The sequence below is a fragment of the Acinetobacter sp. YH12219 genome (genome assembly GCF_013417875.1).
Classification (GTDB): Bacteria; Pseudomonadota; Gammaproteobacteria; order Pseudomonadales; family Moraxellaceae; genus Acinetobacter; species Acinetobacter amyesii.
This window is the reverse complement of sequence record NZ_VPDC01000003.1, coordinates 1-57671: the sequence shown is the minus strand read 5'-3', so window position 1 is coordinate 57671 and position 57671 is coordinate 1. Positions and strand designations below refer to the sequence as shown.

Sequence of the window (57671 nt, the reverse complement as noted above, 5' to 3'; positions counted from 1 at the left end):
GCATACGGATCTAGCGATACTTGTCGCAGTTTCGAATTAAAAAGCGCAAAGCAACTCAATCGCGTCTATCAAAAAGATGAATTCTATATTTTTTATTCGGATAAACAGAAAAGTAGAGACCGCATCCAAAATCTGAACGATACAAACAATAATGCAATTCCTGACTATATCGAAGATATTGCCATCCAAGCAGTCGCATCAAGAGATATCTTTAAACTAGCAGGATTTAGACATCCTCTAAAAAGCCCAAGATATAAGAATGTAAAGGCTATTGCCATATATGTACACGAACTAAAAGGAAATGGGCTCGCCTATGAAAACTCATCTCGAGCGCCAAGTGCCACGAATCTTAAAAATAATCTTTGCTTTATCAGCATTTCTATTTCAAATCAATTAAAAGACTTTCCTGGAAATTATTGGACTACGATCACTCACGAATTATTTCATTTATACCAATATAGCTATGCACAATTTAAAAACGCATGGTACTTGGAAAGTATGGCTAATTGGGCTGAACGTGCACTTAGACGTGATATTACACCGCAAACAACTCAATTACGTGCATTACCCCAAAATGCATTACAAGTTAATGAGCAATTCTTTAATAAAAACTATAATCACATGTGGCGGCGTTTGTTTTTCAAACAACAAAAAGATGCATTCTTAGTCCCCGATGAGCTTCTAAAGAGAACTTATATTGATGGTTCACTGGTATTTAAAGATAATGTTTGGTATGGAACTAAATTTGCAAAACATTTTTTAACCGACCTAGAAAATTCATCCATTAAAATAAGTAACGAAAAAAAATGGAACCCTTATCAATGGAAAGAATCGGATCAAAAGCTAAAGCAATGGAATTGTACAATCTTTAAAACTTATCAAAACAACCTTAAAGAATTTGATAAAAAAGATAATGAAATTAAATCTCTAAATGAAATATCATCAAAATCTATTAATGATTTTTGTTCGTGATAGAAAAAAAGCAGGCCACGGCCTGCTTTTTTAAAATGGATAATTCATTCATACTATTAACGACGTTGGTTATAAATCTGCTGCGCTGCAGGTAGATTTTTACGCATCGCTTCAATACGTTGTGAGTTTGATGGATGCGTTGATAAGAATGATGAACCTCCCGCACCTTCAAGCTTGTTCATTTTTTCCCAAAGCGTAATCGCCGCTTGTGGGTTATAACCTGCACGTGCCATTAACATTAAACCACCTTGGTCAGCACGGCTTTCTAGAGAACGTGAATACGGTAACCCTATACCGATTTGACTACCTAACTGCGCAGCAGCAGTGCCCAATTGACCGACATTATTGCCTGCGGCACTTAAACCAATATTCAGCGCAAGATCCGTTAAAGCTTGAGCACCCAATTTACTTTTTGCATGTTCTTCAAGAGCATGGACCATTTCATGTCCCATAACCGCTGCAATTTCTGCATCAGTTAAATTTAGTTTATTGACGATACCTGTATAAAATACAACTTTACCGCCTGGAGCTACAAAGGCATTGACTTGATCAGATTTCATGACCGCCAATTGCCATTGGAACGCTTGACCCGTTTGGTTCATTTGGTCTGCATAAGGACGCAGTTTTTGGAATACAGTATTAATGCGCTTATATGTACTCGAAGAGGTATCGAGCTGATTTTTAGAACGCGCGTCTGTCACCATTTTGTTATAACTTTGTGTTGCTTGCGCGTTCAATGTAGCAGTATCCGCTCCTGCCATATCTGCCACTGTCGCACAGCCCGAAATCGTCATTACACCGGCCATACACAGGCTCGTTAGAATTATTTTTTTCATTAAGGATACTCCAGACCATTAAAATATAAGTGAATTTATGGATATTATATTCTTATGGTTTGGAGCTTAAAACGAAGTTATAGCGACTTATAATAGTATTTATGTAATTTTTTTAAGCTGAAAATTGAAGAACCAACCAATAGATTAAACAAACCACATTCAAGCCTAAATAAACATGCATTAATGGCTTGATTTTTTCTTCTAACTGCACATTTTTTCGCTTAAAAAATAGGACAGCATTTTGTATCAAAACTATAGGTACAAGAATACATGCAATAATCACCGACAAACCAATTAGGGCTTGATAAATCAATTGAGGATCTTGAGTTTGGGCACGAATAATCATCATGGCAATGGTAGGTGCTCCCCCCATCGCAAATAATAAAGAATAAAAAATGGTGGTCGAAATATTCTTTTGCATCCTGCACTTCTCTTCCTAATTTAAATTGCATTTTAGCAACTCAACACAAAGTGTGTAGCGAACTAAAATGCAACTTTAGTCTTGAAAACAGCCGATATTAACGACGTACACTCGATGGTGTCGCATTTTTATAATATTGCTGTGCTTCTGGCATCATTTTTTGCATAGCAGCAATACGGTCATTATTGCTTGGGTGTGTAGACATAAATTTGCTCAGTGCGTCGTTGCCACTGTTATCATTCGCATTCATTTTTTTCCACAATGAAATCGCCGCTTCTGGATTGTATCCAGCCTTTGCCATTATCACTAGGCCACCTTTGTCTGCGCGGCTTTCCAAATTACGTGAATACGGCAAGCCCACACCGAACTGACTCCCCAAGTCAAGCAAGGTTGCACCATAGCCACCTGCTGCATTACCTACGTATTGTGAACCTATACTCACTGCAAGATTAGTCAGTGCAGAAGCACCAATTTTATTTTTTGCATGTTCCTCTAAGGCATGCACCATTTCGTGGCCCATGATTGCCGCGACTTCATCATCCGTGAGTTTGAGTGTTTCGACGATTCCTGTATAGAAAACAACTTTGCCACCGGGTGCGACATAGGCGTTAATTTCTTTAGATTTAATAACGGCCACTTTCCAATCAAATGCCTGCCCTGTCTGGTTCATTTGATCTGCAAATGGTTTCATTTTCCAGAAAACACGGTTTACTTTTTGATAAGTCGCAGACTTGGTATCGAGCACTTGTTTGGTCTGTGCGTCTTTCAGCATTGCGTTATAAGACTGAGTTGCCTGTAAGTTCAATGATGCAGAATCGGCACCTGCAAGATCAGCAATCGTGGTACAACCTGATAAAGAAGCTGCTACGGCAAAGCATGCCAAAGATTTTTTATAATTCATCATGATCTCTAGTTATTTATAAAGAGTGTCAAATATATACAAAAAATTGACTGACTCAATATTTTTATGCTTATTTTTTTCAAAATCTTTATTTTTCCATTATTTAAATTTAATATCTGATGTTACCCCGTAAAAATATTTTCACATTTTTTAAATACTTTTAAGTATATTCGGCGGAGTCTTACATCTAGGGTTTAAATAAAGGGATTAGCCTTCGGCTGGAGGTACCTCTTACGAAACGTTGTTTCTCATTTGGCAAAATGAGAAGCGTGCTTCGCAAGGAAACCATCTTGCGGTGCAATGCACCTCACCGACAAAACTCGTTCACTAGTGTCAAATTATTCACAGTATTGCAAAAACATTTTTGATTAAAAGTTGTCCTGTCTCAAACACTTGCGGATGACCTTACCGCGTATCATTCTTTTATTTGAATCAAATGGCACTTCGGATGTTACTAAGTATTATCAGTTTATAATACATGTCGTTTTTTGAAGTTTTATTCTTCGCTATATAAAAAAAGCCCCGCTTTCGCGAGGCTTTTTTACATCTTAATTCAACAGCACATTATGCGTCGAATGGATGACGTAATACGATTGTTTCATCACGGTCTGGACCAGTTGAAATGATGTCGATTGGACATTCGATCAATTGCTCAAGACGTTTAACATAGTTAATTGCAGCTTGTGGCAATTGATCTAATGATTTCGCACCGAAAGTAGACTCAGACCAACCTGGCATAGTTTCGTAGATCGGTTTTAAAGTTTCAAATGCAAGCGCATCAGAAGAACCTACACAACCAGAATCAGCTGCTTCGTAACCTACACAGATTTTCACTTCTTCTAAACCATCTAGAACGTCTAGTTTAGTTAAGCAAATACCAGAAAGTGAGTTTACTTCTACTGAACGACGTAGAATTTCAGCATCGAACCAACCACAACGACGTTGACGGCCAGTAGACGCACCAAACTCAGAACCTACTGTACCCAAGTGTTTACCGATCGCATCACCAACATCGTTAGCAGCATCATAAACAAGTTCAGTTGGGAACGGACCAGCACCTACACGAGTTGTGTACGCTTTAGTAATACCCAATACATAGTCAAGGTGTAATGGACCAAGACCTGAACCTGAGCTTACGCCACCAGCAGTTGTATTTGAAGAAGTCACATACGGGTATGTACCGTGGTCAACGTCAAGAAGTGAACCTTGCGCGCCTTCAAACATGATTTTCTTACCTGCTTTACGGTAAGCATGAAGTTCGCCAGTAACGTCCATCACCATAGGTTCGATGACTTTACGCCATTCGTCACATAGAGCGATCACATCTTCAACTTTAACGGCTTCAACACCGAAGAATTGAGTCAATTGGAAGTTATGGTATTCAAGAAGCTCTTCAAGTTGAGCTTTAAGATGAGCACCACCACGAACCAAGTCAGCAACACGGATTGCACGACGAGCCACTTTGTCTTCGTATGCAGGACCGATACCACGACCTGTAGTACCAATTTTCGCATTGCCACGTTTTTTCTCACGTGCTTGGTCAAGTGCGATATGGTGTGGAAGGATCAACGGACAGTTTGGAGAAATACGTAGACGTTCACGTACAGGCACGCCTTCTTTTTCTAAAACTTCCATTTCATGGATTAAAGCTTCAGGTGATAAAACAACACCATTACCAATTAAGCACAATACGTTGTCACGTAAAATACCAGATGGAATGAGGTGTAATACAGTTTTCTTACCACCAACCACAAGTGTATGACCTGCGTTGTGTCCGCCTTGATAGCGAACTACCGCAGCCGCTTGATCTGTGAGCAGGTCGACGATCTTACCTTTACCTTCGTCGCCCCATTGGGTACCAAGTACCACAACATTCTTGCCCATAATAGCCTCATTGCATCATGCTGTTAAAATTGGAAAAAACGTGTGTGCCCGCAGGCACATCCGCGATTAAATTTGTTTGATTGTCCACTCGCCATTTGCATTCACCAACTGGTGCGTTGCATATGGTGCAGAGCTTAAATCATCATTACCTAACAATTGAACCACACTGAACCCTTCGGTACGTGCTGCCTCAATTGCCTTTAATAAATCTGCTTCGATGCCTTTTGGTGCAACCAAAAATTGGCTTTTCTGAACTTGACCTGCAGTTAATGCATATAAGTCACAAGAGAAACCTGTTGCTGGACGCGCACGGCCGAAGTGTTCACCAATACCGTCATAACGGCCGCCTTGAGCCAATGGCGCAGCGCGGTTTGGCGCATATACGGCATACATTAAACCAGTGTGATAGTGATATGAACGAAGTTCAACCACATCGATACCAATGTGTAGATCAGGCCAACGGGCTTGGATTGCCGCTTGAGTCGATTTCACTGCATCAAAAGCCAGTTTAAATGCTTCATTTGCCAATACATCAGCCGTTAAATTGGCTTGCAATGCATCTAAGTCACTTGCAAAACGACCTAATGTATAGAAGTCAGCACCATTTGGAATGCTTTGCGTGAATTCAGCAAGTTCAGGCAGCGCTTTACGTTGATACAAGTCAGATAACTGACGTTCAACCGCTTTGCTCAAGCCAGCTTGTTTTACCATGCTGCGGAATAAACCGACATGCCCTAAATCAAGATGGATACCATCTGCATGACCTGCTTTAGCAAGCAAGTTGATCATGACATCAATCAGTTCAACGTCAGCATCAATGCTGTCTGAACCAAATAATTCTGCACCTAACTGTAAAGGTGCACGTGTGGTATTAAAACCCTGTGGCTTAGTATGTAGTACTGTACCAGCGTAGCAATAACGAGCTACACCTTCGACAGGATGTACATGCGCATCAATACGAGCCACTTGTGGTGTCATATCGGCACGCACACCAAGCAAACGACCTGAAAGTTGGTCGATAACTTTAAAAGTGGCTAAGTCTAAATCTTGATTCGATTCTGAAAGAGAAGATAGAGATTCGATGTATTCAATGAATGGCGTGTACACCAACTGATAACCTCGAGATGCGAGGAAATCTAATGCTTCACGACGCAAAGATTCAATCACTTGCGCCTGTTCTGGCAGTACATCAGCTACACCATCAGGTAATAACCATGTCTCTGAAATGGGCATGTTGTAAACCTAAATTCTTGTCAGCGCGGAACAAATCCGCATAAAAAAATCGGGAGCACACCCGATTTCTCATAGTTTAGCACGATAGTTTTACGCTTGCACACGACTTTTTCATAAAAGATGCTTCAGCATTCATTACTTCATCTACAGCTTTAACTTTTACAACTAAATCCATGTTTATGCTTATATTTTAAAATCCTGTGAACGTTATTTTTTTAACCATTTGATAAAAAATAATAAGCGTCCTACTTTCTATAGATGAAGTTTTAAACAAAGTTATAAATATGATCAGGCTCAATAACTTAATTTAAGACTCGAACCTCAATCCAAAGGAAGTGCTGTAGTTTGTTTAACAGCCTGTAACGGTATCTCTGTTTTTACATTTTGCACACTGGCGATCTGCGTTAAATGATGAATCTGAAACTTTCGATAGGCTTCTAAATCTGCCACGACGATACGTAAGAAAAAGTCACAATCCCCTGCCATGAGTTGACATTCAACGACCTCAGGCATCGTTTGAATCGCTGCGACAAAATCATTCACGGTTTTTGCATCTTGACCTTTTAGCCAAATCCGCGCAAATACCGTTAAACTTAAATTCAATTTTGACTGATTCAGTAAAGCCACATATTTCTCAATATAGCCTTCATCTTCGAGTTGCTTGACCCGTCTCAAACATGGCGAAGGCGATAAACCAACAAGTTGGGCCAATTCATTATTTTGTAGTTTTCCATTTTGCTGTAATGCTTGCAAAATGCGTTTATCTATCTGATCCATTAACAAAGGCACTAAATTTCACAATAAGCTTTATTTTAGCAATTTCATTGCACAATAAAAGCGATCTTTCATAAAATAGCTGCCAAATGCTGCTCAGATATCCATAAAATATTGCTTTCGATCTCGCTTCATGGAAAACGTCATGATGATGTTTAGACAAAGTACACTCAATCACACCCATTCAGAGCATTCTATTGAGTTTAAACGAGGTCTAAAAACATCTATTCCAATGCTGCTGGGCATTATTCCTTTTGCATTAGTTTTGGGTGCTCAGGCAACACATAAAGGCTTTTCTAGTTTAGAAGTTCCGTTTTTGACTGGTCTTAACTTTGCTGGTGGTTCTGAATTTGCCATTTTAGAAGTTTGGACCAATCCCCCTAATATTCTCATGCTGATGTTTATTACGTTTTTAGTGAATAGTCGGCACCTATTAATGGGGGCGAGCCTTGTCCCGTATTTAAGACATCTACCAAATCGTACGGTTTATACCGCTTTATTTTTTATGTGCGATGAAAGTTGGGCCGTAGGTTTGGCCGATGCGCAAAAAAAATCCAATGTTTTGGGAATTCAGCGCGCCTTTAGTTTAATGTTCTATGCAGGCTTATGCTGTGCTCTATATTTGATGTGGGTTGGCTTTACCACGCTAGGGGCAATGATCGGACCGATACTTGGCGATATTAGTCGACTTGGTTTTGATATGGCCTTCCCTGCTGTATTTCTTGTTTTACTGCGTGGCATGTGGAAAGGCTTTAAAGCGGCGCGTCCATGGCTGGTCAGTTTGATTGCCGCATCTCTGGCTTATTTGTATCTCCCTGCGGGCTGGTATGTTCCGATTGGCGCAGTTACGGGTATTGCTTCTGCATTTTTCCTAATTGGAGATGATGCATGATTCACACCAGCACCCTGATCGCCATCTTATTTATTGCTTTAACCACCTACCTGACCCGTATCTTGGGTTATGTGTTACTGAAAAACCGTAGCCTCACCAACAAACAACGTCAAATTATGGAAGTTGTTCCCGGCTGTGTATTGATCTCAGTGATTGCGCCCTATTTTGTCAAAGATCATCCTGCTGATTTAATCGCGATGGCCATTACCCTATTTGCAGCATCACGTTTTTCGTTATTGCCTACCGTTGTGATTAGCATGCTTTCAGCAGCAGTATTAAGACAAATTTTGATTTAACTAAGTAATACGCGATCATGTTTTGAATAACGAAAGAACTACGATTTAAACCCAATGATGATGAATATTAGGAATCATCTTATTGGATAAAAAATACCCATACCTTGAGATCACATGCTTCATGCAGATATCGAGGTGTTGGCAGTCTTTTGTATTTTTTTGATTAGCTTTGGTCTGTCTTGACCACTTTTGCCAAAAGGTTCACCAACTCTGCATTTTGCAATTCAACTTGCTGTAATTTGTGAGTGGTTTGATCTAATACTTCTTGCTGGATATGCATTTTCTTTGCAAGGTCTTGCATAATTTCCAAGGTCTTTTTCAGGTTGGCTTCTAGATGCACCACTTTTTCTTCAAGTGGCAAGGTTTCATGCGCGGTAGATTGCGATACGTCACGATTAAACTGTAGCCAAATTAAAAATATAACCGCCAGCGCCAATAATAAAATAAATCCCCAAAGTAACATCAACATCATGCTCAATACTCTTTATATATTTCTTTGACTTTCATCTTAAACAATAAATCGGCTGTGCTTGAATATTTTTTAAAGTTTTTCAATATTTTCGAGATACATCAACGACATTACGCATGATTTTTCATCTAATTTTAGAAAATAAAAAAACACCTACAAGCTAGTAGATGTTTTCTATATTGGATAAGTTTGAATTTTTATAAAGAGTGAAAACTTTCACATAAATCGAGCAAGCGGTTCGCATAGCCCCATTCATTGTCATACCATGCGAAAACTTTTGCTTGCTTTCCTACCACCATGGTTTGATTCAAATCGACAATCAATGAATAAGGTGAATGATTAAAATCACTTGAGACCAAGGGCTCATCGGTTACTGACATAATTTCATGATAATCAAAACGTGCAGCTTTGCTTAACACTGCATTTAACTCATGCTTGGTGATAAGCGATTGGGACACAAAACTTAAATCGATTGCAGCAACATTGATCGTCGGTACACGAATCGAATAGCCATCGATTCGATCTTCCATTTTCGGCATGACCCGTTTCAATGCCCCTAGAGCTGAAGACGTCGTTGGAATAATATTTTGACCCGAAGCTCGCGCCCGACGTAAGTCACGATGTGCATGATCCAATACAGACTGATCCGCAGTCACAGCATGAATTTCTGTCATGAGTGCTGTGTCTATACCAAAGGCATCATCAATAATTTTGACTAAAGGCACCAAAGCCTGCGTGGTACACGACACACTCGAAATAATTTGATCCGTCGCTTTGACTTCATGATGATTAACACCATACACAATCGCAGCATCGACACTGTCAAACGGCGCCGCACCAATAATCACACGTTTGGCACCTGCACCAATATGTTGTGTGGCTGCCTCTCGCGATCTAAATAAACCTGTACATTCGAGTACCACATCGACATTCAGTTGCTGCCAAGGCAAAAGACTCGGCTGTGCTTCATTTAAAACTTGCACTTTGAGATGCGCTTGAGCACAAGAGATATCTAGAAAAATAGCGCTATCTTGTTCAAGAATTTCGACTTGGCCTGCAAAACGACCATGCGTGGTGTCATATTTAAACAAATGCACCATGGTTTCCACATCAGCGACATCATTTATGGCAACAATTTCATAATGAAATTCTTTTGGATTTTCAAACCAAGCGCGTAATACATTGCGTCCGATTCGACCAAATCCATTAATTGCCACTCGCTGCATGACCAATCCTTCGTTTTGAAACAAAAATAAAGCATCTATATGTTAATGGATTTCAACATGAAAACGTTATCATTTATTCGTTTAATGCTTATTGGGCTTTATTTTTATAAAACTTTAGCACCTGTATAGATCCAAATATTAGCTTCACTAGAAATGTACAGCACTAAGATCAAGTCCAAACACTATTATTAAATTGGGTATAAACATGCAATTATCCAAATGAACTGAAAATATAAAAGCAAAGCACCTTCACGTAGACTATTTATCAACATGTTGAATTTGAACTTTTAAAGCTTTTCAAGACATATAAATAACTGATGTTATGCACGAAAAAGTAATTAAGCATTTTTAAAATGCTTTTTAAGTTTATTCGACGGAGTCTTACATTTTTGAATTGATAAAGGGATTAGCCTTCGGCTGGAGGTACTCTTACGAAACATTGTTTCTCATTCGGCAAAATGAGAAGCGTGCTTCGCAAGGAAACCAACTTGCCGTGCAATGCACCTCACCGACAAAACACTTTCACTAGCGTCAAATTATTGAAAATATCGCAAAAACATTTTTGATTAAAAGTAGCCCTATCTCAAACACTTGCGGATGACGTTACCGCGTATCGTTCTTTTATTTGAATCAAATTTCGCTTCTGATGTTACTGCGCAACATCAGTAAATAAAACGCAGCAACAGTGCGCTCACAAGATTAATCAATGAATACTTTCAGCGTTCCAAAGGTTTAAAAATCTAAAAATATAGGTGCTAAATTTAAAACATATAAAAAGTCATAGAGATAGCCGAAAATCATTGGTCACTACACCTTTTTCCGTTATAATTTAGCGTTTTTAAATTTTATGTCAGCATCTCAAGCCAGCTTTAAAATTTTGTAAGACTTGCTTGATAGGCTATTACCAAATCGAAATTAGGAGAGACTTGGTTGTGAGTACTCGTTTTATGACATCAGCTGAAATTCGCGAAGCTTTTTTAAGCTACTTTGAATCGCAAGGGCATACACGTGTCGCGTCGAGTTCTCTGGTACCTGCCAACGACCCAACACTATTGTTCACAAATGCTGGTATGAACCAGTTTAAAGACTGCTTCCTTGGTCTTGAAAAACGTGACTACGTTCGTGCAACTTCTTCACAAAAATGTGTCCGTGCCGGCGGTAAACACAACGACTTAGACAACGTTGGTTATACAGCGCGTCACCACACATTCTTTGAAATGTTGGGTAACTTCTCATTTGGTGACTACTTCAAACGTGATGCCATCACATTTGCTTGGGATTTCTTAACCAACGAAAAATGGTTAGGTCTGCCAAAAGATAAACTATATGCCACTGTTTACCATACAGATGACGAAGCATTTGATATCTGGAACAAAGAAATTGGTCTAGACGCTTCACGCATTATCCGTATCGGTGACAATAAAGGCGAAAAATACGCTTCAGATAACTTCTGGGCAATGGGCGATACAGGTCCTTGCGGTCCATGTTCTGAAATTTTCTTTGACCATGGCGACCATATCTGGGGCGGCTTACCAGGCACTCCTGAAGAAGATGGCGACCGTTTCATTGAAATTTGGAACAACGTATTCATGCAGTTCAACCGTACTGCTGATGGTGTTCTGCATGCCCTTCCTGCACCTTCTGTAGATACAGGTATGGGCCTTGAGCGTATTTCTGCAGTTTTACAGCATGTAAACTCAAACTACGAAATTGACCTATTCCAAAACCTACTTAAAGCTGCTGCTGAAATCATTGGTTTAGATACCACTGAACTTGAAGCAAAAGCACAAGCAGAAAACAAACCAGTTGAATACCCTGCTTCACTTAAAGTTGTGGCTGACCATGCACGTTCTTGCTGCTTCTTGATTGCAGACGGTGTTAACCCGTCTAACGAAGGCCGTGGCTATGTACTTCGCCGTATTATCCGTCGTGCAGTACGTCATGGTAACAAATTGGGTGCAACAGGCTCATTCTTCCATAAAATGTTGCAGCCGCTGATCGACGTGATGGGCGCTGCTTATCCTGAGCTTGCTGCACAGCAAGCACGTATCGAAGCACAGCTTTTGAAAGAAGAAGAACAATTCGCAAAAACTTTAGAGCAAGGTTTGAAATTGCTTGAAGGCGAATTGGCTCAACTTAAAGGTTCAGTGATTCCAGGCGAAACTGTATTTAAACTTTACGATACTTACGGCTTCCCGACTGACTTAACAGCAGACATTGCACGTGAACGTGATTTAACGATTGATGAAGCTGGTTTCGAAGTCGAAATGGCGGCTCAACGTCAACGTGCGCGTGATGCTGGTAAATTTGCTGTCGACTACAACTCAATTGTCAAAGTTGAAGGCGAGACTCAATTTGACGGCTATGACGCAACTCAAGGCCAAGGTCAAATTGTTGCAATCTACAAAGACGGCGAACAAGTTGATGAAGTTTTTGAAGGTGACGAAGCACTAATCGTTCTAAACCAAACTCCGTTCTATGCAGAAAGTGGCGGTCAAGTTGGCGATACAGGTATCTTCAAAAACGAAACTGGTATTTTTGAAGTTCAAGACACCAAAAAATCAGGCGGCGCATTTGTACACCAAGGCATCGTGACCATGGGTAACTTAAAAGCGGCTCAAGCGGTTGAAGCGATTGTTAAAGCAGATATCCGTGCAGCAACATCGCGCAACCACTCTGCGACTCACCTGTTGCATGCAGCGCTGCGCCAAGTTTTGGGTACGCACGTACAGCAAAAAGGCTCATTGGTTGCCAGCGAACTTTTACGTTTTGACTTTGCCAATGATCAGCCTGTTTCATTTGAACAGCTTCAAGAAATTGAACGCATTGTCAATGCCGAAGTGATTGCCAACACTGCTGTTTCAACTGAACTTTTAGACATCGATGCGGCCAAAGAAAAAGGCGCAATGATGTTGTTCGGTGAGAAATACGGTGACGAAGTACGTGTACTTTCAATGGGTACAACCAAAGATGAGAAAAACTTCTCTATCGAACTTTGTGGCGGTATTCATGTAAAACGCACCGGTGATATTGGTCTATTCAAAATCACTTCTGAAGGTGGTGTTGCTGCAGGCGTACGTCGTATTGAAGCCGTTACGGGTACTGAAGCTGTTGAAGCTGCGCAAAAAGCAGATCGTGACATTCATGCAATCAACGATTTGCTGAAAGCGCAAAAAGATCAAACTTTAGAAAAAGTTGAAGCTTTGTCTCACACAGCATCTAGCTTGCAAAAACAAATTGAACAATTGAACCAAAAATTGGCAAGCTTCCAAGCCGCTGAGTTATTGAGTCAAGTTCAAGAGATTGGTGGCCGTAAAACATTAATCACCACGGTTCAAGGTGTAGATGCGAAATCACTTCGCAACTTGCACGACGGTGTGAAATCTAAGTTAGACAATGCTGTGATCGTGATCGCAGCGGTTGATGCCGACAAAGTGAGCCTCATTGCTTCGGTTGCTAAAGAATACACTGCTGCTGTAAAAGCAGGTGACATCATCAAACACCTTGGTCAAGAACTTGGCGGTAAAGGTGGTGGTAAACCTGATATGGCTCAAGGTGGTGCGCCTTATAGCGACAAACTTGAAGCGGTAATGACTGACCTCGTTGCATGGTTAGCTGCAAAATAAGACCAAAAGTCCTATAGCTCAAAGTGACTCACCTCCTTTGAGCAAATCAACAGGTTTAAGCAGTGTGTTTTTTAATGCTGGATCCTGCTTAAACACTGTTGATGCGTGAAAGCGCAAACTCAATCATCATGTTGAAACCAATATTCAACCTCTGGCTAAATGATGAAAATGGAGTCTAAAAGGCTGGGTTCATGTGAATCCCCTGCAGACACAAAGTATCTATTTGAACTCCTCCTACCTTGGAGTTCATAAGCTACGTGGTATATTAAAATCGCGCCGAAGTGCGGTCTTAAAATATGTGTAAGTGCTTTAAGTCTTTAGACTTATTTACTTGGTAAGGATAGTTATGGCATTAATCGTTCAAAAATATGGCGGTACCTCAATGGGTACTCCAGAGCGCATTTTAAATGTTGCTCGTCGTGTAAAGCGTTGGCATGATCACGGTCACAAAGTTGTGGTTGTTGTATCTGCAATGAGTGGCGAAACCAATCGTCTACTTGCTTTAGCGAAAGCCATTACCGAAACACCTGATCCACGCGAATTAGACCAAATGGTGTCTACGGGTGAACAGGTAACGATTTCTATGTTAGCAATGGCACTTAACTCTATTGGTGTTGAAGCTAAATCACTTACAGGTCGTCAAGTTGGTATTAAAACCGACAGCGCATTTACCAAGGCGCGTATTGAAGCGATTGATACAGATGTATTGACTTCAAACCTTGACGCTGGACGTGTCATTGTAGTGGCAGGTTTCCAAGGCTTTGATGCCGAAGGTAACACTACGACTCTAGGTCGTGGTGGTTCTGACACTTCAGGTGTTGCATTGGCAGCTGCACTTAAAGCTGATGAATGTCAGATTTACACAGACGTTGATGGTGTTTACACCACTGACCCTCGTGTCGCTCCAAAAGCGAAAAAAGTTGATCGTATTTCTTTTGAAGAAATGCTTGAAATGGCATCACTTGGTTCTAAAGTCCTTCAAATTCGTTCTGTAGAATTTGCCGGTAAATACCAAGTGCCTTTACGCGTATTATCAAGTTTTGATAATGACGATGATGGCGCATTCGACGAAAACTTTAAACAAAACGTCGGGACACTAATCACCACTGAAGCGGAAGACAACATGGAACAACCAATCATCTCAGGTATCGCGTTCAACCGTGATGAAGCTAAATTAACTATTCTTGGTGTACCGGATAAACCAGGTATCGCTTCAAACATCCTTTCACCAATTGGTGATGCCAATGTTGAAGTGGATATGATTATCCAAAACGTTGAAGAAGACGGCACAACTGATTTCACATTTACAGTTAACCGTAGTGAATTATCAAAAGCGAAAGCCATTCTTGAAGCGACTGCACAAGAAATTGGTGCACGTGAAGTTGCAACTCGCGCAGACATCGTAAAAGTATCGATTGTTGGTGTTGGTATGCGCTCACACGCAGGTGTTGCAAGCAAAATGTTTACTGCTCTTGCAAAAGAAGGCATTAATATTTTGATGATTTCGACTTCTGAAATCAAAATTTCAGTGATTATTGATGAGAAATACTTAGAGCTTGCTGTACGTGCTCTACACACTGCATTCGGTCTAGACCGTGAAACAGGTGAATCAAGCGCACGTGCTTAATTAACCTTGCTGTGTGTCAAAATTTGTCATTGTTAGACAGATTTTGAAAAACATCGTAAAAATTCAGAGCCACTATAGTTTTTTTTATAGTGGCTCTGTTATATTAAACCTGAGGATTTTAAAATTTACTCAGTTTGCGACTGTCACAATGATTGTTTCAGATGCACTGCTAAATTTTTTGCTTTTACAAGTTATGAATTTTACATAACAGATCATTTGCAGGTTTTGCATTTTGCAAGGAGAGAAACATGCTGATTCTGACTCGTCGTGTCGGAGAAACATTAATGATTGGAGACCAAGTTAGCGTGACTGTACTTGGTGTTAAAGGTAATCAGGTTCGTATTGGCGTGAATGCTCCAAAAGAAGTATCTGTTCATCGTGAAGAAATTTACCAACGAATTCAACATGAACGCGCAATGCACGAACATCTCCAAAACATTGATCAAGAATATCAGCCATCTTTTGAAGAAACTGATTATTCACAAAACAACTATAATCGCTAAGATTTAAGTTGTTAAATGATAAAGCGGCTCATTAGGCCGCTTTAAATTTATCTAGAACATGCGTTTACTATATAAGTTCAACTGAGCTTAATTACTGCCCTTCTAGAACTTTACGTACGGGGCCAAAACTGCGGCGATGTTCATCAATCACCCCATACTGTGCAATCGCTTCGAAGTGCGCTTTGGTTGGATAGCCCTTGTGTTTCGCAAAACCATACTGTGGATATTTTGCATCCAGTTCAACCATTTCGTGGTCTCGAGTCACTTTTGCCAAAATACTCGCAGCCGAAATCTCTGGATGAATCGCATCACCGCCCACGATTGCATCACAGCTCATTGCTAAACCGGTTGGGACTTTATTACCATCGACCAACACGTGTTCTGGCTGTACATTGAGTTTTTCCACTGCACGACGCATCGCAAGTAACGATGCTTGCAAAATATTGATCTCATCAATTTCTTGTGCAGAACTTTCAGCAATCGCCCAAGCCAAGGCTTTTTCTTGAATCTCAATAAATAACTTTTCACGTTTTTTTTCAGTGAGTTTTTTAGAATCGTTTAAACCTTCAATCGGGTTATTTGGATCTAAAATGACAGCTGCCGCAACAACCGAACCCACCAATGGACCGCGACCCGCTTCATCTGCACCAGCAATTTTCATATATCTCTCACTCAAAAATAAAATACGACCCTTAATTTGGATTTGCTGATACTCAGCTATACCAATGTCTGGGTCGTATAAAATGTTCTAAATCTTAGTTTTTAAATGTTTCAATCACGCAAGCATTTAAAGTATTTGTCACGATTTTAGCCGCAAGATTTGCTTGTGAAGTTTTATCCATTGCTGCTACAACCAAATCCGTTGCAGTCACGCTAGTTGTCGCTTTCTCGCCTACACATGAACACACTTCAGTTTGTAGTTCAGATTTTTGAGTTTCTGTTAATAGTTTTGAACCAGTTTTCCAGTAGCTGTTGTTATTTAGCTCAGTCACGCATTTCGCTTGAACACCCACTTTAACCGCCATCATTGCCAAGCTGTTTGCTGAAGTTGTACCTGTAGAGGTACTTGTACCTGTTGTACCAGTCGCAGCACATGCAGAAAGAACAAGCGCTAATGGTGCTAGAATAGCAACTAATTTTTTCACGAATATTTCCTTTGTTCTGTTAATTAACGCGCATATTGTGCCCCAAATCACACACCATCTGATATGACTATTTAAAATAAATTCGGTAACTGTGTAGTTAATCATCAATGCCTGCGTTGCATATTCACAACACTGTGTACCGATTTTAAACGACGCATATTTTTGTGGTCTGTATTAGAATCTGCATAAGATTGGACGCTTAAATAATCAACATGAGCAATAACACACAATACTACACTCGAACAGCTCAGGTCTTACATTGGCTGATGGCGATCATATTCATCGTGGCATGGTTAATTGGCTTTTATAGTGGCAATTTTCTCAGTTATGACGTCGATGGCAGCTTTAAAGGACAAGTCATTACCCTCCATAAAAATATTGCGACTACGATTATTTTTTTGGTGGTGATACGAATCTTTTGGCGCTATACCCACCCCGCTCCAGATTTACCTGACAGCATGTCATCCGGCATGAAAACCTTGGCACATTTGGGTCATTTAGCACTGTATTTTGTACTACTAGCTTTACCGATTACAGGTTGCTTATTTAGTTGGAGCGCAGGTCACCCGGCCCCTGTCTTGTATTTGTTTGAAATACCACGCTTGGTACAAGATAATCCTGAATTATTAGCCATCGTGAAACCGCTACATATTTGGATTTCTTGGGCAGCAGGCTTGCTCTTAGTGGGTCATATTTTGGCAGCGTTGAAACATCATTTTATTGATAAAGACCATGTGCTCAAAAGTATGACACGACAACCAAAACCCTAATAAAGACAAAATAAAAGCCACATCATGTGGCTTTTATTGTGAGCATCATCTTTTAATTCAGCACTTGCTGAGCACAGCCGCGCATACTATTCAAAACCGCTTTAGAAATCAGTTTATTCTTTTCAGTTTCATTCACTGCAGCAGTCATCAGATCTTTCGCACCGATATCATCCATGGCATGCTCACTCACGCACTGACAAATCGCAGTTTGATTGTCTTTTTTCTGTTGAGCACTCATAAACAACGCAGCGCCTTTCCAAATTTTAGAACTATTTAATTCTTGCGAGCATTGATATTCAATCACAGGCTTTAGCATACGCTGACTTAAACTTGATTTATCTGCAATAGCAGCGGATGAAATCAATACTGAGGCTAAAAATGTAATCGATGGGGCAAATATAGAGCGATTTGAATGAGAGAAAAGCATGATTTAAACATAAAAAAGGCAGTGAATATTCACTGCCTGAGATTATACGCTGATTATTAATTCAACGCTTCAATCTTTTTAATCCAAGCTTGCTTTTCAGCAACTGAAATAAATGATGCTTCAAAAGAGTTGATTGCCAGTTGCTTTAACTCTGCATTGCTTAGATCAAGCGCTTTGGTGATCGCAATGAAGTTATCATTCATATAACCACCAAAGTACGATGGATCATCTGAATTGACGGTCACATGCACACCTTGTTGCAATAGACGGCGAATATTATGCTCAGCCATATCTTTGACCACGCAGAGCTTTAAATTGCTCAATGGGCAAACGGTTAATGGCATTTTCTCTGCAATTAAACGTTGCATCAAAGCAGGATCTTCTTCTGAACGTACACCATGGTCAACACGATTTACTTTCAACAAATCCAAGGCTTCCCATACGTATTCTGCTGGACCTTCTTCCCCTGCATGCGCAACGATAAGAAAACCGGCTTCACGGGCTTTTGCAAAAACACGTTCAAATTTTGATGGTGGATGACCCACTTCACTCGAATCTAAACCGACACCAATAATTTGATCTTTATATGGTAAAGCTTGTTCTAATGTTGCAAATGCTGCGTCTTCAGATAAATGACGCAAAAAGCACATAATCAGATGTGAGCTAATGCCCAGTTTCGTTTTAGCATCATCACAAGCGCGTTGTAAGCCATTCAAAACCGTTTCAAAAGCAACACCACGGTCTGTATGGGTTTGTGGGTCGAAGAACATTTCAGTATGAACCACATGATCTTCTGCACATTTTTCGAAATATGCCCATGCTAAATCATAAAAATCTTGCTCATGAATCAGTACATTTGCACCTGCATAATAAATGTCTAAAAAAGACTGTAAATTATGAAAGTTATACGCTTCTTTTAATTCTTCGACTGATTGATAAGGGATTGCAATATTGTTGCGTTGGGCAATTGCAAACATGAGTTCAGGCTCAAATGTCCCTTCAATATGCACATGTAGCTCTGCTTTTGGCAAAGCGCGAATCAGCTCAAGTTGATCCATCTCTTATCCTCATAAAAATAAAAAAGGGTGCAAACGGAGTTTACACCCTTTCGCTATTTGACAGTATTAACCGCCAAATGCAGCAAATTTTAATGCCCAAAGTGCAGCAATAATCCAGACCATATATGGTACAGTTTTCGCCTTACCTGTAAGCAATTTAACCAATGCATAGCTGATGAAGCCCATTGCAATACCGTCTGCAATTGAATACGTAAACGGCATAAATACAATTGTTAAGAATGCTGGGACTGCTTCAGTAATATCATCCCACTCAATATGAACGATACCTTGAATCATCAACACGCCAACAAACAATAATGCTGGTGCAGTTGCAAAACCTGGTACAGACTGAGCAAGTGGCGCTAAGAACAATGCCAAAATAAACAATACAGCAACTACAACTGCAGTTAAACCTGTACGACCACCGGCAGCAACACCTGCTGATGATTCAATATAAGGCGTAGTCGAAGACGTACCCAATGCCGCACCCGCAACAATTGCAGATGAGTCAGCAAATAATGCTTTCTTCAAACGTGGTAATTTACCGTCTTTTAATAAACCTGCACGGTGTGATACACCGACCAATGTACCTGTAGAGTCAAATAAATCGACCAAGAAGAATACAAAGATCACGCCAATCAAACTTGCGGTGAATAGACCTTCGAAGTTCATTTGCATGAATGTTGGAGCGATTGAAGGAATAGCACCTACAACACCTTTAAATTCGTTGAAGCCCAGCAGGGTTGAAATTGCAGTAATCACCAAAATACTGATGATGATTGCACCACGTACTTTGAAGTGATGCATAACCACAACCATCAAGAAGCCAAGTAAAGCTAACAAGACAGACGGCTGTTTTAAATCACCCAGACTAACCAATGTTGCAGGGTTATCAACAATAATGCCGGCATTTTTCAAAGAAACCAGCGCAAGGAATAAACCAATACCGCCACCGATCGCCAGTTTAAGCGACATTGGAATCGCATTGACAATCGCTTCACGGATTTTGAACATGCTGATAGCGATAAAAACAAGGCCAGAGACAAATACAGCTGCTAAAGCAGTTTGCCATTCCACGCCCATACCCAAACATACAGAATAGGTAAAGTAAGCGTTTAAACCCATACCGGGTGCTAAGGCAATTGGATAGTTAGCAACAAGACCCATCACCAAACAGCCAATGGCTGCTGCTAGACAGGTTGCGACAAAAACAGCGCCATGATCCATACCCGTTTCGGACAAAATCATTGGATTGACAATAATGATGTAACACATTGTCAAGAAAGTAGTTACACCTGCAATGACTTCTGTTTTGAAACTGGTTTTGTTTTCGCTCAGTTTAAACAGACGTTCAAGCATGTTCTCGGAAGATGGATTAGGAGTCGTCATGACCTAGCCCCTATGAAGTAAACTTTATGCATATAAGCATTCCACAAAATTAATCATGTCATGTATTCATCATTAATTTTGTGTATGCCTAAGCAACGAATATGCCAATTCGGCAGATTGTAGGCTTTAAAAAATCCTATTTTCAACAGCATACAACACAGTACAAATGTTGAAATTTGCAAACAAAAAAGCTGCATAAACCTATGCAGCTCCTCTATTTATGTCATTTAATTCGTATTTAATATCAATAAATACTGATCAAATTAATTTCGGCAAATTATAACACATTGATTTTTTAATGTTTCCAAATTTTCATCGCTTTTCAATTTAGTAAATTTAAGACATTGTTTTCTTTATAAAGTTTCAAATTATTATATATAAAAATAAAATATCAAGATTTAGACGAAGACTTCAAGACCATGCTTGAGCTCAATGCAGAAGCTGCAAGATTGACTTTTTTTAGCGCATATAAGGTGATGCGTTCAAATCATCATTGAACACCTGATTAATTTCTTGCTGTCGCTTTAACTCTGCATTTTTATAAACACTAAACCCTAAGAACACAATGCTGAGTATAAAAATTGGTATCAGTATTTTTTTCATAACAAAATTTTATTCATGTTTAAATATTTGGCTATAATAACAAAAAACTTAAACAAAAAAGTGACGTGTTTCACAATTTTATATCTTATTAAGTTATTTAATAAGCTATTTGTTCGATCAATGTTAAATTTGTAATATGTTTTAGACTGATAGACAAGATAATCACTGAATGTTTTTTCGAATCCTTTTCCGCAAAAAGCTTCAAATCATAGATCATTTCACCTAAGAAATTTAAAGCACGATCAATTTCACAACCCACTATTAAATCTCGAATGACGAAGATGAAAAAAGCCGCTGACTTCTAATCAGCGGCTATTCATATTCTTTTCAGTCTAAGTTTTTCAATTTTAAAATTAAGCGGCTTGTTGTTCATCTCGCTTAAAGACCAATTCGCCCTTTAAGCTACTCTCAGCATCGAAATAATAACCATCGGTATTGAACGACTTGATATCTTCAATACGTTCAATTTTATTTTCCAACAAATAACGCGCCATTAGGCCACGTGCTTTTTTGGCATAGAAGCTGATGACTTTATATTTGCCGTTCTTTTGATCCAGAAAAACTGGTTTGATGATTTCGGCTTTAATTTTTGATTCTTTGACCGACTTATAATATTCATCTGAAGCGATGTTGACCAAAAGTTCAGAGCCCGCTTTTTCCAAATCGTCATTGATGAGATTGGTGATTGTATTATCCCAAAACTCGTACAAGTTATGTCCACGTGGGTTTTGCAACTTGGTTCCCATCTCTAAACGATATGGCATCATTAAATCCAGTGGGCGCAATAAACCATAGAGACCTGAGAGCATACGCAAATGGGTTTGTGCATATTCAAGGTCTGTGTTTGCAAGTTGATAAGCATCTAAACCGGTATACACGTCACCTTTAAAGGCAAAAATTGCTTGACGTGCATTGGCAAAATCAAAATCAGGCTGCCAATCTCGGAAGCGCTCAACATTTAAAGTCGCAATTTTCTCACTGACACTCATCAAGCTTGAAATTTCACTTGCCGACAATTTACGTGCGACTGAGATCAATTCTTCAGAATGATCTAATAGCCGTGGTTGAGTAAATTTTTCAGTCGGTAAAGCGGTTTCGTAATCTAAAGTTTTTGCTGGAGAAATTAAAGCGAGCATAAACATCCTGATTAATTTTTAATTAAACAAACTATAACAGTAGAGTATTTTCAAATCCAATCTGTGTTTTTGATAAACATAATCTGTAAACTATGCGACTCTCCCGCTTTCACATTTTAGTCATTATGTCAGAACAACTGTTCATTCAAGGGCCGATGGGTCAACTTGAAATTTTTGTTGATTATCCACAGGGTGAAGTGAAAGGATTCGCGGTAGTTACACACCCTCACCCATTGCAAGGTGGCACACCACAGCACAAAGTACCTGTGCTTTTAGCGCAAATGTTCTTAGAACGTGGCTATGTTGTCTATCGCCCAAGTTTCCGCGGCTCTGGCCAAAGTGCAGGAATACATGACGAAGGCAATGGTGAAACCAAAGATACCATGCAAGTCATTGAATTTGCTCGTAGCCAACACCCAAACTTGCCATTTTATGCAGGCGGTTTTAGTTTTGGTGCAAATGTCATGACTAAATGCTATGCCCTATTGCCAGTGGAGTTACAGCCTGTACAGACTATTTTATGCGGCTTACCAACCACAACAGTTGCAGGTGTACGTCACTATGTGACACCGCATATCAAGGGGGATATTTTATTTATTCATGGTGAAGAAGATAATGTCACACTGTTATCTGACTTGATTCAGTGGGCCAAACCACAGCGCCATTTAATCACGGTTTTGCCAGGTGCAAACCACTTCTTTACGGGTTATCTAAAACAGCTTCGTATTGCGATTTCACGCTTTTTAGTCTAGAAAACAAAAAATGAGTCAGCTTATCTGGCTCATTTTTTTTGCCTATTGACTGCTTAATTCAACAAATATTCCAGATAAATTCACCTATATCACTTTTCGATTTATCCATCATTTAAATGCATTGGTGATCATTAGCTATTCAACATGTAATGACCTAAGCCGACGCTCGTTTAATTTTGATTACGCCTCAATTTTTTATCGAAAAACCAATAATTTACTTGTTTAAATGACTAACTACAGAAATAATACCCCAAAAAATTAAGATAAAATTTAGAGGGAAAAATGAAATTTATTGTTGCTGTGATTTTAAGTCTAGGCATTGCAGCTTTGGTTTATTATTTTAATTCAAAGCCCTCCACAACAACGAATTTGCCTGCATCTACGGTTGCAACCAATGATGGTCCCAAAGCCTATTTGACTGCGTCATACAAGATGAATGTCGATGGTCGTGATTTTAGCTTAAAGATGGTCTATGACTTTCCCAACAGCCAAGTGTGTGAAGCCCAACTCAACAGCACTGACACCATGAATATGATTTCAACCTTTAAGCAACGCTGTTCAAGTGACTCGGTGTGTAAAGAAGCTGAAATTTCGTCTTGTTCATCTTTTACCAATCAAAAATATAAAGATATGCTCGATAAAAACTATCATGACACCCATTATATTTATTTAAGCGATAGTAAATTGACTGATCAACGTGGTGTGATCGTGTTTTGGGGACTCAATGAACAAGAGTCAGAAAAAATGTGTGACTATGTGAAAAAGAGCAATCGAACCATTAATCCAATCAATATTGAATGTCTATAACGTTGTTCGATACATTCCGTTAAAAAATAAAAAAGCAGCGCTATGCTGCTTTTTTATGGATGATTTTTAATTCAATTTTTCAGATCATTTTGTCATTTGTTTCCATTGAAACTCACTATATGACTCTTCTTCTTTTAAACTGTTTTCGACTGCTTGAGCCAATTGGTTCAATAAACTTTGCTCAGTAATACGATCTAACCAATCTTGGTCTTCATCTGGATAAGAGGTAATTTCACAGACTAGACGACCTGATTCATCCTGCCCCTGACATGTCACTGAAAGTGGCAATTCATGTTGATCGACACTGACTGCAATCTGATCACCACTTTGCGATAACGTTTGAAAGCCATATTTCTCAAGCTTACTTGCTAAAAACTCAGCCACTTGAGTTTGCGTATCAGCACTGCTTTCAACTCGATTTGAATCGCTATGGGCGGTGAATTGTAGTTTTCTCATGTATCTATCCAAAGACATTCTTGTTGTATGGTTTTAGCATAAGCAATTAAAACCAAACAGCCAAGCATTTGCTTGGCTGTTGTTGAATAAATATACAAATTTAGTGAATTATTTATTCACTTACCACAATCGTTAAACCGGCTTGAGTCGCTAGCTCTGTAAATGTCGGGAAGCTGGTCGCAACAGTTTCTGTACCCACGATATTAATTTCACCCGAAGTACGTAAACCTGCCATTGAGAAGCTCATTGCAATACGGTGGTCATGATGTGATTCGATTTGACCACCTGTGAAGATTGCACCCCACTCACCCGCTTTGCCTTGACCTTCAATGATAATGCCGTCCTCGGTTGGCGTACAATCGATACCCATAATTTTTAGGCCATCTGCCATCACTTGAATACGATCCGACTCTTTCACTCGAAGTTCAGCTGCACCGGTCAAAATGGTTTGACCTTCTGCACATGCCGCTGCAATAAATAACGCTGGGAATTCATCAATCGCCAATGGCACTTGATCTTCTGGCATATGAATGCCTTTGAGTGTACGTGAACCACGAATACGAATATCTGCAATCGGCTCACCGCCAGCGATACGTTCATTTTCAACAGTCAGGTCAGCGCCCATCTGTTTTAAAATTTCGATCACACCTGTACGGGTTGGATTAATGCCGACCGCTTCGAGTGTGACATCTGAACCTTCGGTAATCGCTGCACCCACCATAAAGAATGCTGCAGATGAAATGTCAGAGGGTACTTGAATGTCTGTACCGACTAACTTGCCGCCACCTTGAAGTGAAATGCGGTTGCCTTCTGTTTTCACGTCATAACCAAATGCACGAAGCATACGCTCTGAATGGTCACGTGTTGGTTCCGGCTCAGTGACAACAGTTTCACCTTCCGCCCAAAGACCAGCCAACAAAATACCGGATTTTACTTGTGCAGATGCCATTGGTAAGTCGTAGTGAATACCTTTCAGGTTTTGACTTCCGGAAATAGACACGGGCGGCGTACCACGCTCACCTGTAGTTTGAATTTGCGCACCCATTTCACGTAATGGTTTGGCAATACGTTCCATTGGACGTTTTGATAATGACGCATCACCCGTCATCACCGAATCAAACTTCTGTGCCGACAACATGCCTGAAAGCAAACGCATTGAAGTGCCTGAGTTACCCATATACAAAGCGCCTGCCGGTGCTTTTAAACCATGCATGCCTACACCATGAATGGTGACTTCACCATTTTTAGGGCCTTCAATACTTACACCCATATCGCGGAATGCTTGGAGGGTTGCCAAGGCATCTTCACCTTCAAGGAAACCAGTGACGTGCGTTGTACCTTCTGCAATAGCACCAAACATGATAGAGCGATGTGACACAGATTTATCACCTGGCACAGTAAATTTACCTTGGAATTGCTTTGGACCCGGTAAAATTTTGAATTGCTGTGTCGTCACTTTATTTTTCTCCATCAGTGGTTTCTTTGCGAGCATGTGATTGAAATGTTGACGTGCCGCTTGTGCATGTCCCAACAGTCCCATCAACGCTTGTGAGTTTTCATCTTCAATCAGTTTGCGAAGAATAGCCAATTGTTTTTCAAAGCCATCCACCGCATTTAAAATTGCCTTTTTATTGGCAAAAAAGATGTCATGCCACATATGTGGGTCGCTTGCAGCAATGCGTGAGAAATCACGAAAACCGCCAGCGGCATAACGGAAAATATCTAAATTGTCTTCTCGGTTCGCAAGTTGCTCAACCAAGTTAAATGCCATCAAATGCGGAAGATGACTGGTATGGGCCAACACTTCGTCGTGTTTTCCCACATCCATGCAAATTACTTCCGCTTTGGCAGCTTGCCACAATTGAATCAGTTTCTCTACAGCCCAATCTGCACTGCTAGGTAATGGTGTCAAAATCACTTTGTGATTAGCAAATAAATCTACCTTACCTGCATGCACACCTGTTAGTTCAGCCCCAGCAATCGGATGCCCCGGTACAAAACCAGCAGGTAATTGCTCACCATAGACCGCTTTCGCTGCATCAACGACATTGCCTTTAGTACTTCCAACATCGGTAATAATCGTCTGTTCGGTTAGATAAGGTTTGATCGCCTCAAGGACTTTTTGTGTCGCACGTACAGGCAAAGCCAAGACAACGAGATCTGCACCTTTGACCGCTTCGGCAGGATCGCTATAACCCTGCTGAATAAGTCCTAAAGCTTTTGCATCTTCTAAAGTTTTTTGTGAACGCGTAGACGCCACAATTTCTTTAGCCAAATCTTCAGCAATCATGACACGAGCTAGGCTTGAGCCAATCAGCCCAAGCCCAATAAAAGCAACTTTTTCAAATAGTGGCACAGACATGACTTAAGCTTTAGCCTCTAAGCCCAAAACTTTAGCCAATGCAGCTAAGAATTTAGCATTTTCAGCTTCAGTCCCAATTGATACACGTAAATGCTCGGGGATACCAACTGGACGAACAATCACACCTTCTTTTAATAAAGCATTGAAAGTCTGTGCAGGATCTGCTTTTACATTTACTAAAATGAAGTTGGCACGTGAAGGCACATACGCTAAACCTAGAGCATCAAAGCCTGACTCAAGTTGAGCCATACCCGCTTTGTTCACTACGCGTGATTTTTCAATAAACGCTTCATCTTTAAGTGCAGCAACTGCAGCAACCATTGCTAAATGGTTGACGTTGAATGGTTGACGAATACGATTAAGGAAATCCGTCACTTCAACTGAAGCCAAGGCAAAACCAACACGTAAGGCAGCCAAGCCATAACATTTTGACATGGTACGGCTAACGATTAAGTTTGCGTATTGATCTAAGAATTTCAAGCTGTTGAAGTTTTCTGGGAAATATTCCACATAAGCTTCATCTAAAACCACGATCACATTTGCAGGTACTTTTTGCATGAACGCTTCAAATTCAGCTTCTTCAAACCATGTACCTGTTGGATTATTTGGGTTCGCAATAAAAATTAATTTAGTATTGTCTTTAATTGCCGCAGCCATTGCATCTAGGTCATGTGAAAAACCTTTTGCAGGCACTTCAATCGCTTCAGCATTAATGGCTTGTGTCACCAGACCATACACAGCAAATGCGTGTTGGCTATACACCACAGAATCTTGCTCTGAAACAAAAGCACGAGCGAAAATTTCTAGAAGATCATTTGAACCATTGCCCAACGTAATGCGGTCATGTGCAATACCAAATTGTTTTTCAACTTGGTCTTTCAAAATAAAACCGCCACCATCCGGATATCGACCAATTTCTGCAAGTTCAGCAGCAACCGCTTCTTTCACTTTGTCAGAACAACCCAATGGGTTTTCATTTGATGCGAGTTTTACGATATCTGTAATACCCAACTCACGCTCAAGTTCACTAATTGGTTTACCTGGTTGGTAAGGCTTTAGCTTTGCAATGCCTTCATTGGCTGGGACAAACGTCATTTTACACTTCCAGTTTTTTCAAATGATGAAGGTGATCAACTCCTGATGGAATTGATCACAGTTGTGATCTTAAAGAACAGCAATCGGATATGAACCCAATACACGAATTTCTTTAACCAATGGACGAATTTCTTCAATCGCTGCTTTGACATTGTCTTGTTCTACATGGCCTTCAAGGTCAACAAAGAAGACATAGGCCCATTTTTCAGGCAAGGCAGGACGTGTTTCAATACTGGTCAAACTGATATTGTGTTTTGCAAATGGTGCAAGAATTTCAAGCAACGCCCCTGCACGGTCATGCGCAGAAATCAACAATGAAGTTTTATCATTGCCCGATTGCGGTACTTTCTCACGACCAATCACCAAGAAACGAGTAGTATTTTCAGGATTGTCTTCAATATTGCTATGCAAAATTTCAAGGTTGTAAATGTTCGCAGCGACTTCAGAAGCAATTGCTGCTGAGTGCCATTCATTACGAATACGGCGTGCAGCTTCTGCATTTGAACTGAGTGCAACACGTTCTACACCTGGATAATGAGCATCTAACCAACCACGGCATTGCGCCAAAGTTTGTTGATGAGCATAAATTTGTTTAATGCTGTCTTTACGTGTGTTTTCAGACACTAGGAATTGGTGATGAATACGCAGCTCCACTTCACCAATAACATTCAGATGTGAAGATTTGAAGCAATCTAGGGTATGGTTCACTACACCTTCAGATGAGTTCTCTACAGGCACAAGACCATAGTGCGCACTGCCTGCTTCTACTTCGCGGAATACTTCATCAATCGTTGGAAGAGGGCGAACAACAGCGTCTTGACCGAAATGTTTTAAAACAGCCGAATGCGTATAAGTTCCGACTGGACCTAAAAACGCAATACTTTGCGGCGCTTCCAGGGCTAGACAAGCCGACATGATCTCACGGAATAAACGTGCCATTGTCACATCAGACAATGGGCCTTCGTTACGATCCATAACTTTACGTAAAACTTGCGCCTCACGTTCAGGACGATAAAACAATGGATTCTCTTCTGCAGCAAATTTTGCTTTTGCCACAGCTTCAGCTAGTTTCGCACGACGGTTGATAAGTTGTTGAATCTGCATATCAACAGAGTCGATATCTTCACGAATTTGAGCTAAGTCCAGAGAAGTCGGAGTGTTTTGATCATCGTTGATCATTGTTATGTCGCCCTTCAAAAAAATTTTGCAAACAGTATAACAATAGTTAGCTTTCAAATGTTGCGCAATACGACTTTGATGGTTTCAGCCTTAAAAACATACAGTTGATTAAAGCTTCATCAGCTTAACTTAAGAGCCAAAACAGCCAAACTGATAGGTAAAGCCATAATTAAGGCAAATCTTACCTTTTGACGGCTTTATTGATCATTCATCTTGAGCAGCACAATAAATAGACCTTCTCTTTTCCTCCAAATTTGCATCAGATCCATCCCCTTGTATAAACCCATCAATCAATTTGTTTCATTGGTCATTTCAGTTTTAAATTTTGCTCTCAATACTTGAAGCAAAATAAAAATTTCAAAACTTGGCTTTCATGGCATAGAAATAATTTGAAACTTAAAGATGATCTATATAAACACTTGGTCATTGATCGTTTTTTCAGTGACTTAATAGGCACTTTCATCTAGTGTTTACAGTCATTGACGCATTTATTACAAAAGACACAGGTAATTTTTTTCATTGCTTTGTAGTCTAAATATCAGAAAAAAAATAACAGACCCATAGGTACAAGTATGCACAAGAAAATTGCAGTGTTAGTGACCTACGATTTTGAAGATATTGAGTACCTTGAGCCTGTGGAGGCCTTTCGAGCCGCTCGGCACAGCATTATCAATATCGAAGATCAGGTTGGAAAAATCGTTTACGGTATTAAACGCCGTTCCCAGATCACCATTGACCAGAGTATCGAAGACGCCTCTGTCCATGATTTTGATGCCTTGTTTATTCCCGGCGGTTATTCCCCAGAGAAACTCTCTTTAGATGACCGTTTTATCTATTTTGTACGTAATTTTGCAGATAGCCAAAAGCCGATCTTGAGCAGTTGCCATGGTCCACAGTTGTTATTAGAAGCTGGTGTTATACAAGGTCGCCATTTCGCCCAATCTGAAACGCTGAAATCTGCTTTACTAAACGCAGGTGTGGTGGTGTCGGATCAATCGGTCGTGAATGATAATAACCTGTATATATCGTCTCGCAGTACTTTAGATATACCTGAATTTATCGAAGTCTGTCTGCAAGTTTTGGGGCAACCGTCATTATCTTAGGTCTCAATATATTCACTTACACTCAACCGCATAATCTAATTCAAACACGCAAATCTATAGAAAGACATCTTAAAAAAATAGCGAAGTCATCACTTCGCTATTTTAATTTTCAGCCTGATAATTTGTTTATCGACCTAAAATACTTCGTGCCACGATTTCTTTCATAATTTCATTGGTGCCACCGTAGATTTGCTGAATACGTGCATCGACAAAGAAACGTGAAATTGGATATTCCGTCATATAACCATAGCCACCAAATAATTGAAGTAGATTATGGGCCACTTTCATTTGCATATCGGTAGAAAAGCTCTTGAGTGCTGCTGCAGTTTCAACATCAAGTTTGCCTTGCATATAAAGTTCAACATTTTGATTATAAAATGCCGCTGTAGCCAATTCGTCAATCTTAGCCTGTGCCAAGACAAAACGAGTATTTTGGAACTGTCCGATCGCCTGTCCGAACGCTTGTCGCTCTTTAACATACTGCGTTGCCACATCAATGGAACCGCGAATCGCACCAATTGCAGTCGAGGCAATTGCGGTACGTTCACGCGGTAACTCTTGCATCAAGTAAGCAAAGCCTTGTCCAGCTTGACCCAAAAGTTGCTCTTTTGGCACTTTGACGTTGTCATAAAACAACTCTGAAGTGTCTTGCGCATGCAGACCAATTTTGTCGAGGTTGGTACCTTTCTTAAATCCATCCAAATGTGTATCGACTAAAAGTAATGACACACCTTTGGCACGTGCTTGTGGATCAGTTTTCGCAGCCAATACCACAAGGTCTGCATGTTGACCATTTGAAATAAAAGTTTTCGAGCCATTGAGTAGATAATGATCGCCCTGCAAAATTGCACTACTGCGCATAGACTGTAAGTCCGAACCTGCTCCCGGCTCTGTCATACCAATAGCACCGACCACTTCACCTGTGACCATTTTCGGTAACCAATATTGTTTTTGTTCTTCTGAACCAATGTGCAAAATATAAGGCGCTGCAATTTCAGAATGGCATGAAATACCTGTCGATAATGCACTAAAACCTGCTCGCGCAGATTCTTCGACTAGCATCAGTGAATAATGCGTTGGAACGCCATAGCCGCCATATTCTTCAGGCACATCGACACATAAAAAGCCATTTTCACCCAAGGCATTCCATACTGAACGCGGCATAATGCCTTCACGTTCCCATTGCTCATAATGTGGTGCGACATGCTCTGCCATAAAACGGCGAAAGTTATCTCGAAATAATTCTAAGTCTGCATCATAAGCCAGCATGTGTTTCTTCCTTGGTTGAGTTTGTTGTTTTGTTGAACTCCATCCTATTGCAGTTTAGAACAGCCGTCATGCCTAAAAACTAAAGCGTTCAAATTTGGCTTTGGCCTTGCATAAAAAAGGAAGCCGAAGCTTCCTTTTTAAACACATCTTTTACATCACAGCATCTGCCTTAGGCATGATGTGCATTACCTTCTTCTTGCATCTGACGGTCAATTTCTTCAGGGTTTGCCAAAGCAAAATCCAGTTTTTCTTTGTCTAATTGACCCACCCATTTTGCAACCACAATCGTTGCCAATGAGTTACCGACAAGGTTCGTTAATGCACGTGCTTCTGACATGAAACGGTCAATACCAAGAATCAATGCCAAACCAGCAACAGGAATATGCCCCACAGCAGAAAGTGTTGCAGCCATAACAATAAAGCCTGAACCCGTCACACCCGCAGCACCCTTAGATGAAATCAGTAGAACCAATAACAAAGTGATCTGATGCGAAATATCAAGCGGCGTATTGGTCGCTTGTGCAATAAAGATCGCCGCCATAGTCAGGTAAATAGACGTACCATCTAGGTTAAATGAATAGCCTGTTGGAATAACCAGACCCACTACAGATTTTTCTGCACCTGCAAGTTCGAGTTTTTTCAACATACGTGGCAGTACAGATTCTGAAGATGACGTACCTAGTACGATCAAGAGTTCTTCGCGAATCATACGAATCATTTTGAGGATACTGAAACCGCAAATACGTGCAATTGAGCCAAGTACAAGGAAAATAAACAGTAAACAGGTAATATAGAAGCAGATGATCAACTGACCCAATTGCGCCAAACTACCGATACCATATTTACCAATGGTATAAGCCATCGCACCGAAGGCACCAATTGGCGCAAGCTTCATGATCATGTTTACAATGTTAAAGAATACATGTGCAATTTGATCAATAAACTTCAATACAGGCTTACCTGCATCACCAAGTTTATGCAATGCAAAACCAAATAATAAGGCAAATAATAGAACTTGAAGAATCTCACCCTCAGCAAACGCACCAACAACGGTGTTTGGGATGATATTCATAAAGAAATCTTGGGTAGATTGTGCTGCACCAGATTCAACATATTTAGAAATACCTGAAGTATCTAAAGATGCTGGATCTACGTTCATGCCTACACCTGGTTTTGCAATATTAATTACTGCAAGACCAATGATGAGTGCGATGGTCGAAACAATTTCGAAGTATAGTAAAGCGACACCACCTGTTTTACCCACAGATTTCATGCTTTCCATACCTGCAATACCACTCACCACGGTACAGAAGATCACAGGTGCAATAATCATTTTAATCAGCTTGATGAAACCTTGTCCTAGTGGATAGAACAATTCACCCCAGCCTTTTACGTATTGCTCGGTACCATTGATAATTTGTGTGCCACTTGGTGAGAAATGCCCCACCAATACACCCGCAATAATGGCAACGATCACTTGAAAATATAGTGACTTATAAATTGGTTTTTTAGCCATGACATTACTTCACGATATATTTCTGCTTCAAAGAAATATTCAGTTTTTGTCTATTTTCAAAAAATAAACAGCCCAAAACCCCTTTGTCTTCGACAAAAGAGCACCAAAGGTATTTGACTTAGCCAAATACAGAAAAACGAAATATGTATGGTGATTAAATAATCACATCAGGACCTGATATAAAATCAGCGCATTGATCAGGAGATGAAACACATACTAAAGTAGGTTAAATTTTACCTGTTTTTTAATGGCTTGTTCTGCCACAAATGTTAATTTCGGTTAAATAATAGACCGAGTTTATTAGACGATAGTCTAAAGACATCCTTTTTTAAACCTGTTATCAGGCTGAAAAATACCAACTATAGAAGTAAACTATCCTTAAGTCCTAATTTTAAGCCCAGTATTTGCATGAACAATAAACGAAATATTTACAAAGATTTTGAACATCCTTTTGCGCAATTTGTCCGTATCGTGGGTAAAGGTAAAAATGGCGCACGTTCTCTCACTTATGATGAAGCCTACCAAGCGTTCAGCATGATCTTAAAAGATGAGGTTTTAGACGTTCAATTGGGCGCTTTCTTGATGTTATTGCGTGTAAAAGAAGAATCTGTCGATGAACTGACAGGCTTTGTCCAAGCCACACGTGATCAGCTCAAGTTTAAAAAGCTTGATGTCGATTTAGATTGGTCATCTTATGCAGGTAAACGCAAACATTATCCTTGGTTTTTATTGGCCGCATTAACGCTGGCAAAACACGGCTACAATGTCGTAATGCATGGCGCTTCAGGTCATACCATTAACCGCCTTTATACAGAACAAGTATTAGAGTATTTGGGTTTTCCTATTTGCCAAAATGATACAGATGTGGAACAGCAGCTTATACAACGTCATTTTGCTTATATTCCGCTCGACGTCATTTCACCAATACTCAGTGATTTAATTTCACTACGCAATGTCATGGGCTTACGTTCCCCAATTCACACCCTTGCGCGTCTGATAAATCCATTTAATGCCAAAGCCACCATGCAAGCGATTTTCCATCCAGCCTATCGTGGATCACACCAACGTGCGGCATTCCAATTGGGTTATCAAAATAGTGCTGTCATTAAGGGTGAAGGTGGTGAATTCGAACGTAACCCCGATGCAAAAACCTTAATTTGTGGCATCAAGGATGGTGAAATGTATGAACATGAGTTGCCTAAACTGACGGACAACCGTAGTCCAGTCGAAGAAGAACTTGATTTGGCCGTTTTTAAAGCCGTTTGGGACGGTCAGCAGACACATGAATATGGTGAAATCGCAGTGACCGAAACCATGGGAATCGCACTGTCTACCATGGGCGCCGTCGCAAGTTTTGATGATGCAATGCAAACTGCCAAAACCATGTGGGCAAATCGTCACGCTTAAATAAGCAGTATGAAGCAAAAAATTTAGGCATGCATCAAGCCAATAAAAAGCCAGCATTAAGCTGGCTTTTTCAATCAGACAGAAAACGGATTAAACGAAACGAATCGGCTTGAACTCAGGTTCTTCCACATGCGAGTCGCAATGCTCATCTTCTTCTTTGGTCCCGCGGTCGATATAACCACTACGCTCATCTTCTGGCAAATGTTTAATTTCCCATGCATACACCGCTTGCATACAAATTTGACGTTGTTCTTGAGTCAGCGCTACGCCATTTGGCCATTTACCAATTTCAATTGCCGTTTTTAATCGACCAACAATTTCAGGATCGAGTACGGCAAGCATCTGTTCAATATTCATAATTAATCCTGCTTTAATGAGTCAAAATCTTGGTTCCAGCCTAGCTTGGTACGACATGCCATATAGAAGTCATAACCAGGTGGATGTAATAAGTTGAGCTTAAATGGATGTTTGCGGATATGTAAACTATCGCCTACACCCAATGATACACTGTGTTGACCATCGGCACTGACCATTGGTAGAACACGATTTTCACGAATCAAAATTTTAATTTCGCTTTGTCCGCCGACGACAATCGGCCGTGACGACAAAGTATGTGGATGCATTGGCACTAAGGCAATCGCATCCATACTTGGGTGGACAATCGGACCACCACCAGATAATGCATAAGCTGTAGAGCCGGTTGGTGTCGAAACAATTAAACCGTCACTGTGTTGGCGGTATACATATTGCCCATCAATATTCAGTTCAAAGTCGATCATGTGTACCGATTTACCCGAGTGCAGCACAATATCATTTAAAGCTACAGCATCATAAATCGACTCGCCTTTCGAGCGGATTTCCATTTCTAGCAAGAAACGTCGGTCTAGCTGAAACTCACCTTTGAGCACTTGATCTAACTTGAAAATCACTTCTGTCGGTTTGATATCGGTCAGGAAGCCCAAACGACCACGGTTCACCCCAATCACAGGGGTATTATATTTCACCAAGGCACGTGCGGCATGAAGCAATGAACCATCTCCCCCAACAACGATAACCAAATCGACGACTTCACCCAATAAATTACGGCTGACCGTCTGAGTATTATTGTAGGGAACCAGCTGCGCTGTTTGCGTATCAAATACAGGATGTAATCCCAAACTTAAAATATGATCGTGGATCAAACATAGGGTTTCGATCACTGATGATTTGTCTGGACGACCAATCAACCCAATGTTTCGAAATGATTTATGTGAAATTTGCACCTGCGCTTTTGCTCCGCTTCGCCTCATTGGTATCATATCACTAACAGAAATGATTTAAAAAAACTTTAAAGTTTCGACTTTAGTGAAGTAGCTTCCAATATTTTGCATACATATAACAGTTTAAATATTGCAAAATACTGAAAAGCTTCGCATGATTAGCAAAATTTCTCAGGGTCTTATCACTATTTATGAAGTCTGAACGTGGCATAGGCATAATTGCACTGATTTTTTCGCTGTTGATTGTCGGCGGATTTCTCGTGTTCAGCATTTATCTTATTCGTCTAGATAATATTGTACGGGACAAATTCGAAGGTCAACGCTGGGATATTCCAGCCAAGGTATTTGCACGTCCTTTAGAAATTTATACCAATGCGCCTGTAAGCCAAGCAGACCTCAACCAAGAACTGAAACTTTTGGGCTATAACGCTCAAGATAGCTATGCGAAAACAGGGAGTTACGTTACTTCTGGCAATGTGACCTATATCCATACGCGTGGTTTTGACTTTGGTGATAGTGTCGACCCGGAACAAGTCCTTAAAGTGACCTTTGGTGAAGATCAAATCACTGAAGTAAGTGCGACTAAACCTTCAAGTAGTGGTATTGCCCGTTTAGAGCCGATGTTAATTGGTGGTATTTATCCTCAGCACAATGAAGACCGTGTGCTGATTAAACTCGATAAAGTACCTAAGCCTTTAATCCAAGCTTTAATTGCTACAGAAGACCGTAATTTCTATCAGCATCATGGTATTTCCATTCGTGGTACAGCACGTGCCATTGTGAGTAATGTCACAGGTGGTAAACGTCAAGGTGGTTCGACCCTCACTCAGCAATTGGTGAAAAATTTTTATTTATCGCCTGAGAGAACCATTAAGCGTAAGGCCAACGAAGCCTTAATGGCCATGCTGATTGAACTTCACTATGACAAAGATGAAATTCTTGAAGCTTATTTAAACGAAGTGAACTTAGGTCAAAACGGTAACTATTCCATCAATGGTTATGGTTTAGCCTCACAATTCTATTTTGGTTTACCCCTACGTGAACTAAATATTGCTCAGCAGGCTTATTTAGTCGGTTTGGTACAAGGCCCGACCCTATTTAATCCGTGGAAAAACCCTGAAGGTGCGATTAAACGCCGTAATATTGTGTTAAACAATATGGTAGTGATGGGCTATTTAACTCAGGAACAATATGAAACTGAGTCAGCGCGTCCATTAAATGTCATTACTAAACCAACATTGGGCCCTTCTCGCTTCCCTGACTATATGGATATCGTGCGTCGTCAATTGCGTACCGAATACCAAGAAAGCGATTTGACCAATCAAGGTCTGCGTATTTTCACCGCGATGGACCCGATTGCTCAAACTCGTGTACAAACTGCATTTAAAGAATCTGTGGCACGTTTAAGTAATGCCAATCCAGCACGCTTGAAAGAATTACAAGGCGCGGTACTGGTGTCTCATCCTGAAAATGGTGAATTGGTTTCAGCAGTCGGTTCAACGCAGGACTTTACTGGCTTTAACCGTACAATGGATGCTAAACGTCAAGTCGGTTCATTGCTAAAACCTGTGATTTACCTCAGTGCGATAGAATCAAACCGTTATAACTGGGCGAGTCAAATCGAAGACAGTCCTATCAGCATTCAAAGTGATGGCAAAGCTTGGACACCGAAAAACTATAGTGGTGGTGCACATGGTGTCGTACCAATGGTCGATGCCCTATCAAACTCTTATAACCTCTCTGCGGTACGCTTAGGTCAAGAGTTCGGTATGTCGACTTTTATTAACCATCTGAAAAAGTTTGGTGTGACTTCTAATATTCCAAGCTACCCTTCGATTTACCTTGGTGCTATCGATATGTCACCGATGGAAGTGATGAGTGTGTATGGCAACTTTGCAACCGGTGGCTTCAAATATCCAGTGAAAGCTATTCGTTCAGTGGTCGATGCCAATGGTCGTTTATTAGATCGTTATAGCTTAACGGTACAACCGACTATTGCACCTGATGCAGCCTTTATCTTGAACTATGGTTTACAACAAGTCATGAGTTCAGGGACAGGCCGTTCTGCTTATGCATCATTACCAGCTTCACTCAAACTTGCAGGTAAATCAGGGACAACCAATGATACGCGTGACTCATGGTTTGCAGGTTATTCAGGTAATTATTTAAGTGTGGTTTGGTTAGGTTTAGACAACAACAAAGTTACAGGCTTAACGGGTTCGTCAGGAGCACTTCCGGTTTGGACCAATGTCATGAAGCAGTTACGTCAAAAGCCAGTTAATTTACGTCAACCAGACAGCGTACAGTGGCATTGGTTAGACCGTTATTCAGGTAATTTATCTGCACAGCATTGTACAGGTGCGATGTATATTCCTCTGTCGCGCAACTCTATTCCAAATCAAGCGACGGCATGTGGTTCGACACAATATGAAGTAGAACCTTACACAGTTGATACTGAAGAGACGCAGCCAACTCAGGAACAAAATGATAGTTTAGGTGACTACATTCGTGAAAGTGATGTCGATAATGATCAGGGTTCATCTGATCAACCTCGCATCATCTCAAGTGGAGAGTATACAAATTAAATTGCAAAACATTAAAGTTTTAAAAACGTTCAGTATTCTGAGCGTTTTGACGATCATTTTGGCTGGTTGCCAAACCATAGTCGAACCTGAGCAAAAGCCGCCTGCTCCACCTGAAAAAAAGGCAGATATCCATGACTCTTCTGGGGTCATTATTACGCCATATGACCATCCAGAAATTAAACGTCAACGCATCGTTATTCCTGAGCAGAAAACCCAAATTCAAAAGTTTGATGATGGTCGTGACTTACCTGCATTCAAAAAATTGATGCAAACTACGCAAACCGCTTATGCCAATGGAAAATGGAATGAAGCTGAAAGTGCTGCAACTCAAGCACAGCGTTTGGCACCACAATCTGCGGAAACTTTTTTATATTTGGCAATGATCGCCAATCGAAAAAATCAACCTGCGAATGCAGAATCGTTGGCACTGCGTGGATTAAGCTATGCTCAAACCAAGCCGATGAAACAACAGCTTTGGAATGTTGTTTTAAAAGCTGGTCAAATGCAAAAGAAAAGCAGCACCATTCAAAAAGCACAACAAGCAATTAAAGCTCTTTAAGCACCCCGTAAAAAAGCTTGATCTTAATTGAGATCAGGCTTTTTTATTTAAAACATACTAAAAGTAAGCTTATTTCCAATAGTTACTTTAAGTCTAAAATATCGACTTTAAATACAAATTTAATTCAATACACACTTTAATTTAAAAACTGCGAATACCTGCCACCCCATAAGCATGATGTTGCTGTGAAATAGACAATAATTCAGGACGCATGCCACCTAAAGCAAAAACAGGGATTTCTATGCCTCGTGCAATCTCAGAAAAATGCGCCCATCCCATACCTTGCGCCTCTGGATGACTTTGTGTCGCCAGAACTGGGCTCATAAAAATAGCCTCACAGCCAATTTTTTGCGCATGCAGCGCAGAAACTTGATCATGACAAGCTGCGATATAGCGCTTCCCAAGCTGTAAATCACCTTTATTTTTTTTCAGCAATTGGTGCTGCTTAAGATGTAAAGCCGAAATATGTGCTTGCACCTCTGTAGAGAGTAATGACCATAGATCTTCATTAATTATCAGTTGTTTTAAAATCACGGTAGGTAATTGATTTAATGCCTCTGCATTTTCTGCGCTGGCATCGACTCGCCAATAATACAACAGCGTCTCTTTAAGCGTTTCAAGTGTTGGTAAATCGGCGGTGATTTTGATCTGTTGCTGCCAATATAAACGCTGCAAAATAGCTTGATTGGCCTTTGGAAAATTCAAACTCATGAGTTGTTGACGCGAATACCAGGCCCATGGCTTTTGGATTTCATTCAGCAACGCATGCGGGACGGTGGCATGAAATAAATGTAATTTCACAATGACATCATCATATTCATGTTGAATAAAATCAAAAGCATGCCAGTCATGTAAACCAATTCCAACCTCTTCAAAAATTTCACGACGACAAGCCTGTTCAGGACTTTCACCCTGCTCGACTTTACCGCCCGGAAACTCATGTTTATTGCCCTGATGTTGTTTTGCTTCACGCCAACCCACCAGTACTTTGTCTTGATGCAATAAAATCGCAATGGCGACATCGATTTGCGGTTTAGACATAGTTCCCTGCTCTCTACTCTGTTCCAATTGATATCTAAGTGTAAGCAAATTTATCTTTTTTATAAAATCCTAAAATTACCGTTGACAGGCCTATTCGATAATGATTATCATTTAAACCATTCAGAAATACACCACGGAGTCGACGGAATGAACGCACCATTTAGCCTTTTTACTCGTAGCAATGAAGCACACCACTCACTGCCAATGCTACATTCAAACAACCTTTTTGCTTTAGGACGTGAAATTCGCATTATGCATGCAGGTGAAGAATATCGACTACGTTTAACACGAAATAATCGCCTTATTTTGACCAAATAATTTCTGATAAAAATAATAATTATCAGCGCAATAAAAATAATCGTGGACACAAGCAGTAAGCCATTCGCTTACTGCTTTTTTAAGTTTTGTACTTAGTTAAATTAAGTTTTATAGCTACTCAAACTTAATTTAAATCGCAACACTCATCTTCCTCTCACAACACTCTTTCGCTAAATTCCTTAGAGCAAATCGTGTTTTTAACGGATTGGAAAAGTGAGTTGTACCTTTAAGCCACCAAGTTCAGATGCATCCACATTTAAATGGCCTTGATGTAACTGTACAATTTTTTGGGCAATTGAAATACCTAAACCTGAACCTTGCGTCTTCGTTCCCAATACACGGTAAAATCGCTCGCCAATGCGTTGCAATTCTGCGACTGTCAGTCCCGCACCTTGATTTTCAATCGTCCAAACCGCCTGCTGTGCTGTTACCGTTAAATCAATCTTTACCTGTCCTTGCTCAGGACTATAGCGAATTGCGTTATCGACTAAATTGCGTAGACAGCTAAACATCAACTCTGGGTTCATAGCAAACTGTACAGACTGGGTCTGTAGCTTCAATTCGATCTGTTTTTCTTCAATAAAAGGCTGTAAAGCGTCAAAGACTTGTAAACTCAGCTGTTCTAAGTCTTCTTGTTTTTTATCTAATTGCTCCGATTGCGTCGGGTCGAGCCGTGCCAAAATCAGTAGATTTTCCAACACGCGCGTTCCTCGATTAACATCGTGCTGTATGCTCAATAAATCCTGCTGAATGTCGGGATATTTTCGTTTTAATACCTGAAGTCGCATTTGAATCGCAGACAGCGGTGAGCGTAATTCATGTGAAGCATCGGATGTAAAGCGTTGTTCCGCCTCTAAGGCTTGATCTAATCGACTTAATAAAAAATTCAGCTGTGTTTGGATCGGCTCTAGTTCTTGTAATACAGGTTCAGGTAAGACAATGGCTTGTAAGTCATCTACATTTTTTTCAGCGATTTGTTTTGAAAAAAGCTGTAAAACTTTCAATTGACGTTTAATCAAAATATGCAGTAATAGCCATTGGATCAACCAGACAATCAACAGAATCCCTGCATAGCCTAGTACGCTTTGCAGCGTTTCTCTGAGCCGTGTTTTCATCGGTTGAATGATTTGTACGCTTAATCCATCGTCCTGAAGTGCATAGCTACGCCAAAGCGCGCCTTCTCTCCATTGATAATGCAACCCTTGTTTTAAATTGGGCTGATGTTCAAATGCTGTGTGTTGTTCCGATGTGGTTAAGACTTGCGACCCTTGCATGAGTTGATATTGCATATCAAACTCTTCACTCAGCTCATCTATTTGTTCGTCTTGCTTCAGCGTGAGATCAGTAGCAGTGAGCATGTCAGCCACTTCGTCCATCAGGGCATCATGTACACTCATGATGTGATAAAGACCAAATCCCAACATCAGACACAGGGAGATTGCTCCCGCCCAAATTGCACTGAGCAGTGAGGTTTTAATCAGTTGCGACTGTAAGGAAATGCTTTTTTTATCACTCATAGACTTAACTTTGTTGTGGAAGATTCATGCGATAACCCAAACCTCTTAAGGTTTTGATGTAATCACTGCCAATCTTCTTACGCAATTGGTAAATAAAAACTTCGATCGCATTACTTTCAACTTCATCCCCCCAAGCATAGAGTGATTCTTCGAGTTGGCTACGCGTCATAATATGCTCAGGATTTAACATCATCTTATGCAAGATTTGATATTCACGCGATGTCAGCGTAATCAATTCCGCATTTTTACGCAGCGTTTTGGCTTGTACATCTAAACTTAAATCCCCGAAAGTCAGAGAATTATCACGCTGTTGATGATGCAAGCGTAATTGGGCACGTACCCTTGCTGACAACTCTTCCAAGCTAAAGGGTTTTACCAAATAATCATGAGCACCCAGATCTAAACCTTCTACACGATCTGCAATACTGTCCCGAGCAGTAATGAATAAAACTGGTGTAAGCGGATGCAACTGTACGATACGTTTTAAAATTTCATCACCAGTTACTTTTGGTAAGCCACGATCTAAAAGTATGCAATCATATTGATGTTGTTCTAAAGCCAAAATAGCGTGATCGCCGCGATCAACCCAATCGACACTATAGCCATCCATTTCAAGCCATGTTTTTATACTGTCTGCTTGGGATGCATCATCTTCTGCCAATAAAATTCGCATCTTACCTACCCTATTTCTATGGTTCCGACTTCAGTGTATCGAACTTTTGCTCATATCTACTCATATCATAAAAAAACCACAGCAAGCCGTGGTTTTTTATGGAGCAGCACTGAAATGAATAACAGGCTAAATTAAAATTTTACTTGATCGACATCAACTTCAACGCGTTTCGTCGGTTTGTAATCAATGTCGATTTCTCCAATGAGCGTTACCGGTGTTTTAGCTGAAATCGCTTTGCCTTGCCAAAGTTCATCATCAATATCCACTGTAATGCTGCCTGTGCTATCGCGGAACTGATATTTTTCATCGCCCATCGATTTCACAACATAACCTTTCAATTGAACTTTACTATCATCTTTTAAGCCTAAGGCATGTTTCACCGATGTGGTTTTCATCGGTGCAACTGCAGCCTGATTGACTGCTGTATTCGCAACTGCCACTGATGCCACACCTGCAAATGCTAAACCACATACCAATTGAGTGAATGTTGTCATCTTCGGTCTCTCTTACTTTGTCTATTTCGATAGCGCTATTTAAACAAAGCAAGATGAGTCGAATCTTAAGCTGCAAAGACGTTTTTATTTATTTGATCGAACCATTAGTTGAGCGGTACGACACGCAGAACTTCCTCTAAAGTCGTCACCCCTGCAAGTACTTTACGCGCACCTGCAATTCGTAATGGCTCGACATGTTCTTTACGTGCCTGTGTACGTAATTGGGTTAGATCTGCATTGGCACCAATCAATTGTTTGGTTTCAATACTGAGTGGCATAAATTCATAAATCCCCACACGGCCTTTATAACCCGTTTGACGACATTCATCACAGCCCACCGCCTCGTAGACAAAATCAGGCATTTGTATCGCATATTCAAAGGTCAAATGTTTCCACTCTTGTTCATTGATAAAAGTCTCACGCTTACAATGTGGACAGAGTTGACGAACCAAACGTTGTGCCAAAACCCCTAAAATGGTCGCTGCCGTTAAAAAAGGCTGAATCCCCAGATCATGTAATCGCGTCAAACTCGATGGTGCATCATTGGTATGTAAAGTTGAAAGCACCAAATGACCTGTTAATGCAGCTTGGATTGCCATATTTGCCGTATCATGATCTCGGATCTCCCCGACCATGATAATGTCAGGGTCTTGACGCATTAAAGCCCGTACACCATCAGCAAAGCCTAAATCAATCCCTGTATTCACCTGCATTTGGTTAAAGCTCGGCTCTAACATCTCAATCGGGTCTTCAATCGTACAGACATTCACTTCTTCAGTTGCCAATTGCTTGAGCGATGAATAAAGCGTGGTGGTTTTACCCGAACCCGTCGGACCGGTCACTAAAATAATACCGTGACTATGACTGGTTAATGCTTTCCAATCATCCAACAGACGTCCTTCAAAACCGAGCTGTTGGAAACTACGTACCAAGACTTCAGGGTCAAAAATACGCATGACTAACTTTTCACCAAAGGCTGTTGGCAGCGTCGATAAACGTAGCTCTGTTTCTTGGCCTTTGGGTGTACGGGTTTTTAAACGTCCATCTTGCGGTTTACGTTTTTCAGCCACATTCATCCGACCTAAGATCTTAATTCGCGAGACCACGGCTGTCAGGGTATTTGCGGGCATGTTGTAGATGGTATGCAATACGCCATCGATACGAAAACGCACCTTTCCTGTATCTTTACGCGGCTCGAGGTGAATATCACTTGCACCTTGTTCGAAGGCAAACTGTAAGACCCAATCCACAAGCTTCACAATATGCTGATCATTGGCATCTGGATTTTGTGTATCACCTAATTGTAATAGTGCTTCAACGCCTTTATTTTCACGGTCATAACTCGATGATTTTTGCGAATTACTGACCGCACGACTCACTTGGTAATATTCAACCAAGTAACGCTGTAGTTGGTCTGGACTGAGTAATACACGCTGAATCTTGCGTGGTAATACCGTTCTCTCTAAATTGGCAATCCATTCATTTTTATAAGGTTGATCCGTTGCAATCAGCACATGCTCATTTTGTAATTCAACCGCTAAAATGCGATTTCGTACTGCAAATTCCTGAGACATAATGGCTGTCAAAGCAGGCACATCAGCTTTTAGAGGATCGATAATATAAAACGGTACTCCAGACTTTTCTGCCAACCATTGGCAAAGTCTATTCAATGTTAAGGTAGACTGCGGATGACTCTGATCGACTAAATTAAAATTGGCAATCCATTGTAGAGGATGCCATTTCAACTGCTCACGCTGACGGTGCGTGGTTTGAATCAGTATTTTGTCCCGTTCAGTAATACGTCCATCTTTTTGTAATTGGTCTAAACACCAAGAAGTGTCAATTTCAAAATTAAAAGTCATTGTTCTATGTTCCCCAAACATAAAACTACTATAGCAAAAAATTCTAAAGGCACGCTTGTGTCATTTGTGTTTTGCACATAGGTTTTCTGAAAGCATACTATTTTTTTATTAATGAAATCATTCATAAATTTAAGCTATAATAGAGTTGCCTATAAGGGCTTTATAATTACGATATAAGAAGATTTATGATGAAAATAAAAATATTAGCAATTTGTACCATGACTATTCTTAGCTTAACTGCCTGCGGCGGTGGCGGTGGAAACTCAACCTCTAATAATGACTCCAGCGAAAATCCACCAGTACCAAATGCTGCTTTCCAACAGTGGTCAACTTTTGAACTCGACAGTGAAAGTGATGTGCTGTCATACGAAAGTGATACTGCAACTATCGATAATGGTAAACTATATACTTCAGAAAGTAGCGATTCATTTATGGTCACAGCGAATGGCTTGTATGATGAAGGATCTCTACACAGTTCGTATGGCTATCTGAATGGCAATATATCCATTGCAAATAATGTGTGGACGCTAAGTCCTCATTCCTCTATTAATTCATCAGGTCTAAAAATTACGACAACAATGAAGTCCTTCAATCTTGAAGGTGAAATCCTAGCATCTCAAGTTGATGCCTATAATTATTGGATCATAAAAAATAATATTACTGATTCAAGCAACTATATTTCTAACGATGCTCTCAAATACTTAACAGCTATTTCAAATATTAAGTTTCCCGCTGGTTCTCGCTGTTTACAATTAAATAAAGTATCAAATAGTGAACAGTATTTAGATTTAACAGATTCCTCAGATAGTGATAGTCAAAGTTTTTTAGCTGACTGGTGGGCTGATCTTAGTACAGATATTACTGCGAAAAAATACATCATGAAAGATACTGTAGCCTATACCGTAGCTAATGATGAGAGTGAATATGGCGTAGCTCAATATAAAAATCGTTTTTATGACGCTTACCTATCTCCTAAAGGAGTGGAATACAATATGCAGGATTTAATTAAGGTTATTGATAATTGGATAAATACTTCAACTAATCCTACTCAAAAAACTCAATTTTTAGAGTTTAAACAATTAGCTGAGAACTCTTGCAGCATGTATAACGATGTTGCTCTTAACGCGATCAAACAAAGTTTTGCGGCAAATAAATAATTTACACATTTAATAAAAAAGGAGCTAAAAGCTCCTTTTTTATTAAGATATATCAATAATCAGAATTTGTAGATCACAGACCTGAAATTTTACATTCAATCCACCAAATAACATGCCATACACACGCTCATCATCATGCTGATAAGCAGGACGTGGATCTAAACTCAATACTTGTTCCAGTTCTGCTGTTAATTGTTCGGTTAAATTGCCATTATTCAAAAATACCTGTTTTTCTTGCTCAGCGTGCTCTGACCAAATCACAGATTTTCTTTCTGGCTCATCCTGCGCATAACCGCTTTGCGCATCCATAACTGCATCTGAATATTGAATATAGGGTTTGATATCTAAAATTGGCGTGCCATCTAACAAATCACTGCCGACCACATAGACTCGTACCAATTTACCAACTTTTTTCACCGCTTTGAGCTGCACAACCGACAAGCCCATAGGTGACGGCCGGTACATACTTCGTGTTGCAAATACCCCGATTTTTTGATTACCACCTAAACGCGGAGGACGAACTTGCGGACGAAATTTTGTCGAATCTGCATTTTTATTTTCATGAAACTGCCAAATCAGCCAAAGATGACTAAAATCATCAATCCCTTCGAAAGCCAATAAATCGTTATAAGGTTCTACCATTTCAATATAAGATTCGACTTGCACCAAATTTGGCTGACGTGGAATACCAAACTTTTCTCGGTAGGGAGATTTCATATACCCGATAATTGGCATTTTAAGCTCAGACATAATCACTTTTTCTGATAAGTTCAATTAAATATATTCAGTTTATCGAGAATGATTTTAGATTAGAATAGTAAGCTGTTCTAATTTGATAATTTTATTGAGACCTTTAATGGCTGCTTTTAACGTCGAAAAGATTACTCACGTCCACCATTGGAATGACACTTTATTCTCTTTTAAAACCACTCGCGATACTGCGTTACGTTTTAAAAACGGTCAATTTGTGATGATCGGCCTTGAAGTAAATGGTAAGCCTTTAATGCGCGCTTATTCTATTGCAAGCGCAAACTATGAAGAAGAATTAGAGTTTTTCTCTATTAAAGTTCCAGATGGTCCTTTAACGTCTATTTTACAAAAAGTAAAAGTTGGCGATGAAATTTTAGTGTCTAAAAAACCTACAGGTACTTTAGTTCTAGATGACTTAAACCCTGGTAAAAACTTATACCTACTTTCTTCAGGTACAGGTCTTGCACCGTTCCTTTCTGTAATTCGTGACCCTGAAACTTACGAACGTTTTGAAAAAATCATCGTTGTACATGGTACACGTTTCATTTCGGAATTGGCTTATCAAGATTTAATCTTAGATGAAATTCCTAACCACGAATTCTTTGGTGAATTAGGCGCGAAAGAAAAATTGGTTTACTACCCTACGGTAACTCGTGAAGAATTCCATACTCAGGGCCGTGTAACTACTGCCATTGAATCTGGTCAACTTTTCGAAAAAATTGGTCTTCCACGTTTCAACCCTGAAACTGACCGCGCAATGCTTTGCGGTTCACCTGCATTCCTAGACGACGTTGCTGCACTACTTGACCAGCACGGTTTGAAAGAATCTCCTAAGATGGGCGTTCTAGGCGACTACGTGATTGAACGTGCATTCGTTGAAAAATAATTAGTTGTAAATTAAAAAGCGCATGTCATCATGCGCTTTTTTTATCTATATGCCACTAATGACTGATACAGCTATTTTTCTTCTTTTACCTTCAATTCATCAATAATTTTTGCTCTCCACTCTAAACCTTTCTCAGTAGCATCAGGTAATTCATTCGATAAATTAATTTCCACACTGTCATCTGGATATATATGTACAGCTAAATATTTTTTATCTTTTAAATTTTCATTCGTCAATGTGGGGACATTGGTTGCAATATGCTTTTTAGAGCTATTACCTTCTCCCCATTTAATATATTGAGCTCCTGTTATCACTGCTGATCTTTTCGTTCCACTACCTAGCCCTCCACCTAGCTCCTCTCCATTTAATTCAACAATATAAGGAATATAACTTGCATCATAACCATAAGATGTTGTCGTCAACACATAAGTTTTTGTTGAATGAGTATTACACCCTATTAAACTCATTGCTGAAAGCATAATAAACATTAAATTCGTTTTTAAAACTTTCATCATTATCCTTTAAAAAATATTGGGTTTTAATTTATTTAATTAAAAATAATAATCAAAGAAAATTAAAAATATTATCCATTAGAAACGAATAACCAAAAGGAAATTTTATCCTATTTATCACCATCAAGCTGCCAGTACACATACCCATCCATTCCAACATACCTCGAATGGCATCTACTTATTCAGTCAGATACCAAATCGTAAGACCCCAAGGGTTATCTTTAATCTCAGGCATATCTTCTCCTTGATTAAAATGGCGTTTTTCCATGTTATTCGCAGGACTATACCATTCACCTGTTTTAGGGCAAATTTAACCAAATCTTTTGGATAAATCATATGTGTTATTTCGCTATCATTTATCAACACACATCAGACAACACAAATCATTTCAGCTTCGATCGGTAAACTTGCCCCCTTCATTTGCAACTCTTTCAATCAAGTACCAATCTGTTTTCTCATAATATGTTTCATAAGTTTCTGGATCTATTGTAGTGGGAATTACACTACCAAAACCTCTATCATCTTCATTACTATGAGCCATAAATTCTATTCGGTTCGGCACAAATTCGGAAATATATAAACCTGTTATCGCAACTTTTTCATTCGATTTTACTTTAATACTTTGATTTACACGATAAATGGGATATGACACAGGAATATTAATTTTTGAAATATCAGATATTTCATCAACAATACTTTCTTGATTCCAATACGTTGGATAGGTATTTTCAATAATGAATGCCTCGGCCTTAGCCTTTGTATAAAAATCCCAACATTCTTTCACATTTTCATGAGGTAGTTCATCCATCCATTTTTTTGAAAACTCACTCATACCTTTGTCATTCGATCGAATCTCTGATGCGCAATCTAAATATGTTAGATCGCCTTCTTTTATTCTTATATAAGCAAAATCTAAAGTATCCATGGTTTTTCTTAAAAGCGGTAAAACCGTCCCTCCCCAATTGATGTCAACTTGCTCTGGCATTGGAAAATCCAGATAATTATAGGGTAGATTTCTCATATAAACGACAAACAGCAATTCCAAACGATCTAAAAAAGATTGATAGTTATTTCTCATGCTATAAAAAAATTCTTTAGAACTAAAATGTTCTAATAAATATAAAAATTTAGGATCGATTTTAAAATTCATATTCAGCCTAAAATTAATGCCCCGAAGGGCATGTTTTATTTATTCCTCACCATTAAAATACCAGTACACTTCACCCCAATCTGTTTCAGAAAGTGTTGGTAACATTTCACCTCTTAACACATGAACGCGTGAATCTTCTTGTGCAGGGGTTGTCCAATAGCCCGTTTTTGGGGATTTTTCGCCAGCTTTGACTTTTATTACAGTTAGATTCTCTTGGGTTACTTCAGATTGAGTATTATTTTTACGAGCCCATGCAACTATATCTTTAGGATAAAACAAATGTTTATGTAAAGAACTTTCATCCAAATCTAGTAAATAAACAAGAGCTGCTGCTTCAAAAGCCCAGTAACCAACATATGAATAATTATCTAAATTTAAATGACTATTGTACCAAAGTGTATTTTTATGCATTTGATACCAATCAGCCAAATATTCATCCAACAGTTCAATCGCATGATTTTTGTTATTTTTAATTATTACATTATCAATCACATCGCATAATATTGAAAAATTATAACTATATATCCCATCTCTTTCAGTATCTGGATGATTAGAATCCGTTAGTTTTAAAAACTTATTAATCACTTCATCTTCACTAAAAGTTCCTCCATCCTCGCCATTGATTAATTGTTTAATTGTAGATAATAAATTATTTTTATTTAGCAATACTGCTAAGCTAATTGTACTTAATGTAATAAAACCACCTTCACCACCAATAACAACTGGCTTTTTACTTGCTTTAAAAACTCCTAATGCTTCTGCTTGTTTTTCATAACCTTCTATTACTTTTTCAAATAATGGAGATATTTCTTCTATTGGCTTTCCTGCAGTATAATGAAGATATAATAAAGAATGATAGATCCATGTAATAGATTGCCATCTTGAAGCTTCTCCACAATTATATTGATCATCTTCAAATGCATCACTTTCTAAATATAAGGGTATTCCTTCTTCATTGTATTCTTTAGTCTTTAAATAATAATCTTCAGTTAAAAAAATCTGTCTTTTATATTTATCGAAATTCATATTAATCCTAAAATTAATGCCCCGAAGGGCATGTTTTATTTATTCCTCACCATTAAAATACCAGTACACTTCACCCCAATCTGTTCCAGAAAGTGTTGGTAAGATTTCACCTCTTAACACATGAACGCGTGAATCCACTTGTACTGGGGTTGTCCAATAGCCCGTTTTTGGGGGATTTTTCGCCAGCTTTGACTTTTATTACAGTTAGATTCTCTTGGGTTACTTCAGATTGAGTATTATTTTTACGAGCCCATGCAACTATATCTTTAGGATAGAATAAATGCTTGTGTAGAGGAGTGTCATCCAAATCTAGTAAATAAACAAGAGCTGCTGCTTCAAAAGACCAATAACCACAATATTTTAGTTCTTCTGCAGGCTCTAGATGACTATTAAACCAAAGTGCATTTTTATTCATTTGATACCAATCAGCTAAGTATTCATCTAAATATTTAACAGCAGTTTCTTTATTATTTTTAACTAGCACATTATCAATCACATCACATAATTTTGAATAACCTAATGCAAATAAATTTCCTTCGTTAAATGTTGGATGTGAAGGATCATTAAGTTTAAAAAATTTATTAATAACCTCATCTTCACACGTATGACTTTCACCCTCACCATTGACTAATGAATGTATACGATCAAACAAATCATTTCGATTAAATAAAAAAGCCAGACCAAGTATATTTAACGTTTCATTTTGAGTTGGAATGACAGAAGGTTTTTTTGACTTATGGAAGATAGCTAAGGCTTCAGATTGTTTTTCAAAGCCTTCTATAACTTTTTCAAATAAGGGTATAACTTCCCCTATAGATTTTCCTGCTGTGTATACAAGGTAAAGTAGAAAAGAATAATCATGTGTTATTAAATTCCATCTTCTTTTTTCGCCGCAATTATACTCATCATCCTCAAATGCATCACTTTCTTTCTAAAAATCAACGTCTTCTATATAAAAATCATAGGCACTTTTATAATAGTCTTCAGTTAGAAAAATCTGTCTTTTATATTTATCGAAACTCATATTAATCCTAAAATTAATGCCACGAAGGGTATGTTTTATTTATTCTTCACAATCAAACTGCCAGTACACATCCCCACCCATTCCAAAATGCCCCGAATGGCATCTATTTATTCAGTTAGATACCAAATCGTTAATCCCCAAGGGTTATCTTTAATCTCAGGCATATCTTCTCCTTGATTAAAATGACGTTTTTCCATGTTATTCGCAGGACTATACCATTCACCTGTTTTAAGGCAAATTTGACCTGCTTCGCATTTTAATGTTTTTGTACTTGGATTACTTATATCCTTCTCGCAAGGTACAAATTCTCGGGCAAATTTAACCAAATCTTTTGGATAAATCATATGTGTTATTTCACTATCATCTAAATCTAGCAAATAAACGTAAGCAGCAGCTTCTATAGCCCAATAGCCAAAATAACCTCCATTTTCCATTTTATGTAAGTCATACCATGGAGCACTTTCAAATGCGGGATACCATAATTTCAAATATTCCTGTATATCCCGAATACTCTCTTGTTTAGTATCTCTATATTTACTAAAAATTAATGGGCGATATGGATTATCAAAAAACCATTGATCCACATCATATCTATCTGCCAACTGAAATGATAAAAAGTCCTCATACAGTGTATCTAATTGGTCTGTTTGCTCATGGTAAATTTTGTCCTGCATCGCTGCAATACGAGGTAATAAGTCCCTTCTGTGTAATAGATAACACAGTCCTATCAACTGCATACATCTTTCGTACTCATCTATAGCTGTAAAATAAAATGGTGCCCAATCTTCATCCTCCTCGTCTTTGCGCAAGGCTATTGTATATTCTTCATATTTCGTAATTACATCTTCTAATTGAATTCTAAGTGTAGAAATATCAAACCCAGCAGTAAAATTTAGACTTAATAAATCATAAGAATGTAGTGATAAGTAATAATCTAATCTTCTTATATCAGATGGACTGTCTTCATATATTTTTTTACTTTCTAAAATTTCAATGGGTAATTCTTTTAAAAATATATTTACTCTATTGTAAACTTCATCTGTTAAAAATAATTGTCTTTTCTTTTTATCAAAAATCATTCTTATTCCAAAAATAATGCCCCGAAGGGCATAAATCATTCTTCACCATCAAACTGCCAGTACACATCACCCCAATCACTTTCAAAATCAGGGAATATATCACCTTGTTTAAAATATTGACGTGAGTTTTCTTTAGCAAAAGTATACCAATATCCTGCGTGAGGACATGGGCTACCGGCAATAACAATATCTATTCTTTCTGGTTCTTGAACTTCAACTTTCACTCGTTTTAATTCAGGCCAAGTGCTGTCTTCATCAAATCGTGCAATCCATTGCTTTGAACTTACGGCATCAAAACGTGGATTTGGATCATCTGACCACGCATCTAAAGTGGTCAGTTTTAAGTTATCACAACGTATCGGTTTAATTAGTTCATTTGCCATCACCAATAAATCAGGAACACCTTCTTCAACTGGATAAAGTGAAAGCTCTCCCAAACGTATCCATAAGCTGTATTTTGTTGAATCTTCTAGGTCTATAATTTTAGTAATTTCAATTCGTGGATCATCCAGTTTTTCACGAATTTGTTCTTCACTCAAGCCTAGTTTCTCTAGCCAGTAGGGAGAAAGTAAAAAGCACCATGTTGGGGTACGAATACCGCCACCTAAACCATCCCGATCTTCTGCAATAAACATATTTTCATGAGAAAACTCCATACCAGGATGATCAATATCGAGCCCGTAAAAATAATCCGTGAAAGTCCGTTCAACTGTTTCAAATTCAGGAGAAACAAATGCAAATTGACTTGTGTTTCCAATTTCATATCCACTATATGCTTGAATTGGGTTAAGCATTTCTAGACATTTTTGAACAAATGAGTACCAAATATCTTTATTGGATCTATACCATTGATCACCAAAAGTTAATTTTAGACTAGAATAGCGCTCACTAGAGTCTCTAATCTTTGCACTTAAAGCCCAACGTGGACTTTGATCTTGAGATTGTGCAGATGTTGCACCTAAATAGTAAATGAAATATTTTTTATAAATTTTTGCCATTTCAGCTGATATTTCTTCACGACTTCTAATCCATGAAATTGCCTTTTTCCAAACTTCAGTATCACATCGAAATCTTAAATGAAATGGCTTATCAATTATTTCGAATTCAAATTTCTCATAAATATCAATTACTTTTATCAAAAATTCTTGCGCATTTGTTTTTTTTTGATCAATATAAAATGTAATATAAGGGCAAACTCCGAACTCTTTTTTTTCTTCCCCATAAATTATTGATGTATCAAGAGGAATATCTCGAACTAATTCTTCTATTTCCTCATCATTTAAATAAACTTGTGCTGTGCTCATAAAATATTCTTTTAATTAATACTTCTTTTTTTAGAGATCCAATATTATCAAGTCCCGAAGGCATAAATTACTCTTCACCATCAAACTGCCAATACACATCGCCCCAATCACTTTCAAAATCAGGAAAAACATCTCCCAAGTTAAAGTATTGACGTGAGTTCACTTTAGCAACTGTAAACCAATAACCCTGTTGAGGACATTTTTCCCCAGCTTTAATTGAAAATTTATTATGATTTTCAAGAAAATTTATTACTGAAGTTTTGAGCTTGAATTTGTGATAAAATTCAACCAAATCTTTAGGGTAATATAAGTATTCATGTAAGACAGTATCATTCTCTATCTCTAACAGAATAACAGCGCACGCTGCTTCAAAAGCCCAGTATCCATAATAGCCACCTTCTGATTTATGAGTATCATGCCAAGGCGCACCTGATAAATCTTTGTACCAATTCTTTAAAAACTTACGGACAAAAGCTAAAGAAATTTCATTATCTTGATTTGAAAAGGCTTCACATAATAATAAGTAAGGTTTTGGTACTAATACTGTTGAACAATCATATCTATTTTCATCTGAAAAAGATAAATACTCTTCAATTAGCCAATCTTGAGCAACATTTTCTCTCATTTCTCCGTCAATTAATTTCGCAACTCTAGGTAGCAAATCCTTTCGGTGGAGTAAATAACACAAACTGATTAACCAAATACATGGACAATAGCCATCAATAGTAAATAATTCAAAAACTGGTAAGTTTATATTTTTATGATAACTTCTTAATTTACTTCCATATTACTCATAATAGTCAATAACTATTTCAATTTGGCTTCTAATAAAAGGTAAACTATTGCCAGCTGTATATTCCAATATAAGCAGATTTAAATAGTCCTCTGCTACGATAGCATAAGAGTATACCCATCTTTCTTCTATTGAATCACCAACACCTGTAGGATTTACTTTAAAAGTTTCAATAGTGTTCAGAGTTTCCGCCTTTAATGTTTCATACATTTGAGGTGTAAGAAATTGTTGTCTTTTTATATTAACTAAATCCATTTTATGCCCAAAAACTGCCCCGAAGGGCATATTTTCACTTATTCTTCACCGTCAAACTGCCAATATACATCCCCCCAATCACTTTCAAAATCAGGGAATATTTCCCCTTGTTTAAAGTATTTACGAGTGTTTTCCTTGGCTACACTGAACCAATAACCTGATTGAGGACATTTTTTACCTGCTTGAATTGATACTTTTTGATATTTAGTTAGGAGGTCAATTTCAGCACTACTAGGTTTAAATGTACGATAGAACTCTATTAAGTCTTTAGGATAATAGAGGTATTCATGAAATTCTTTATCATTTTCTATTTCTAATAGAATAACAGCACAAGCTGCTTCAAAAGCCCAATATCCATAATATCCACCCTCTGATTTATGGGTATCATGCCATGGAGCTCCAGATAAATCTTTATACCATTTTTTTAAAAATTTGTTTAAATGCTTGAATGAAACTTTATTATCTTGGGTCACAAATGCATTGGATAACTCAAAATAAGGATTTGAAAAAAGGACATCTGAACAATCAAAACGGTTATCGTCATTAAAAGCCAAAAATTCCTCTACAATCCAATCTTTCCCTCCATTTTCTTGATCCTCTCCATCAACAAGGTTAGCTACCAACGGTAGTAAATCAGTTCTTTTTAATAAATAACAAAGGCTGATAATCCATATATATACACAATAGTCATCTAAAATTTCGATGTCAAAAACACTAAAATTATTATTTTTATAATAGGCTCTTTGTTTTATAGAGAGTTCCTTGAATAATTCAATTACTTTATCAAATTCTAAGCGTAAATACTCAATCGGTTTACCAGCAGTATAGTCCAAAATAAGCAAATCAAACTGATATCTAGACGCTATCGAATAAGAGTCTATCCATCCTGCTTCGATATCATCATCATCATTTGATTCACTTAAAAAACTTTCTATGGCGCTGACAAGCTCACTCCTTGTAGATTGATAGTAACTTTCATCTAAAAATTGTTGTCTACGATTAAACTTAAATTCCATCATAAATAAATTTCCAATTATTTATTATTAACAACGATACTAATGTCTTTATCAGTCCAAACCTTTGTAGCTGTATGAATAGAATGTTCTTTATCAGTTACTGTTTGTTTAGATAAGAATTTAATTAATGCAACAGCATGTTCTACTACCTGCAATCCACTAAAAAAAATAACATATCTTTCATATCTTCTTTTTTTCAATATTATTGGAGCTAGCTTAATTCCTACTGATTTAACAAGACGATTTGTTATCCAATGATGGCTCATTTGAACTACTTTTCCACTAGAATCTCTATATTTTTCGCCACCTAAAGTTAGATTACGATTAGTTGAACTAGTGTTAGTACGGTTTCTAGAAGTTCTGCCAGATCTTTGTTGTTGTTGAGGTATTGATTTATCAATACCATTTTTATCATTAGCATCACCTAATAAATCTCTAAGTGAAGCAGCAGGATTTTGGCTACATTTAGCCTCAATAATTGCATATGGTTTTGCGTCATTATTATTTTTCTTCCAAACTCCATCTATACCACGCCCTCTACTTTTAATAGAAAATAGATTTACCATTTCCCCATTATCATTCAATTTATGAGAGTTTTTCGTTCCTATCTTATCATGTGTTGAAGTTCCCCAGCCTTTAATTTCTTGGCAATAGTAATCTGCCATATGCTCACCTAGAATACCTTTAAATTTATTAGATAAATTAGTTATAGCTGTTTGGCCTATTGACGAATTATTGGTACTGTTAGATTTGCCCTGATTTGTATTGTTTGCTTTTTGTCCACCATTTGCTGGAGAATTTGGCTTATTTGTTTGGTTCTTAGAATTTTTATTTGCATCTGCTGAAGTTTTTCTACTTTTTATTAGCCAGCCATCAACTTCCTTTTTAAATTCTTGTAATTGTTTACCTAAATTTTTTCGAATCTGATCAACATTTTTACGAGCTTCAGGGCTTAGCTGATTTAATACTTTAGGGTTTGTCAGTATCTTATCCAAATTTTTTTGTAATGCATTTAGATCTAGACACTTACGTATCAATTGCTCAGGATCACCTTTCCCTAGTTTTCGGATACCATCTAAAATACTATCCATTGGTAAAGCGCCTTTTTTGACACTTTTTAATGACATTTTGACAGCATCCCCACCACCTGGAACTAAGCCAATTAATGCTGTAATAAGATCAAACCATCCAGCAGGGCTAGCTGGATTTGCAGATAAAATGATAATCGCTTTAATAATATCTCTCGCGTCTACCAATTGACCTAAAACAGGTACACACCCAATTACCGTCTCCGCTAAAATTGCCCAACCACCAGTACTTTCACCTTTAAAGAAAGTCATAGTGTCTTTTTTTAAACTTTGTAGCCATCCACCGGGAACAGAATCTACAGAACGTTTATATTTAGCGACAGAGCCCATTATTTCGCTCCATTCTGTAAGTTATTTGTAAGTTTTTGATATGCTTCTTCATCTAATAGTGACCAAATATCATCATCACTAGTGTCTGTATCTTCAATTTCTGCATCTAGGTCATCGGGAATGTCTTTTTTAAACTCTGACGGATCTTCCCCATAATAAATTTCAGATTTTCCTTTAGGTACATTTTCTAATTTAGCGTACCCTTTATCATCTAAAGTACCTTCTCTGTAACTTCCATCTTCAAAAAAGACTTTAAAAGGAGCCCCTTTAACTGGTGATAAATCATCATAATGGTAGTTCAATTCCATCCAATTTTGCATTTCACCTAATAATGGTAAAGTAATATTTTTTGGTTGAGCCGTACTTCCACCTGTAAATAAATGCTGCCCGGCCTTAACCTCAAACTTTCCACCCGTGGTAGGGAATATGCCAGAACCATTAATCTTGAGCTGTGATCCGCCTCCAGTCAGGATTATTTCTTTAGGACTGGTGATATAAACTACATCTTCCGTGGAAATAATTTGAATACCTTTTCGTGCAATCAGATCTGCCCCATCTCCTTGGGCTTGGATTTCAACTTTGCCTTTGCCTGCATAAGCTCGTAAGCCTTCTTGTGCTGCAAATAGACTGATCTTGCTTTGTGCATGGGCAATTAAGGATTTTTGACTGCTGATATTGATGCTATCGCCTGCACTTTGGCTGATCTGCCCATCTGCTGAAAGATGAATATCCTCCTGACTACTCACAGCAATTGAGTTCGGTGCAGATAAAATCATTAAGGCTTGTTTAAAGGCATCAGCTTTTTCTTTACTCCCTTTTTCGATTTGGCCAAGGAAGTTTTTCAGATTATCTAAGACTT

Annotated in this window: 55 protein-coding genes and 1 pseudogene (1 of these 56 running past the window's edge); 16 read left to right on the top strand and 40 right to left on the bottom strand. The window is 38.8% G+C overall.

Translation table 11 applies throughout. The annotated features are described in order from the left end of the window. On the top strand, window positions 1–972 hold the 3' portion of the coding sequence (locus FTV04_RS02525; protein WP_180088512.1) for a hypothetical protein. The gene continues 12 nt to the left of window position 1, outside the view; the window shows 972 of its 984 coding nt (coding positions 13–984); the start codon falls outside the window, past its left edge; the stop codon is at window positions 970–972. Between the two features lie 56 nt (window positions 973–1028). Here the strand turns inward: FTV04_RS02525 and FTV04_RS02520 are convergent, their stop codons facing one another. From FTV04_RS02520 to FTV04_RS02495, 6 genes are all read right to left on the bottom strand, one after another. Next, window positions 1029–1808 (bottom strand): M48 family metallopeptidase, encoded by a 780-nt coding sequence (locus FTV04_RS02520; protein ID WP_078194384.1) that lies wholly within the window; start codon window positions 1806–1808, stop codon window positions 1029–1031. Window positions 1809–1920: 112 nt separating this feature from the next. Beyond that, the gene (locus tag FTV04_RS02515; protein WP_078194385.1) at window positions 1921–2229 is read right to left on the bottom strand and encodes a hypothetical protein; all 309 of its coding nucleotides are present in this window, start codon (window positions 2227–2229) and stop codon (window positions 1921–1923) included. A gap of 97 nt (window positions 2230–2326) precedes the next feature. After that, a complete protein-coding gene (locus FTV04_RS02510) occupies window positions 2327–3130 on the bottom strand; it encodes a M48 family metallopeptidase (RefSeq protein ID WP_180088510.1) in 804 nt (267 codons plus the stop codon). Window positions 3131–3694: 564 nt separating this feature from the next. Then, window positions 3695–5014, bottom strand: a complete 1320-nt coding sequence (locus FTV04_RS02505; RefSeq protein WP_180088508.1) for an adenylosuccinate synthase — start codon at window positions 5012–5014, stop codon at window positions 3695–3697. Window positions 5015–5080: 66 nt separating this feature from the next. After that, window positions 5081–6247, bottom strand: coding sequence for an ATP phosphoribosyltransferase regulatory subunit (locus FTV04_RS02500; RefSeq protein ID WP_180027213.1), 1167 nt, complete (start codon window positions 6245–6247; stop codon window positions 5081–5083). Between the two features lie 321 nt (window positions 6248–6568). After that, a complete protein-coding gene (locus FTV04_RS02495; protein ID WP_078189073.1) occupies window positions 6569–7024 on the bottom strand; it encodes an Lrp/AsnC family transcriptional regulator in 456 nt (151 codons plus the stop codon). A 142-nt stretch (window positions 7025–7166) separates the two neighbouring features. Between FTV04_RS02495 and FTV04_RS02490 the strand changes: the two genes are divergently transcribed. Both FTV04_RS02490 and FTV04_RS02485 read left to right on the top strand, forming a co-directional pair. After that, the gene (locus FTV04_RS02490) at window positions 7167–7913 is read left to right on the top strand and encodes an AzlC family ABC transporter permease (RefSeq protein WP_180088506.1); all 747 of its coding nucleotides are present in this window, start codon (window positions 7167–7169) and stop codon (window positions 7911–7913) included. Further along, window positions 7910–8209 carry an AzlD family protein gene (locus tag FTV04_RS02485; RefSeq protein ID WP_111885892.1) on the top strand — a complete coding sequence of 100 codons (300 nt, stop codon included), beginning with the start codon at window positions 7910–7912 and terminating at the stop codon, window positions 8207–8209. Before FTV04_RS02490 ends, FTV04_RS02485 begins: the two co-directional genes overlap by 4 nt. Window positions 8210–8372: 163 nt before the next feature. Here the strand turns inward: FTV04_RS02485 and FTV04_RS02480 are convergent, their stop codons facing one another. After that, complete coding sequence (locus FTV04_RS02480; RefSeq protein ID WP_078189224.1) at window positions 8373–8675, bottom strand: hypothetical protein; 303 nt, start codon at window positions 8673–8675, stop codon at window positions 8373–8375. A gap of 200 nt (window positions 8676–8875) precedes the next feature. After that, entirely contained in the window at window positions 8876–9904 is a 1029-nt protein-coding gene (locus tag FTV04_RS02475; RefSeq protein ID WP_078194393.1) for a type I glyceraldehyde-3-phosphate dehydrogenase, read from the bottom strand. Between the two features lie 932 nt (window positions 9905–10836). On the opposite strand from FTV04_RS02475, the gene alaS reads away from it, so the two are divergent. The 3 genes from alaS to csrA all read left to right on the top strand — a co-directional run bounded on the left by alaS (window position 10837) and on the right by csrA (window position 15660). Continuing rightward, the gene (gene alaS, locus FTV04_RS02470) at window positions 10837–13530 is read left to right on the top strand and encodes an alanine--tRNA ligase (protein WP_180088504.1); all 2694 of its coding nucleotides are present in this window, start codon (window positions 10837–10839) and stop codon (window positions 13528–13530) included. Between the two features lie 346 nt (window positions 13531–13876). Next, entirely contained in the window at window positions 13877–15157 is a 1281-nt protein-coding gene (locus tag FTV04_RS02465) for an aspartate kinase (protein ID WP_078194395.1), read from the top strand. A 248-nt stretch (window positions 15158–15405) separates the two neighbouring features. Next, on the top strand, window positions 15406–15660 hold the full coding sequence (gene csrA, locus FTV04_RS02460) for a carbon storage regulator CsrA (RefSeq protein WP_078189080.1): 255 nt from the start codon (window positions 15406–15408) through the stop codon (window positions 15658–15660). 91 nt (window positions 15661–15751) lie between these two features. Here csrA and rnhB read toward each other — a convergent pair whose 3' ends face one another. After that, entirely contained in the window at window positions 15752–16321 is a 570-nt protein-coding gene (gene rnhB, locus FTV04_RS02455) for a ribonuclease HII (RefSeq protein WP_168379347.1), read from the bottom strand. Between the two features lie 94 nt (window positions 16322–16415). Further along, the gene (locus FTV04_RS02450) at window positions 16416–16805 is read right to left on the bottom strand and encodes a hypothetical protein (RefSeq protein ID WP_180003980.1); all 390 of its coding nucleotides are present in this window, start codon (window positions 16803–16805) and stop codon (window positions 16416–16418) included. Window positions 16806–17017: 212 nt separating this feature from the next. Between FTV04_RS02450 and FTV04_RS02445 the strand changes: the two genes are divergently transcribed. Continuing rightward, window positions 17018–17575 (top strand): cytochrome b, encoded by a 558-nt coding sequence (locus FTV04_RS02445; RefSeq protein WP_180042035.1) that lies wholly within the window; start codon window positions 17018–17020, stop codon window positions 17573–17575. Window positions 17576–17627: 52 nt separating this feature from the next. Here FTV04_RS02445 and FTV04_RS02440 read toward each other — a convergent pair whose 3' ends face one another. The 4 genes from FTV04_RS02440 to yaaA form a co-directional block, all read right to left on the bottom strand. Continuing rightward, entirely contained in the window at window positions 17628–18002 is a 375-nt protein-coding gene (locus FTV04_RS02440; RefSeq protein WP_180009410.1) for a hypothetical protein, read from the bottom strand. A gap of 56 nt (window positions 18003–18058) precedes the next feature. Beyond that, window positions 18059–19060 (bottom strand): adenosine deaminase, encoded by a 1002-nt coding sequence (locus FTV04_RS02435; protein WP_180050097.1) that lies wholly within the window; start codon window positions 19058–19060, stop codon window positions 18059–18061. A 66-nt stretch (window positions 19061–19126) separates the two neighbouring features. Then, window positions 19127–20449 (bottom strand): NCS2 family permease, encoded by a 1323-nt coding sequence (locus FTV04_RS02430; RefSeq protein ID WP_111885323.1) that lies wholly within the window; start codon window positions 20447–20449, stop codon window positions 19127–19129. A gap of 956 nt (window positions 20450–21405) precedes the next feature. Continuing rightward, the gene (yaaA, locus tag FTV04_RS02425; protein ID WP_180088502.1) at window positions 21406–22188 is read right to left on the bottom strand and encodes a peroxide stress protein YaaA; all 783 of its coding nucleotides are present in this window, start codon (window positions 22186–22188) and stop codon (window positions 21406–21408) included. 125 nt (window positions 22189–22313) lie between these two features. On the opposite strand from yaaA, the gene FTV04_RS02420 reads away from it, so the two are divergent. Next, window positions 22314–22940 carry an alpha/beta hydrolase gene (locus tag FTV04_RS02420; RefSeq protein WP_180088500.1) on the top strand — a complete coding sequence of 209 codons (627 nt, stop codon included), beginning with the start codon at window positions 22314–22316 and terminating at the stop codon, window positions 22938–22940. A 282-nt stretch (window positions 22941–23222) separates the two neighbouring features. Further along, window positions 23223–23747 carry a hypothetical protein gene (locus tag FTV04_RS02415; protein WP_180088498.1) on the top strand — a complete coding sequence of 175 codons (525 nt, stop codon included), beginning with the start codon at window positions 23223–23225 and terminating at the stop codon, window positions 23745–23747. An 84-nt stretch (window positions 23748–23831) separates the two neighbouring features. On the opposite strand, the gene FTV04_RS02410 is transcribed toward FTV04_RS02415, so the two are convergent. The 4 genes from FTV04_RS02410 to pheA all read right to left on the bottom strand — a co-directional run bounded on the left by FTV04_RS02410 (window position 23832) and on the right by pheA (window position 28839). After that, window positions 23832–24203, bottom strand: coding sequence for a hypothetical protein (locus FTV04_RS02410; RefSeq protein ID WP_180020847.1), 372 nt, complete (start codon window positions 24201–24203; stop codon window positions 23832–23834). Between the two features lie 112 nt (window positions 24204–24315). Beyond that, window positions 24316–26565 carry a bifunctional prephenate dehydrogenase/3-phosphoshikimate 1-carboxyvinyltransferase gene (locus FTV04_RS02405; RefSeq protein ID WP_180088496.1) on the bottom strand — a complete coding sequence of 750 codons (2250 nt, stop codon included), beginning with the start codon at window positions 26563–26565 and terminating at the stop codon, window positions 24316–24318. A gap of 3 nt (window positions 26566–26568) precedes the next feature. Next, on the bottom strand, window positions 26569–27660 hold the full coding sequence (gene hisC, locus FTV04_RS02400; protein ID WP_078189092.1) for a histidinol-phosphate transaminase: 1092 nt from the start codon (window positions 27658–27660) through the stop codon (window positions 26569–26571). A 69-nt stretch (window positions 27661–27729) separates the two neighbouring features. Beyond that, window positions 27730–28839, bottom strand: a complete 1110-nt coding sequence (pheA, locus tag FTV04_RS02395) for a prephenate dehydratase (RefSeq protein WP_180077541.1) — start codon at window positions 28837–28839, stop codon at window positions 27730–27732. A gap of 572 nt (window positions 28840–29411) precedes the next feature. Here pheA and FTV04_RS02390 point away from each other — a divergent pair. Then, on the top strand, window positions 29412–29942 hold the full coding sequence (locus FTV04_RS02390; RefSeq protein ID WP_180088494.1) for a DJ-1/PfpI family protein: 531 nt from the start codon (window positions 29412–29414) through the stop codon (window positions 29940–29942). A 126-nt stretch (window positions 29943–30068) separates the two neighbouring features. On the opposite strand, the gene FTV04_RS02385 is transcribed toward FTV04_RS02390, so the two are convergent. Both FTV04_RS02385 and FTV04_RS02380 read right to left on the bottom strand, forming a co-directional pair. Beyond that, window positions 30069–31211, bottom strand: a complete 1143-nt coding sequence (locus FTV04_RS02385) for an acyl-CoA dehydrogenase family protein (RefSeq protein WP_180020843.1) — start codon at window positions 31209–31211, stop codon at window positions 30069–30071. A 169-nt stretch (window positions 31212–31380) separates the two neighbouring features. Then, entirely contained in the window at window positions 31381–32727 is a 1347-nt protein-coding gene (locus FTV04_RS02380) for a dicarboxylate/amino acid:cation symporter (RefSeq protein ID WP_180009487.1), read from the bottom strand. A gap of 408 nt (window positions 32728–33135) precedes the next feature. Here FTV04_RS02380 and FTV04_RS02375 point away from each other — a divergent pair, with 408 nt between their 5' ends. Then, on the top strand, window positions 33136–34134 hold the full coding sequence (locus tag FTV04_RS02375; protein WP_180088492.1) for a glycosyl transferase family protein: 999 nt from the start codon (window positions 33136–33138) through the stop codon (window positions 34132–34134). 90 nt (window positions 34135–34224) lie between these two features. Here the strand turns inward: FTV04_RS02375 and FTV04_RS02370 are convergent, their stop codons facing one another. Next, the gene (locus FTV04_RS02370; RefSeq protein ID WP_078189099.1) at window positions 34225–34491 is read right to left on the bottom strand and encodes a YeaC family protein; all 267 of its coding nucleotides are present in this window, start codon (window positions 34489–34491) and stop codon (window positions 34225–34227) included. A 2-nt stretch (window positions 34492–34493) separates the two neighbouring features. Beyond that, window positions 34494–35432, bottom strand: a complete 939-nt coding sequence (locus FTV04_RS02365; RefSeq protein WP_078189100.1) for an NAD(+) kinase — start codon at window positions 35430–35432, stop codon at window positions 34494–34496. A 152-nt stretch (window positions 35433–35584) separates the two neighbouring features. Here FTV04_RS02365 and mrcB point away from each other — a divergent pair, with 152 nt between their 5' ends. Then, window positions 35585–37978: a penicillin-binding protein 1B gene (mrcB, locus tag FTV04_RS02360; RefSeq protein ID WP_180088490.1), complete on the top strand. Its 2394-nt coding sequence runs from the start codon at window positions 35585–35587 to the stop codon at window positions 37976–37978. Then, window positions 37920–38537, top strand: a complete 618-nt coding sequence (locus FTV04_RS02355) for a tetratricopeptide repeat protein (RefSeq protein ID WP_257220948.1) — start codon at window positions 37920–37922, stop codon at window positions 38535–38537. The genes mrcB and FTV04_RS02355 overlap by 59 nt, the downstream gene beginning before the upstream one ends. A 141-nt stretch (window positions 38538–38678) precedes the next feature. Here the strand turns inward: FTV04_RS02355 and FTV04_RS02350 are convergent, their stop codons facing one another. After that, window positions 38679–39578 carry an NUDIX domain-containing protein gene (locus FTV04_RS02350; RefSeq protein WP_180009489.1) on the bottom strand — a complete coding sequence of 300 codons (900 nt, stop codon included), beginning with the start codon at window positions 39576–39578 and terminating at the stop codon, window positions 38679–38681. A gap of 147 nt (window positions 39579–39725) precedes the next feature. On the opposite strand from FTV04_RS02350, the gene hemP reads away from it, so the two are divergent. Then, complete coding sequence (hemP, locus tag FTV04_RS02345; protein ID WP_078189103.1) at window positions 39726–39896, top strand: hemin uptake protein HemP; 171 nt, start codon at window positions 39726–39728, stop codon at window positions 39894–39896. A gap of 197 nt (window positions 39897–40093) precedes the next feature. Here hemP and FTV04_RS02340 read toward each other — a convergent pair whose 3' ends face one another. From FTV04_RS02340 to FTV04_RS02325, 4 genes are all read right to left on the bottom strand, one after another. Beyond that, window positions 40094–41413 (bottom strand): HAMP domain-containing sensor histidine kinase, encoded by a 1320-nt coding sequence (locus FTV04_RS02340; protein ID WP_180009490.1) that lies wholly within the window; start codon window positions 41411–41413, stop codon window positions 40094–40096. Window positions 41414–41417: 4 nt separating this feature from the next. After that, window positions 41418–42086 (bottom strand): response regulator transcription factor, encoded by a 669-nt coding sequence (locus FTV04_RS02335; protein ID WP_180009491.1) that lies wholly within the window; start codon window positions 42084–42086, stop codon window positions 41418–41420. Between the two features lie 131 nt (window positions 42087–42217). Continuing rightward, window positions 42218–42580: a NirD/YgiW/YdeI family stress tolerance protein gene (locus FTV04_RS02330; RefSeq protein WP_180066629.1), complete on the bottom strand. Its 363-nt coding sequence runs from the start codon at window positions 42578–42580 to the stop codon at window positions 42218–42220. Between the two features lie 104 nt (window positions 42581–42684). Next, window positions 42685–44442 carry a GspE/PulE family protein gene (locus FTV04_RS02325; RefSeq protein WP_180027311.1) on the bottom strand — a complete coding sequence of 586 codons (1758 nt, stop codon included), beginning with the start codon at window positions 44440–44442 and terminating at the stop codon, window positions 42685–42687. Window positions 44443–44627: 185 nt separating this feature from the next. Here FTV04_RS02325 and FTV04_RS02320 point away from each other — a divergent pair, with 185 nt between their 5' ends. Next, window positions 44628–45599, top strand: coding sequence for a hypothetical protein (locus FTV04_RS02320; RefSeq protein WP_180088488.1), 972 nt, complete (start codon window positions 44628–44630; stop codon window positions 45597–45599). Between the two features lie 42 nt (window positions 45600–45641). Here the strand turns inward: FTV04_RS02320 and tsaA are convergent, their stop codons facing one another. Further along, window positions 45642–46349 carry a tRNA (N6-threonylcarbamoyladenosine(37)-N6)-methyltransferase TrmO gene (tsaA, locus tag FTV04_RS02315; protein WP_180088486.1) on the bottom strand — a complete coding sequence of 236 codons (708 nt, stop codon included), beginning with the start codon at window positions 46347–46349 and terminating at the stop codon, window positions 45642–45644. Between the two features lie 106 nt (window positions 46350–46455). Between tsaA and FTV04_RS02310 the strand changes: the two genes are divergently transcribed. Beyond that, window positions 46456–47235 (top strand): ferredoxin--NADP reductase, encoded by a 780-nt coding sequence (locus FTV04_RS02310; RefSeq protein WP_078189109.1) that lies wholly within the window; start codon window positions 46456–46458, stop codon window positions 47233–47235. A gap of 71 nt (window positions 47236–47306) precedes the next feature. Here FTV04_RS02310 and FTV04_RS02305 read toward each other — a convergent pair whose 3' ends face one another. The 12 genes and pseudogenes from FTV04_RS02305 to FTV04_RS02260 form a co-directional block, all read right to left on the bottom strand. Further along, window positions 47307–47747: a hypothetical protein gene (locus FTV04_RS02305; RefSeq protein WP_180027310.1), complete on the bottom strand. Its 441-nt coding sequence runs from the start codon at window positions 47745–47747 to the stop codon at window positions 47307–47309. A 178-nt stretch (window positions 47748–47925) separates the two neighbouring features. Further along, a pseudogene (locus FTV04_RS16745) lies at window positions 47926–48057 on the bottom strand (hypothetical protein); the annotation flags it as partial. Window positions 48058–48135: 78 nt separating this feature from the next. After that, the gene (locus FTV04_RS02300; RefSeq protein ID WP_257220947.1) at window positions 48136–48897 is read right to left on the bottom strand and encodes a hypothetical protein; all 762 of its coding nucleotides are present in this window, start codon (window positions 48895–48897) and stop codon (window positions 48136–48138) included. Window positions 48898–48936: 39 nt separating this feature from the next. After that, complete coding sequence (locus tag FTV04_RS02295) at window positions 48937–49923, bottom strand: PoNe immunity protein domain-containing protein (RefSeq protein WP_180088484.1); 987 nt, start codon at window positions 49921–49923, stop codon at window positions 48937–48939. A gap of 106 nt (window positions 49924–50029) precedes the next feature. Then, window positions 50030–50575 (bottom strand): DUF1911 domain-containing protein, encoded by a 546-nt coding sequence (locus FTV04_RS16740; protein ID WP_257220946.1) that lies wholly within the window; start codon window positions 50573–50575, stop codon window positions 50030–50032. 479 nt (window positions 50576–51054) lie between these two features. Continuing rightward, complete coding sequence (locus FTV04_RS02285; RefSeq protein ID WP_180088482.1) at window positions 51055–52026, bottom strand: PoNe immunity protein domain-containing protein; 972 nt, start codon at window positions 52024–52026, stop codon at window positions 51055–51057. Between the two features lie 35 nt (window positions 52027–52061). After that, complete coding sequence (locus FTV04_RS02280) at window positions 52062–53330, bottom strand: type VI immunity family protein (protein ID WP_180009468.1); 1269 nt, start codon at window positions 53328–53330, stop codon at window positions 52062–52064. A 67-nt stretch (window positions 53331–53397) separates the two neighbouring features. Continuing rightward, the gene (locus FTV04_RS16735) at window positions 53398–53955 is read right to left on the bottom strand and encodes a DUF1911 domain-containing protein (RefSeq protein ID WP_257220945.1); all 558 of its coding nucleotides are present in this window, start codon (window positions 53953–53955) and stop codon (window positions 53398–53400) included. Window positions 53956–54117: 162 nt separating this feature from the next. Next, window positions 54118–54378 (bottom strand): hypothetical protein, encoded by a 261-nt coding sequence (locus FTV04_RS16730; protein WP_257220944.1) that lies wholly within the window; start codon window positions 54376–54378, stop codon window positions 54118–54120. 38 nt (window positions 54379–54416) lie between these two features. Beyond that, window positions 54417–55397 carry a PoNe immunity protein domain-containing protein gene (locus FTV04_RS02270; protein ID WP_180010882.1) on the bottom strand — a complete coding sequence of 327 codons (981 nt, stop codon included), beginning with the start codon at window positions 55395–55397 and terminating at the stop codon, window positions 54417–54419. 14 nt (window positions 55398–55411) lie between these two features. Continuing rightward, complete coding sequence (locus FTV04_RS02265) at window positions 55412–56812, bottom strand: hypothetical protein (RefSeq protein ID WP_180009471.1); 1401 nt, start codon at window positions 56810–56812, stop codon at window positions 55412–55414. Next, the coding region (locus FTV04_RS02260; protein WP_180088480.1) for a DUF2345 domain-containing protein at window positions 56812–57671 on the bottom strand (860 nt) is incomplete at its 5' end. The genes FTV04_RS02265 and FTV04_RS02260, both read right to left, overlap by 1 nt.

Bases quoted from the DNA above. Each gene is read 5' to 3' on its own strand.
- FTV04_RS02350 (WP_180009489.1), bottom strand. From the start codon at position 39,578: ATGTCTAAACCGCAAATCGATGTCGCCATTGCGATTTTATTGCATCAA.
- FTV04_RS02270 (WP_180010882.1), bottom strand. From the start codon at position 55,397: ATGATGGAATTTAAGTTTAATCGTAGACAACAATTTTTAGATGAAAGT.
- hisC (WP_078189092.1), bottom strand. From the start codon at position 27,660: ATGACGTTTGTCCCAGCCAATGAAGGCATTGCAAAGCTAAAGCCTTAC.
- FTV04_RS02410 (WP_180020847.1), bottom strand. From the start codon at position 24,203: ATGAGAAAACTACAATTCACCGCCCATAGCGATTCAAATCGAGTTGAA.
- FTV04_RS02420 (WP_180088500.1), top strand. From the start codon at position 22,314: ATGTCAGAACAACTGTTCATTCAAGGGCCGATGGGTCAACTTGAAATT.
- FTV04_RS02335 (WP_180009491.1), bottom strand. From the start codon at position 42,086: ATGCGAATTTTATTGGCAGAAGATGATGCATCCCAAGCAGACAGTATA.
- FTV04_RS02280 (WP_180009468.1), bottom strand. From the start codon at position 53,330: ATGAGCACAGCACAAGTTTATTTAAATGATGAGGAAATAGAAGAATTA.
- FTV04_RS02475 (WP_078194393.1), bottom strand. From the start codon at position 9,904: ATGCAGCGAGTGGCAATTAATGGATTTGGTCGAATCGGACGCAATGTA.
- FTV04_RS02265 (WP_180009471.1), bottom strand. From the start codon at position 56,812: ATGGGCTCTGTCGCTAAATATAAACGTTCTGTAGATTCTGTTCCCGGT.
- FTV04_RS02435 (WP_180050097.1), bottom strand. From the start codon at position 19,060: ATGGATCAACTTGAGCTGATTCGCGCTTTGCCAAAAGCAGAGCTACAT.
- FTV04_RS02445 (WP_180042035.1), top strand. From the start codon at position 17,018: ATGAGCAATAACACACAATACTACACTCGAACAGCTCAGGTCTTACAT.
- FTV04_RS02370 (WP_078189099.1), bottom strand. From the start codon at position 34,491: ATGAATATTGAACAGATGCTTGCCGTACTCGATCCTGAAATTGTTGGT.
- FTV04_RS02515 (WP_078194385.1), bottom strand. From the start codon at position 2,229: ATGCAAAAGAATATTTCGACCACCATTTTTTATTCTTTATTATTTGCG.
- FTV04_RS02320 (WP_180088488.1), top strand. From the start codon at position 44,628: ATGATGAAAATAAAAATATTAGCAATTTGTACCATGACTATTCTTAGC.
- FTV04_RS02305 (WP_180027310.1), bottom strand. From the start codon at position 47,747: ATGAAAGTTTTAAAAACGAATTTAATGTTTATTATGCTTTCAGCAATG.
- FTV04_RS02300 (WP_257220947.1), bottom strand. From the start codon at position 48,897: ATGAATTTTAAAATCGATCCTAAATTTTTATATTTATTAGAACATTTT.
- rnhB (WP_168379347.1), bottom strand. From the start codon at position 16,321: ATGAAAATTGCTGGTGCAGATGAAGCGGGTCGCGGTCCATTGGTGGGT.
- FTV04_RS02500 (WP_180027213.1), bottom strand. From the start codon at position 6,247: ATGCCCATTTCAGAGACATGGTTATTACCTGATGGTGTAGCTGATGTA.
- FTV04_RS02325 (WP_180027311.1), bottom strand. From the start codon at position 44,442: ATGACTTTTAATTTTGAAATTGACACTTCTTGGTGTTTAGACCAATTA.
- FTV04_RS02375 (WP_180088492.1), top strand. From the start codon at position 33,136: ATGAACAATAAACGAAATATTTACAAAGATTTTGAACATCCTTTTGCG.
- FTV04_RS02505 (WP_180088508.1), bottom strand. From the start codon at position 5,014: ATGGGCAAGAATGTTGTGGTACTTGGTACCCAATGGGGCGACGAAGGT.
- FTV04_RS16730 (WP_257220944.1), bottom strand. From the start codon at position 54,378: ATGGATTTAGTTAATATAAAAAGACAACAATTTCTTACACCTCAAATG.
- FTV04_RS02390 (WP_180088494.1), top strand. From the start codon at position 29,412: ATGCACAAGAAAATTGCAGTGTTAGTGACCTACGATTTTGAAGATATT.
- FTV04_RS02415 (WP_180088498.1), top strand. From the start codon at position 23,223: ATGAAATTTATTGTTGCTGTGATTTTAAGTCTAGGCATTGCAGCTTTG.
- csrA (WP_078189080.1), top strand. From the start codon at position 15,406: ATGCTGATTCTGACTCGTCGTGTCGGAGAAACATTAATGATTGGAGAC.
- FTV04_RS02430 (WP_111885323.1), bottom strand. From the start codon at position 20,449: ATGACGACTCCTAATCCATCTTCCGAGAACATGCTTGAACGTCTGTTT.
- FTV04_RS02285 (WP_180088482.1), bottom strand. From the start codon at position 52,026: ATGATTTTTGATAAAAAGAAAAGACAATTATTTTTAACAGATGAAGTT.
- FTV04_RS02330 (WP_180066629.1), bottom strand. From the start codon at position 42,580: ATGACAACATTCACTCAATTGGTATGTGGTTTAGCATTTGCAGGTGTG.
- pheA (WP_180077541.1), bottom strand. From the start codon at position 28,839: ATGATCAACGATGATCAAAACACTCCGACTTCTCTGGACTTAGCTCAA.
- FTV04_RS02485 (WP_111885892.1), top strand. From the start codon at position 7,910: ATGATTCACACCAGCACCCTGATCGCCATCTTATTTATTGCTTTAACC.
- FTV04_RS02490 (WP_180088506.1), top strand. From the start codon at position 7,167: ATGATGATGTTTAGACAAAGTACACTCAATCACACCCATTCAGAGCAT.
- tsaA (WP_180088486.1), bottom strand. From the start codon at position 46,349: ATGTCTGAGCTTAAAATGCCAATTATCGGGTATATGAAATCTCCCTAC.
- FTV04_RS02380 (WP_180009487.1), bottom strand. From the start codon at position 32,727: ATGGCTAAAAAACCAATTTATAAGTCACTATATTTTCAAGTGATCGTT.
- FTV04_RS02295 (WP_180088484.1), bottom strand. From the start codon at position 49,923: ATGAATTTCGATAAATATAAAAGACAGATTTTTTTAACTGAAGATTAT.
- FTV04_RS02465 (WP_078194395.1), top strand. From the start codon at position 13,877: ATGGCATTAATCGTTCAAAAATATGGCGGTACCTCAATGGGTACTCCA.
- FTV04_RS02405 (WP_180088496.1), bottom strand. From the start codon at position 26,565: ATGTCTGTGCCACTATTTGAAAAAGTTGCTTTTATTGGGCTTGGGCTG.
- mrcB (WP_180088490.1), top strand. From the start codon at position 35,585: ATGAAGTCTGAACGTGGCATAGGCATAATTGCACTGATTTTTTCGCTG.
- FTV04_RS02440 (WP_180009410.1), bottom strand. From the start codon at position 18,002: ATGCTTTTCTCTCATTCAAATCGCTCTATATTTGCCCCATCGATTACA.
- FTV04_RS16735 (WP_257220945.1), bottom strand. From the start codon at position 53,955: ATGAGAGAAAATGTTGCTCAAGATTGGCTAATTGAAGAGTATTTATCT.
- FTV04_RS02495 (WP_078189073.1), bottom strand. From the start codon at position 7,024: ATGGATCAGATAGATAAACGCATTTTGCAAGCATTACAGCAAAATGGA.
- FTV04_RS02365 (WP_078189100.1), bottom strand. From the start codon at position 35,432: ATGATACCAATGAGGCGAAGCGGAGCAAAAGCGCAGGTGCAAATTTCA.
- hemP (WP_078189103.1), top strand. From the start codon at position 39,726: ATGAACGCACCATTTAGCCTTTTTACTCGTAGCAATGAAGCACACCAC.
- FTV04_RS02355 (WP_257220948.1), top strand. From the start codon at position 37,920: ATGATCAGGGTTCATCTGATCAACCTCGCATCATCTCAAGTGGAGAGT.
- FTV04_RS02385 (WP_180020843.1), bottom strand. From the start codon at position 31,211: ATGCTGGCTTATGATGCAGACTTAGAATTATTTCGAGATAACTTTCGC.
- FTV04_RS02340 (WP_180009490.1), bottom strand. From the start codon at position 41,413: ATGAGTGATAAAAAAAGCATTTCCTTACAGTCGCAACTGATTAAAACC.
- FTV04_RS02310 (WP_078189109.1), top strand. From the start codon at position 46,456: ATGGCTGCTTTTAACGTCGAAAAGATTACTCACGTCCACCATTGGAAT.
- yaaA (WP_180088502.1), bottom strand. From the start codon at position 22,188: ATGCTCGCTTTAATTTCTCCAGCAAAAACTTTAGATTACGAAACCGCT.
- FTV04_RS02510 (WP_180088510.1), bottom strand. From the start codon at position 3,130: ATGAATTATAAAAAATCTTTGGCATGCTTTGCCGTAGCAGCTTCTTTA.
- FTV04_RS02520 (WP_078194384.1), bottom strand. From the start codon at position 1,808: ATGAAAAAAATAATTCTAACGAGCCTGTGTATGGCCGGTGTAATGACG.